Source organism: Prevotella sp. P5-108, from assembly GCF_002251385.1.
Classification (GTDB): domain Bacteria; phylum Bacteroidota; class Bacteroidia; order Bacteroidales; family Bacteroidaceae; genus Prevotella.
Genome location: NZ_NPJJ01000020.1, coordinates 1 through 42,688, shown reverse-complemented (window position 1 = coordinate 42,688; position 42,688 = coordinate 1). Strand labels below are relative to the sequence as shown.

The 42,688-nt window shown below is 53.4% G+C and carries 40 protein-coding genes and 1 tRNA gene; 13 read left to right on the top strand and 28 right to left on the bottom strand.

All coding sequences use genetic code 11. The annotated features are described in order from the left end of the window. Window positions 1-188: 188 nt before the first annotated feature. The 3 genes from CIK95_RS03690 to CIK95_RS13610 all read right to left on the bottom strand — a co-directional run bounded on the left by CIK95_RS03690 (window position 189) and on the right by CIK95_RS13610 (window position 2,328). A complete protein-coding gene (locus tag CIK95_RS03690; RefSeq protein ID WP_254046410.1) occupies window positions 189-1,151 on the bottom strand; it encodes an RHS repeat domain-containing protein in 963 nt (320 codons plus the stop codon). A gap of 37 nt (window positions 1,152-1,188) precedes the next feature. Continuing rightward, window positions 1,189-1,644 (bottom strand): hypothetical protein, encoded by a 456-nt coding sequence (locus CIK95_RS03685; RefSeq protein ID WP_094466300.1) that lies wholly within the window; start codon window positions 1,642-1,644, stop codon window positions 1,189-1,191. A gap of 90 nt (window positions 1,645-1,734) precedes the next feature. Further along, window positions 1,735-2,328, bottom strand: coding sequence for an RHS repeat-associated core domain-containing protein (locus CIK95_RS13610; RefSeq protein WP_371591365.1), 594 nt, complete (start codon window positions 2,326-2,328; stop codon window positions 1,735-1,737). A gap of 400 nt (window positions 2,329-2,728) precedes the next feature. Between CIK95_RS13610 and CIK95_RS03670 the strand changes: the two genes are divergently transcribed. Continuing rightward, window positions 2,729-3,478 (top strand): peptidylprolyl isomerase, encoded by a 750-nt coding sequence (locus CIK95_RS03670; protein ID WP_022309568.1) that lies wholly within the window; start codon window positions 2,729-2,731, stop codon window positions 3,476-3,478. A 323-nt stretch (window positions 3,479-3,801) separates the two neighbouring features. On the opposite strand, the gene CIK95_RS13085 is transcribed toward CIK95_RS03670, so the two are convergent. The 8 genes from CIK95_RS13085 to CIK95_RS03635 form a co-directional block, all read right to left on the bottom strand. Next, window positions 3,802-3,972 carry a hypothetical protein gene (locus tag CIK95_RS13085; protein WP_158215074.1) on the bottom strand — a complete coding sequence of 57 codons (171 nt, stop codon included), beginning with the start codon at window positions 3,970-3,972 and terminating at the stop codon, window positions 3,802-3,804. Between the two features lie 663 nt (window positions 3,973-4,635). After that, window positions 4,636-5,394 (bottom strand): 1-acyl-sn-glycerol-3-phosphate acyltransferase, encoded by a 759-nt coding sequence (locus tag CIK95_RS03665; protein ID WP_022309694.1) that lies wholly within the window; start codon window positions 5,392-5,394, stop codon window positions 4,636-4,638. Window positions 5,395-5,399: 5 nt separating this feature from the next. Then, window positions 5,400-6,569 carry a metallophosphoesterase gene (locus tag CIK95_RS03660; protein ID WP_094466297.1) on the bottom strand — a complete coding sequence of 390 codons (1,170 nt, stop codon included), beginning with the start codon at window positions 6,567-6,569 and terminating at the stop codon, window positions 5,400-5,402. Beyond that, window positions 6,566-7,387 (bottom strand): vitamin B12 dependent-methionine synthase activation domain-containing protein, encoded by an 822-nt coding sequence (locus CIK95_RS03655; protein WP_094466296.1) that lies wholly within the window; start codon window positions 7,385-7,387, stop codon window positions 6,566-6,568. Before CIK95_RS03655 ends, CIK95_RS03660 begins: the two co-directional genes overlap by 4 nt. After that, window positions 7,384-8,715 carry a dihydroorotase gene (locus CIK95_RS03650; RefSeq protein ID WP_094466295.1) on the bottom strand — a complete coding sequence of 444 codons (1,332 nt, stop codon included), beginning with the start codon at window positions 8,713-8,715 and terminating at the stop codon, window positions 7,384-7,386. The genes CIK95_RS03655 and CIK95_RS03650 overlap by 4 nt, the downstream gene beginning before the upstream one ends. Before the next feature lie 14 nt (window positions 8,716-8,729). Continuing rightward, entirely contained in the window at window positions 8,730-9,515 is a 786-nt protein-coding gene (locus tag CIK95_RS03645) for a DUF4369 domain-containing protein (protein WP_094389049.1), read from the bottom strand. A 150-nt stretch (window positions 9,516-9,665) separates the two neighbouring features. Beyond that, a complete protein-coding gene (locus CIK95_RS03640) occupies window positions 9,666-10,085 on the bottom strand; it encodes a hypothetical protein (RefSeq protein WP_371591364.1) in 420 nt (139 codons plus the stop codon). After that, a complete protein-coding gene (locus tag CIK95_RS03635) occupies window positions 10,078-10,413 on the bottom strand; it encodes a septum formation initiator family protein (protein ID WP_094384649.1) in 336 nt (111 codons plus the stop codon). The genes CIK95_RS03640 and CIK95_RS03635 overlap by 8 nt, the downstream gene beginning before the upstream one ends. A gap of 146 nt (window positions 10,414-10,559) precedes the next feature. On the opposite strand from CIK95_RS03635, the gene CIK95_RS03630 reads away from it, so the two are divergent. The 7 genes from CIK95_RS03630 (at window position 10,560) to CIK95_RS03600 (ending at window position 21,312) form a co-directional block, all read left to right on the top strand. Next, window positions 10,560-12,341: a DNA polymerase III subunit gamma/tau gene (locus CIK95_RS03630; protein WP_094466294.1), complete on the top strand. Its 1,782-nt coding sequence runs from the start codon at window positions 10,560-10,562 to the stop codon at window positions 12,339-12,341. Between the two features lie 148 nt (window positions 12,342-12,489). After that, complete coding sequence (locus CIK95_RS13080; RefSeq protein WP_158215073.1) at window positions 12,490-12,789, top strand: hypothetical protein; 300 nt, start codon at window positions 12,490-12,492, stop codon at window positions 12,787-12,789. A gap of 662 nt (window positions 12,790-13,451) precedes the next feature. Continuing rightward, window positions 13,452-16,463, top strand: coding sequence for a SusC/RagA family TonB-linked outer membrane protein (locus CIK95_RS03620; RefSeq protein WP_094466292.1), 3,012 nt, complete (start codon window positions 13,452-13,454; stop codon window positions 16,461-16,463). A 21-nt stretch (window positions 16,464-16,484) separates the two neighbouring features. Then, a complete protein-coding gene (locus CIK95_RS03615; RefSeq protein ID WP_022309684.1) occupies window positions 16,485-18,032 on the top strand; it encodes a SusD/RagB family nutrient-binding outer membrane lipoprotein in 1,548 nt (515 codons plus the stop codon). A 35-nt stretch (window positions 18,033-18,067) separates the two neighbouring features. Further along, window positions 18,068-19,093 carry a glycoside hydrolase family 18 gene (locus tag CIK95_RS03610; protein WP_094466291.1) on the top strand — a complete coding sequence of 342 codons (1,026 nt, stop codon included), beginning with the start codon at window positions 18,068-18,070 and terminating at the stop codon, window positions 19,091-19,093. 25 nt (window positions 19,094-19,118) lie between these two features. Then, entirely contained in the window at window positions 19,119-20,270 is a 1,152-nt protein-coding gene (locus tag CIK95_RS03605; RefSeq protein WP_094466290.1) for a BT_3987 domain-containing protein, read from the top strand. 25 nt (window positions 20,271-20,295) lie between these two features. Then, window positions 20,296-21,312 (top strand): BT_3987 domain-containing protein, encoded by a 1,017-nt coding sequence (locus CIK95_RS03600; RefSeq protein ID WP_094384662.1) that lies wholly within the window; start codon window positions 20,296-20,298, stop codon window positions 21,310-21,312. Here the strand turns inward: CIK95_RS03600 and CIK95_RS12725 are convergent. Beyond that, the gene (locus CIK95_RS12725; protein WP_144007711.1) at window positions 21,297-21,524 is read right to left on the bottom strand and encodes a hypothetical protein; all 228 of its coding nucleotides are present in this window, start codon (window positions 21,522-21,524) and stop codon (window positions 21,297-21,299) included. The two genes, CIK95_RS03600 and CIK95_RS12725, sit on opposite strands and share 16 nt — an antisense overlap. Window positions 21,525-21,695: 171 nt before the next feature. On the opposite strand from CIK95_RS12725, the gene CIK95_RS03595 reads away from it, so the two are divergent. The 3 genes from CIK95_RS03595 (at window position 21,696) to CIK95_RS03580 (ending at window position 26,003) form a co-directional block, all read left to right on the top strand. After that, window positions 21,696-22,133, top strand: coding sequence for an Hsp20/alpha crystallin family protein (locus CIK95_RS03595; protein ID WP_094389057.1), 438 nt, complete (start codon window positions 21,696-21,698; stop codon window positions 22,131-22,133). A 551-nt stretch (window positions 22,134-22,684) separates the two neighbouring features. Further along, complete coding sequence (locus CIK95_RS03585; protein ID WP_094466288.1) at window positions 22,685-25,024, top strand: glycoside hydrolase family 3 protein; 2,340 nt, start codon at window positions 22,685-22,687, stop codon at window positions 25,022-25,024. A gap of 241 nt (window positions 25,025-25,265) precedes the next feature. After that, complete coding sequence (locus tag CIK95_RS03580) at window positions 25,266-26,003, top strand: arginase family protein (protein WP_094466287.1); 738 nt, start codon at window positions 25,266-25,268, stop codon at window positions 26,001-26,003. A 54-nt stretch (window positions 26,004-26,057) separates the two neighbouring features. Here the strand turns inward: CIK95_RS03580 and CIK95_RS13555 are convergent, their stop codons facing one another. The 10 genes from CIK95_RS13555 to glpA all read right to left on the bottom strand — a co-directional run bounded on the left by CIK95_RS13555 (window position 26,058) and on the right by glpA (window position 35,375). Then, a complete protein-coding gene (locus CIK95_RS13555; protein WP_256387337.1) occupies window positions 26,058-26,294 on the bottom strand; it encodes a helix-turn-helix transcriptional regulator in 237 nt (78 codons plus the stop codon). Window positions 26,295-26,360: 66 nt separating this feature from the next. Then, on the bottom strand, window positions 26,361-26,525 hold the full coding sequence (locus tag CIK95_RS13075) for a hypothetical protein (protein ID WP_158215072.1): 165 nt from the start codon (window positions 26,523-26,525) through the stop codon (window positions 26,361-26,363). Window positions 26,526-26,728: 203 nt separating this feature from the next. Continuing rightward, window positions 26,729-26,935 (bottom strand): hypothetical protein, encoded by a 207-nt coding sequence (locus CIK95_RS03570; RefSeq protein WP_094466286.1) that lies wholly within the window; start codon window positions 26,933-26,935, stop codon window positions 26,729-26,731. Between the two features lie 70 nt (window positions 26,936-27,005). Further along, window positions 27,006-28,130, bottom strand: coding sequence for a hypothetical protein (locus tag CIK95_RS03565; RefSeq protein ID WP_094384678.1), 1,125 nt, complete (start codon window positions 28,128-28,130; stop codon window positions 27,006-27,008). Then, window positions 28,127-28,942 carry an HAD-IIA family hydrolase gene (locus tag CIK95_RS03560; RefSeq protein WP_094389063.1) on the bottom strand — a complete coding sequence of 272 codons (816 nt, stop codon included), beginning with the start codon at window positions 28,940-28,942 and terminating at the stop codon, window positions 28,127-28,129. The genes CIK95_RS03565 and CIK95_RS03560 overlap by 4 nt, the downstream gene beginning before the upstream one ends. 3 nt (window positions 28,943-28,945) lie before the next feature. After that, entirely contained in the window at window positions 28,946-30,277 is a 1,332-nt protein-coding gene (locus CIK95_RS03555) for an MFS transporter (protein WP_094466285.1), read from the bottom strand. A gap of 35 nt (window positions 30,278-30,312) precedes the next feature. Continuing rightward, window positions 30,313-31,662, bottom strand: coding sequence for a sn-glycerol-1-phosphate dehydrogenase (locus CIK95_RS03550; protein WP_094466284.1), 1,350 nt, complete (start codon window positions 31,660-31,662; stop codon window positions 30,313-30,315). A 12-nt stretch (window positions 31,663-31,674) separates the two neighbouring features. Continuing rightward, on the bottom strand, window positions 31,675-32,904 hold the full coding sequence (gene glpC / locus CIK95_RS03545; protein ID WP_094466283.1) for an anaerobic glycerol-3-phosphate dehydrogenase subunit GlpC: 1,230 nt from the start codon (window positions 32,902-32,904) through the stop codon (window positions 31,675-31,677). A gap of 6 nt (window positions 32,905-32,910) precedes the next feature. Next, the gene (locus tag CIK95_RS03540; protein ID WP_094466282.1) at window positions 32,911-33,813 is read right to left on the bottom strand and encodes an anaerobic glycerol-3-phosphate dehydrogenase subunit B; all 903 of its coding nucleotides are present in this window, start codon (window positions 33,811-33,813) and stop codon (window positions 32,911-32,913) included. Window positions 33,814-33,836: 23 nt separating this feature from the next. Then, window positions 33,837-35,375, bottom strand: coding sequence for an anaerobic glycerol-3-phosphate dehydrogenase subunit A (gene glpA / locus CIK95_RS03535; RefSeq protein ID WP_371327092.1), 1,539 nt, complete (start codon window positions 35,373-35,375; stop codon window positions 33,837-33,839). An 888-nt stretch (window positions 35,376-36,263) separates the two neighbouring features. On the opposite strand from glpA, the gene CIK95_RS03525 reads away from it, so the two are divergent. After that, window positions 36,264-36,671 carry a hypothetical protein gene (locus CIK95_RS03525; protein ID WP_022309829.1) on the top strand — a complete coding sequence of 136 codons (408 nt, stop codon included), beginning with the start codon at window positions 36,264-36,266 and terminating at the stop codon, window positions 36,669-36,671. Here CIK95_RS03525 and rsmA read toward each other — a convergent pair whose 3' ends face one another. Genes rsmA through rsfS form a run of 4 tightly spaced genes read right to left on the bottom strand, consistent with a single transcriptional unit; the run spans window position 36,672 to window position 40,801 of the window. After that, complete coding sequence (gene rsmA, locus CIK95_RS03520) at window positions 36,672-37,463, bottom strand: 16S rRNA (adenine(1518)-N(6)/adenine(1519)-N(6))-dimethyltransferase RsmA (RefSeq protein WP_022309830.1); 792 nt, start codon at window positions 37,461-37,463, stop codon at window positions 36,672-36,674. A 3-nt stretch (window positions 37,464-37,466) separates the two neighbouring features. Continuing rightward, window positions 37,467-38,330, bottom strand: a complete 864-nt coding sequence (locus tag CIK95_RS03515; RefSeq protein WP_094389069.1) for a phosphatidate cytidylyltransferase — start codon at window positions 38,328-38,330, stop codon at window positions 37,467-37,469. 4 nt (window positions 38,331-38,334) lie between these two features. Next, a complete protein-coding gene (gene ftsH, locus CIK95_RS03510) occupies window positions 38,335-40,404 on the bottom strand; it encodes an ATP-dependent zinc metalloprotease FtsH (protein WP_094389070.1) in 2,070 nt (689 codons plus the stop codon). Window positions 40,405-40,441: 37 nt separating this feature from the next. Then, entirely contained in the window at window positions 40,442-40,801 is a 360-nt protein-coding gene (rsfS, locus tag CIK95_RS03505) for a ribosome silencing factor (protein WP_094384699.1), read from the bottom strand. Between the two features lie 179 nt (window positions 40,802-40,980). Here rsfS and CIK95_RS03500 point away from each other — a divergent pair. After that, window positions 40,981-41,051: transfer RNA gene (locus tag CIK95_RS03500), tRNA-Gln, on the top strand. Window positions 41,052-41,453: 402 nt separating this feature from the next. Here CIK95_RS03500 and CIK95_RS03490 read toward each other — a convergent pair. Both CIK95_RS03490 and CIK95_RS03485 read right to left on the bottom strand, forming a co-directional pair. Beyond that, entirely contained in the window at window positions 41,454-41,960 is a 507-nt protein-coding gene (locus CIK95_RS03490) for a hypothetical protein (protein ID WP_144007709.1), read from the bottom strand. Further along, window positions 41,944-42,345, bottom strand: coding sequence for a hypothetical protein (locus CIK95_RS03485; protein ID WP_144007708.1), 402 nt, complete (start codon window positions 42,343-42,345; stop codon window positions 41,944-41,946). The genes CIK95_RS03490 and CIK95_RS03485 overlap by 17 nt, the downstream gene beginning before the upstream one ends. Window positions 42,346-42,688 lie beyond the last annotated feature (343 nt).

Sequence of the window (42,688 nt, the reverse complement as noted above, 5' to 3'; positions counted from 1 at the left end):
GATGGGGCGGGTAACAACAAAAGTGTCATAGCGGGAATGGCTTTCCGTATACGTTTTGATAATTTCACGTAGAGAGCTATCACAGAAAATCTCTTTTATTTCCAAACCTTCTCCTGGCGTACATGCTTTGGGGGCTGTAGACATACCTAAAGAGAGTGTGAACAAGCAGCCAATTACCATTAGGCATGTCACTTTACCTGCAAAAAAAATCTTCGATGTTGATTTAACCATGATGATAATTTATTTAATTCATGGAATCTAAGGCTGTCGCCGAATCCAAAACTTTTTCCATCGTTGAAGTCATAATAGAAGCCACGAGTAACCTTGTCCTTTCCTATTACAAGAACAGGTAGTCCTCCCATCTTTTTTGAGAATAAACCATCTGCTTCTGATGCACGCTCATCGCTCATTCTCTCTTGGTGAGTATGAATCTGAGCTGAAATGTTAAACTTCTCCTTTCCTTTGCGTATGACTCCATGTCCAACTCGATAACCATAGTCTCCTATTTCAGACTGCATACTTGTGTTCTTATAATCTGGAAGTACCAGTACACGACTATCTACAAGGATAAATGCAGCTACTTCCCTTCCTCCCTTTTCTCCCATTCTTCGATAATGTACGCTGGCTTGATTCCAGATACGGTTATATGCTTTGGTCTCATTGGCATAGAGTATACTGCCGTCACGACGGTAACTTACCAGTGATTTACCCTTCCCTGTAGTTAAATATGCCCCTATGTACACCTGATTCTTCTTCAAGTCTTTTTGTGAATGAACTTGCGGGGAGTACTGAATAGTATTATCTATATCTCTATACCATTCCATGCCATTATCGTCAATGGTGCTTATCGAATTATTCCCACACGACACGTATGGCGACCATGCGTAATATTTCTCCGCCAAGGCATCCATTACGTTCCACCTCCCCGTGACGGGGTCGTAGTGGCGGGCACCGTGGTCGTACCAGTCGAGGCCGTGGGTGCGGTCGAGCTCTTTGCCTATGTATTTGTAGGGTTGGGTGGTGGCATTGCGGCTGTCGTCCATCAGCGCGCCGTAGGGGTAGTAGTGGTTTACCTCCTCCACGTTGCCATGGGCGTCGGCCACTATGCGGTTGTTGCCTACATTGTGCATTTGTGAACACATGTCTTCCATAATAGTAGGTATATCCTGCATTGTATGTCCCCATATTTTATACTAATCCGTAACATGTTTCTATGAAATCTCCATTTTTGGTAATTTCATAACTTTTATTTAAACTGGGCACAGAATATCGCCAACCACCATCATAATATTCATTGTCTGCATCAGCATACTCTTTGTTCCATCCATCAGCAACCAATATATAGTTATTATCAATAGTCAGACATAGAAATAGATCTGTAGTTATTTGGACGTCTGTTACTTTCATGCCTTCCATTCTCATTAAGTTTTTAGGAACTTTACCTATTAATGCCGTACAATCATCTTCGTATGTGCATATGATGCGCTTATTGTAAAATAACCACCAGTATCCACTCATCCAATAGCTATCTTTGTTATCCAATTCTAATAGAATAATAGAACCGGCCCCTCCGCCAGCCCTGCAATAACAGATATTTCTTCCTATCTCTTTGCGCATCATACCTTCTAATTCTTGCCTATTCATAAAACATTTCTATTATCAATTCTTCTATTTCTTTATAGCTATATCCCTGCCCAGAAATTTCTCGATGTACTTTCTCTTGTTGCACTTCTGTTAACTTATATTTCTGCGCAAGGCTTCTGACTTGTTCATTCTGTCGCTCGTGGTCTCTTGGCGCTTTCCCTTTATTTTTCCCATTCTCACCTTACCTCTGACAGTACCTTTCCGAAAGCCAGGATTGTCAACTATGCCAAGAATGTGTGCCGGTCGCCCTATTCTCCCATCAGAATCTATTGTGTAAGCAATAGAATTGATGGTATAGGTGTATGGATGTAAGGAGTTAAAGAAATAGGTTAACGTAGAAAATGGTTTGAAAAAGAAAGCCCTATTGGATTCTACGTTATTGAAGAATTCTATTATTATTAGAGGGTCACTTGTGCTCCAATAATCCTTCCCATCCGGGCCAACCGCATTCACCGGGTCGTCCCCACACGACACGTATGGCGACCATGGGTAGTATTTCTCCGCCAAGGCATCCATTACGTTCCATCGTCCCGTGACGGGGTCGTAGTGGCGGGCACCATGGTCGTACCAGTCCAGTCCGTGAGTGCGGTCGAGCTCCTTGCCTATGTATTTGTAGGGTTGGGGGGCGTGGTCACTCTCTCTGCTTCCGGCAATGGCGAAAGCAGGGAGGCTCAGAGTGGTCATGAGCCCCAACAGCATTATGACAATCAGGCGGCGCATGGACAGGGGTTAAGATGTATACATTGCAAATATAATAATAATGTACACACGTGCCAAGGAAATTGGGGGAAAAGTGATGGCTGGGGGTGAAAATAATGTCAATAGTCTGGCAGTAGCTAACATGCACATCTGTTGCCACATCACTTTTCTACTACTCCATCATGCCCCTTCGGCCCAGGTCCCCATGTTTCCCACTATTTTCTGCTGCCATAGTCTAAAAGATAGAGCAGTTGTGTGGATGGTAGAGCAAAAAGTATTACCTTTGTGTAGAAGATTGGCAACCACGACGCAAAGCGTTGCAACCATCGCGACGCATGGCGCACGGGTTGTCTGAATAAGCATAGTAACACAACAAACATAGACAATGTCAACAGTAAAAATCACAACCACTCTGGGCGACATCGTAGTCAGCCTGTATGACGAGACGCCCCTCCACCGCGACAATTTCCTCAAGCTCGCCGCCGAGGGCTATTACGACGGCCTCTTGTTCCACCGTGTCATCAAGGACTTCATGGTTCAGGGCGGAGACCCCGACTCCAAGGGCGCTCCAGCTGGCAAACGCCTCGGTATGGGCGGCCCAGGCTATACCGTCAAAGCCGAAATCAATGCCCGTCTCTTCCATAAGCGTGGTGCGCTCTGCGCTGCCCGACTTGGTGACGAGGTCAATCCCGGTCGCGAGTCGAGCGGCAGCCAGTTCTACATCGTCTGGGGCTCGGTCTACAAGCCTGCCCAACTCAAGCAGATGGAGAAGCAGATGCAGCAGAACCAGGTGACCATCGCCTTCAACGACCTTGTGGCCGCCCATAAGGACGAGATTATGGATATGCGCCGCAACCGCGACCGCGCCGGACTGCAAGACCTTCAGGAGCGTCTGATTCAGGAAGCCCAGGACAGCTGCAAGGCCAACCCTGTAGGTTTTACCGAGGAGCAGACCGCGACTTACAGCACCCTTGGTGGCACTCCCCATCTCGACGGACAGTACACCGTGTTTGGCGAGGTGACAGAGGGCCTCGATGTGGTCGAGCAGATACAGTCTGCCGCCACCAGCCCCGATGACCGTCCTTGCGAAGACATCGCCATCATCAAGACCGAGGTCTGCCAGTCTGTGCAGTGATGCCGCGGTCCTGACTGACGGTCTGGCTATGTGGGCCAAGACCGTCGGGAGCCAGCCCGTCACCCTCGTATATCTACACGCAAAGCGCCCTGTCAGGATGAAAAGCAGTTTTTTCACCTTGGCAGGGCGCTTTGCGTATGGCGGTCATGCGGCAGCCGGTCTCTCCGACTGTCATGATCCCATCGTGGATGGTACGCAGCCTTGGCAACTCTGTAGGAGTTGCGCTTTCCCAGCCCAGGGTTGAGGGGCGCAGCGCCTCTACCCTGGGTGCAAATCAGTACAAATCAATGCTACTCTGTAAGAGTTGCGATTAGCCGCAGGCGTTACCCGGGCAGGACATAATATAGGATGATATAAACACAAAAAGCCATGGCGGCTGTTGTCGGCTTCGCCTTTTTGGTGACGGTGGCGACGCCAGTCGGAAAACGAGTTTTCCTCCTTATCATCACCACCATCCCCAACGCCATGCGTTGCATGGCGACAACAGCCGGCATGGTAAAAAAAGCGGCCGTTGGCCGTTCAAAAAGTCCGCCGTTGACGGTAAAAAAAACAGTTGCTTGTAGTGGTTCATCAAAGAGAGCAATGAAGAAGAGGTGTTATATATTGACAAGAAATAAGCTAATCACTTTTTGTAGCTTCTTATGCGAGTATATCAAGAGAACATGGAAGCGCATGAGACAAGTAACGCCTACGGCTAAACGCAACACTTACAGCGTTGCTATGTTGGTGGGTATCTTACCCAGGGTAGCGTGCTTTCGCCCGCAACCCTGGGCTGGGAAAGCGCAACTCTTACAGAGTTGCCGGGGGGTGCGTACTATCTTCCGATGAGTATGGTCAAATATATTTGGGCGGTTATTGGCTAACCATGATGGACGGTACGCACCCAATGTTGGAATGGTGTTTGCCCATGGTGTGTGGTGCGCATACAATGATGGGGTAGCCCATCGTGAAAGGTACGCACCCTTGGCAACTCTGTAGGAGTTGCGCTTACATAGCCCAGGGTTGAGGTGCGCAGCGCTTCTACCTTGGGTGCAAATCACTACAAATTAATGCTACTCTGTAAGAGTTGCGATTAGCCGCAGGCGTTACCTGCAGCAGGACATAATATAGGATGATATAAACACAAAAAGCCATGGCGGCTGTTGTCGGCTCAGTCGTTACTGGTCGGGATTCTCTACATATCCCTGGTACTTCTTGTCCAGGTCGGCCATGATGGTCTGGTATGCTTCGTCCATCGTCTTGCGCTCATACTCCAGCCCTTTGCCTTGGGGATAGATGGGGGCATGGATGGTGAGCTTGAGCTGATGCCAGTCGACGAAGCGCCCGTCGCGCATACGGGGCAGCACGTCGAACGAACCGTTGATGGTAAGCGGCACTACGGGCAACTGGAGTTCGTCGGCGAGCATGAAGGCACCGCGGCGGAATACCCCCATGTGTCCGGTAAATGAGCGGGCTCCCTCGGGAAATACCACCAGCGACATGCCCTCGCGCAACGTGTCGCGCGCATGGTCATAGGTCTCGCGTATCTTGCTTGGCCCACGCTTGTCTACAAAGATGTGATGGGCATAGTGGCACGCGGCGCCCACCAGAGGCACATTGCGCAGGCTGCGCTTCATCATCCACTTGAAGTTGCGGTTCAGGAAACCGTAGATGAGGAAGATGTCAAACGCTCCCTGATGATTGCTTACGAATACATAGGACTCGTCCTTGCGCAGATGCTCGCGCCCCTCGACCTTGACGGGGAGAAGGAGGATAAAGGTGGTGAGTCGCGACCACCACTTGCCGGGATAGTAGCCCCAGAAGTGGCCGTTGCCCAGTCGGCAGCCTATCATGGTGGTGAGCGAAGTGACGATGCTGGCTACCAGGAATATGGGTAGTGCGACGATGAGCTGATAGAGTCGATACAGATACTTCATTGGTTTTATGATTTGTTCGTTGTCAGTGTAATGATGGTTATCTCTGGATTTACATGATAGCGCATGGGTACCACGCCGCCCAGTCCGGCATTGACATAGAGCCAGCGCTGTCCCTTGCGGTAGAGCCCCAGGTCGTGGCGCTGTCGCAGCTGAGTGAAGCGCAGCCCGAAGAGCTCTATCTGTCCGCCGTGGGTGTGTCCGCTCAGGGTGACTTGGGCGGTAGAGTGGGGCAGTATGGTGCGGGTCCACGACGACGGGTCGTGCTCGAGCATCAGGGTAAACGCCCCGGCAGGTATTCCGCGCATGGTCTTGCCCACGTCGCCTCGCGAGGGGAAGGGCGGCTCGCCGTCGTTCTCCATGCCGGCGATGAAGATAGAGTCGCTGCCACACCTTATGACGCAGTTGTCGTTGAGCAGCAGATGCCACCCCAGTCCGCGCTCCATCTGGCAGAGCCGCTGTTCGGCGCGGATGCGCTCCTCGTCGGTGCCGCCGAGATAGGTGGCATAGTCGTGGTTGCCCAGTACCGAGTAGACTCCCAGCGGAGCCTTGAGGCGTGCGAGCATGGGCATCACGGGCTCCAGCTCGGCGGGCTTCACGTTCTGTATGTCGCCCGTGAAGCAGATGAGGTCGGGGTGCTGGGCGAGCGTGCTGTCGACGGCACGGCTCAGTATCTGGGCGCGGCGGCCGGTATAGGTGCCCACATGGGCGTCGGAGAGATGTGCCACGCGCAGTCCGTCAAACTCTTTCGGCAGATTGTCTACCGCCAGCGTCACGTGCTTCACCTCTATATCGGCGAAACCTATGGTATAGCCATAGACAAAGGCGTAGACCATATACCCCGCAAGCCCCATCCCCACGAGGCGGCCCCAGTTGCGGCGGCTGTGGGCGAGGCGGCATATTGCCAGACCTATGGCCGAGCAGAGCACATAGACCAGCTTGGGCACTACCCATACCCCGAGCAGGGCGATGTAGAGCCGTGCCCAGTAGATGTCGTCGGGCACAAAGCTGGGCGACACTGCCAGTATGCTGCTGAAGACTATCATCAGCGCCGAAGGTGCCAGCCACAGCAGCCGCTCTGCCCACGAGTAGACGGGGCGGCGCAGACGGTGCAGCCAGAGATATACATCGGGCAGGATGATGATAAGTAGCAGGGGGATGAACACACGGGCTATCATTGGCGTATCATGTTGGATTCTAAAAACTTGCGCATCAGCGTGATGGGGATGCCGCGTCGGTGGGCGTAGTCGGCGAGCTGGTCGTCGCCTATCTTGCCCAGGTCGAAGTAGCGTGCCTCGGGGTGGCTTATCATGAGCCCCGACACGCTGGCGTGAGGCGTCATCATGCCGCTCTCGGTGAGGCGTATGCCTATATCGGTGAAGTGCAGCAGCCGGTCGAGCACAAAGTTGAGGCTGGTATCGGGCATTGAGGGGTAGCCTATGGCGGGCCTTATGCCCTGATAGTCGCAAGCCAGCATGCGGGCGGGGGCTTCGGGCTCGTCGGGCTGGTAGCCCCAGAGCTGTGTGCGCACCTCGTAGTGCAGCCGTTCGGCGGCAGCCTCTGCCAGTCTGTCGGCAAGGGTCTGTCTCAGCATCTGCTGGTAGATGTCGCCATGGCAGTCGGTCTCCATGCCGCTGTCTACGGTGGTGGCGAAGACGCCTATACGGTCGGGCTCGCTATAGCCTGCAGGCCGCACAAAGTCAGAGAGACACAGCGTGTAGTCGCATCCTTTGGCGGGATGTTGCTGGCGCAGCAGGGGGATGCGCTCTCCGCCGTCGAGCACGATGTCGTCGCCGTCGCCCCAGGCAGGGTATAGCCCTATGATGGCGCGGGCCTTGAAGCGGTCATCGGTCTGGCGGAGCGTGTCGAGAGCCTCGGCTTTCATGCGCTGGCGTTCGCTCTCGGGCTTGCCGTTGAGGCTCCAGGCGTGGTAGAAGTAGACCCAGTTGATGTAGGGCTCGAGCTGGCTGAAACTGTAGGTGACGACGGTCTTCATCTGAACGCTATCTCTTCGCCCCGACTGTCGGTGCAGAAGTGTCCACGGTCGTAGATGGTGCGGCCGTTGCACAGGGTGGTACGCACCCGCCAGTCGAAACTGTCGCCCATGAGCGGGCTCCATTTACACTTGCTCTGTATGATGTCTTCGGTGATCGTCCAGCGCTGGTGGGGTTCCACGATGGCGATGTCGGCCTTGTAGCCACGACGCAGAAATCCGCGGTCGCGCACGCCGAAGAGTCGGGCGGGGTTGTGGCACATCAGTTCCACCATGCGCTCCACCGTGAGCACTCCCTGGTCGGTGAGTCCCAGCATGGCGGGCAGCGAAAACTGCACCATGGGCATGCCCGAAGCGGCACGGGCGCAGCCTCCTTGCTTGTCGGCCAGCAGATGGGGAGCGTGGTCGGTGCCGAGGGTGTAGATGCGGCCGTCGGTGAGGCCACGGCGCAGGGCATCGCGGTCGTGGGCGGTCTTCACGGCGGGGTTGCACTTGATGAGTGCGCCCCGCTGCGCATAGTCGCTGTCGCTGAAGAGCAGATGGGCTGCCACGGCTTCGGCGGTGATGTGGTCGTCGGCGCCGAAGAGCTCCAGCTCGCGGGCTGTGGTGATGTGGGCCACATGCAGACGGGTGTGATGGCGGCGTGCCAGGCTTACTGCCTTGTGCGTAGACTGCCAGCAGGCTTCCTCGCTGCGTATGGTGGGGTGGTATTTGATGTCGGGGTCGTCGCCGTAGAGGGCTTTGGCGCGTGCCATGTTGACATTGATGATGGCAGAGTCTTCGCAGTGGGTCATCAGGGGCAGACCGCGCTCGGCGCAGGCGGCGAAGATGGCGTCGAGGGCGCTGTCGCCGTCTACCAGCATGTTGCCGGTCGAGGCACCCATAAACAGCTTGATGCCGGGTATGCGGTGGGCGTCGGCATGGCCGATGAGCGACAGGTTGGAGGCTGTGGCTCCGGGGAAGAAACTGTAGTTGACATGGCTCTCGTGCGCCGCGCGCTCAAACTTGTCGTTGAGGGCTTCGAGGGTGGTGGTCTGGGGCACGGTGTTGGGCATGTCCATCACCGATGTCACGCCACCCCAGGCAGCGGCTCGGGTCTCGCTCTCGATGTCGGCTTTCTGGGTGAGTCCCGGCTCGCGCATGTGGACGTGCTCGTCTATCACGCCGGGCATAACGAGACACCCCGTGGCGTCTATCTCTTCCGAATAGAGGCCACGGGGGGTACTGCTGTCTTCGTAAATTTCGGTTATCCTGTCGTTGTCGATGACCAGACTTCCGAGGAAGCTCCTGCCTTCGTTGACGATGGTACCTCCATAAATGATTGTAGACATATAGAGTTCATTGTTTATTTGCTTGCGCCAGGCTGGGCCATCTGGTTGGGCGTTGGCGCAGCCTCTACGGGCTGGGCGGGCGCCTGTTCCTGTGCAGGCACATCTTTCATGCCAGTCATAATCTGCTGGTTCTCGAGCGCCTTGGCGTAGTAGTCCTTGACGTATGGGTCGTTCTTGAAATTGTCGGTAGCCTTGCTCATGATGTCCTCTATCCAGGGGTCGAGCATGGGGTAGGTGTTGTTGATGGTAGCCATGAAGAACACGCCGGGACCGAGCACGTTGTCAAAATTCTCGGTGACAAAGCTGGTAACCAGCTGGTCTTCTTCTTGCGACAGCTTCTGGGCGGTGGCCTCGAGCTGCTGGTTCACCACGTTCATGTCGTTGCCGTTCATGATGGCCTGGTCGTGCTGGTGGATGAGGTCGGCCTGCTGGCTCTTGAGCTGGTTGAACTTGTTGAAGAACTGGAACAGCTTGTCGTTGAGCGGAGTGCCGCTTACCACCTGCTGGGTGTTGTCTATCTTGACCACGATGTCGCCGGCTTCGAGCACTACGGGCATCACGCTTTCGTCTTCCATGAATATGGTGGCCATGCGCACGGTGTCTACAGTGCCGGTAAACGAGAATTTGCCGTGAACGACGTCACACGAGTCGAGGTTCTTCATCTCATTGTTTACCAATACCTTCAAATATAGTTTGCGACCATCCAAGGTGGAAATATTGGACGTGCCTTGGATGTCGAACGACTTTGCACAAGATGTCAGCGTCAACAGGGCGATAAAGTAAAATACTACTTTCTTCATATATAGCTTTTAGTTCTGTGTTGTTGTGCCAGCGGTGACGACCGAGCTTTCGCTCGCCAGTATCAGCCTCCGGCTTGTTAGCACAAAGGTAATATCTAATATCGAAGTTATGAACTTTTTTAATGCTTATTTATAGATTAGCGCCTACTTTTAAGTATTTTTTGTTTTCTTGAGTTCGCTGTCGAGGCGATGTGTAGTGTAAACCTCAAGGATGGCGGCGATAAGCAGCAGCACTACCCACTTGTTGTATACATATTCTATATAGGTGTAGTACCCCGCGCTCATGTTGCTGTCGAAGAGCGACACCAGAACATGATACACGGTGTCTACCATGAGCATGCCCGAAAGAATGAAGAATATGTCGGCAATGCTCTGTATGCGCTTGAGCCGCTTGATGGTCGGGTCGTTGCCCTCGTAGGTCTGCATCATCTGCATGATGGCAAACATGCACGCGCCGAAGAGGAATATCCAACACATCACCTGCTGCCAGAGCAGGAAGCAGTAACAGCCGGCGCCCACCACCATGAGCAGACCGCCTGAGAGATAGATGGCATTCTGCCACTTATTCATTGTTTTCATCATTGTCATTTGTCGTTTGGTCATCGCTGAGCACAAAGATGTCCTCGTCATCGGTCTTCATGAAATAACGCTCGCGGGCTACCTTCTCGATGGCTTTGGGATTGCGCGTCAGCTCTTGCAGCTTCTTCGTGTCGTGTTCGTTCTGGGCATTATACCGCTCTATCTCGTCCTTGAGGTCGCCTATCTGCAGCTCATACTGGATGCGCTTGCGGAAGCTGTTGTTGCCTACCACACCCACCATGATTGTACCCAGTACGATTACGATGAGATACTTGTAATGACCGAGCAGATTGCCTATATTACCTTTACGAAAAAACATATTTATATGTATTACACGTGCAAAAATACTAAATATCATCGAAACTTTCGACATTTTTAGTTACTTTTGCAATAGAGATGCCAATATTCGTCGACCAGACGATGGGCGTCGCTATCATTGCAACATTAAACTATATCCCTATAAGTATGGAAGAATACATTGTATCCGCCCGCAAGTACCGCCCGATGAGCTTCGACTCGGTGGTGGGACAGTCGGCGCTTACCACTACGCTCAAGAATGCGGTGAAGAGCGGCAAACTCGCTCACGCATACCTCTTCTGCGGTCCGAGAGGTGTGGGAAAGACCACCTGCGCGCGTATCTTCGCCAAGGCCATCAACTGCATGCACCCCACTGCCGAGGGAGAGGCGTGCAACGAGTGTGAGAGCTGTCAGGCGTTCAACGAGCAGCGCTCCTACAACATCTTTGAGCTCGATGCCGCCAGCAACAACTCGGTAGAAAACATCAAGGCGCTCATGGAGCAGACACGCATCGCCCCCCAGCTCGGCCGCTACAAGGTCTTCATCATCGACGAGGTACACATGCTCTCTACGGCTGCCTTCAACGCCTTCCTCAAGACGCTCGAGGAACCGCCAGCCCACGTCATCTTCATCCTCGCCACCACCGAGAAGCACAAGATACTGCCCACCATCATCAGCCGTTGCCAGATTTATGACTTCGACCGCATGACCGTGCCCGGCATCGTAAACCACCTCAAGATGGTGGCAGAGCGCGAAGGCATCAAGGCAGAGCCCGAGGCGCTGCACATGATAGCCGAGAAGGCCGACGGCGGTATGCGCGACGCGCTGTCAATCTTTGACCAGGCGGCGAGCTTCAGCCAGGGCGACATCACCTACAAGAAGGTGCTCGAAGACCTCAATATCCTCGACAGCGAATACTACTTCAAGGTCATCGACCAGGCACTCGAGAACAAGGCCTCAGATATCATGGTGCTGTTCAACCAGGTACTCTCCAAGGGCTTCGACGCAGGCAGATTTGTCAACGGACTTGCCACCCATGTGCGCAACGTGCTCATGGCGCGCGATGCCGAGACCATAGCCCTGCTCGAGGTGAGCGAACAGCACCAACAGCGCTACAAAGAGCAGGCACAGCGTTGCTCTGTACCGTTCCTGTATAAGGCGCTGCGCATCCTCAACCAGTGTGACGTCAACTACAGGCAGAGTTCCAACAAGCGCCTGCTGACTGAAATCACCCTGATAGAGGTGGCACAAATCACCCAGCCCGACGATGCCGCCGGCGTGGGGCCTGGCCCCAAGCGATTGAAATCCCTGTTCAGACTTATCACAGCGTCTCAGCCTAAAGCGGCAGCACAGGTGGCCGTGGCTGAGCCCCCTGTCCGCCGCCCGCAGAAGGAGGTGCAGACAGTAGAGGCTGTGGCTCCTTCTGAAGCGCCCAAGACCCCATCCCGGGCGGCGCAACCTATGGTTAATCCCCTTCTGGGCATGTCGTCGCTCTCGTTCAGCTCGATACTGAAAAGCGAGGAGAAAGTGGCACAGAACGAGGACGACGCCTTCAAGACCGACGCCGACAGCGCACAGCCCGAGGGGAAGCCCTTCGACGACGCACAGCTCGGACTGGAGTGGCGTGGCATGTGCAACCGTATGCCCAAGAAGTATGTCGCGCTGGCGCAGCGTATGAAGAACATCGACCCCGTCATCACCGACTATCCCCTTGTCGAAGCGGTGGCAGACAATACCTTCCTGGCCAACGAAATCATCGAAATCAAGCCGCGTATAGAGAAGACGCTGCAAATTGCGTTGGGTTGCCCCGACCTCAAGCTCAGCGTGCGCGTGGCAGAGGCGAAGGAGGTAAAGCGTATGCCTACCCGCCGCGAGATGCTCGACCATCTGCGTGCCAACCATCACGCTGTAGGCAAACTCATCGACAATCTGCAGCTCCTTCTCACATAACTGTGTCGGCGCATTAGGGCAGGGAAGCGCAGTAGCCCATACCCTCAGCCTACAGCCGACAAGCACAGTCGCCGCAAAGGGACAAAAGCAAACACCAGCAGTTGCTTTTGTCCCTTTCTTCGTGTCTGCAGCGCCCAAGCCCCTCCCTTTGACACCCACCGTTGCCACCTTCTCCGCAAGTCGCCAACCCCTCGTAGCCTGTCATCACTCCCTCGTCGAAAGCCCCAACCCCTTTCGCCACCCGCCATCACTTCCTTCGCCACCCGCCATCACTTCCTTCGCCATCTGCCATCACTTCCTTCGCATCGTCCGGCCATTCGCCCGCCATCCACGAGCAACGAGTGAGGGCGCCCACCATCATCTGCTCTCTGTTGGCGTGGCAAGACATCCCTCTGCTTGGGCAAGACATCCCTCTACCCATGCAAGAAAAGCGAACGGCGCGGCATGATATCAGAAATTCAAGGTTTGCAATGCACAAATCAGCCCATGCAATACTCATTTCGTACCTTGAAACGTAAAAAAACGCGATGGCGCGGCAGAATATGACCGTCGCGGCGACTGTGGCGACATCGCCCGTTCTGTCCGTCGGGTTCATCATGCCTACGCCCGGTGCTTATACCTTATATAATATATACGCGCGCACGCGAGCGATAGTTTCACCCATGACAGAGGGCGTCGCAATGAAATTTTTTTTAACGCTAATTCCTTGGAAAATAAGCAAAATGACAGCCGAGATAGTCGCCAACCTTGATTTTTTGGCACCAGCATATAAAAAATGGCAGAAATAATTGCGCAATTGCTAAAAAAGGTTTAACTTTGCATCGAAATAAAGACGATACATACAACCTAAACAACATAACCTGATGATAACAGACCCTCAAGCATGAGTTTGTGAACAGAACAAAGCATACTATGGTGCAGGTGCGTCGTCCGCGACGCGCCCAAGCCAGAGGGGACACTCTCAGGGCGGTATTAAACCAATTGCGACCCAACAGGGAAACAACTAACATAGATATTGAGTGAAAATTCTCATATTGTTTAATTTTATAACTTACAAAAAACCTATGGACAGAATGCAATCTAATTTGCTAAGATTTTTTCTCATCGGCATTGTGCCTTGGTAGCGTTTCTGCATTTGTAGTAGGAGCGCCCAGTGAGAAAGCTCCCTTCAACAAGGTGGAGCAGGCTAATGAGAAGACAGTCGGAGGACAGGTACTCGATGAAAATGGCGAACCTGTCATTGGTGCAACCGTAACGGTAAAAGGAACAAAAACCGCAGTAGTCACTGACATCGACGGTAAGTTCTCTTTCAAAGTTCCCGCCGGAAGTACCTTGGTAGTAACCTATCTGGGCTATGCCGACAAGGAAGTGGCTGCCACAGGTACAGGTATGACCATCAACATGGCTCAGGACGAGAAGACTCTCGATGAAGTAGTCGTTACCGCTCTGGGTATCAAGCGCTCGGAGAAGGCGCTTAGCTACAATGTACAGCAGTTGGGCAACGAATACCTGACCACTGTAAAGAGCACCAACTTCATGAACTCTCTCGCCGGTAAGGTGGCTGGTGTCAACATCAACGCCTCTTCTGCTGGTATGGGTGGTGCCACACGTGTCGTAATGCGTGGTCCCAAGTCTATCAACCAGAGCAACTCTGCTCTCTACGTAGTAGACGGTGTGCCAATCAACAACCGCAACAACGGTACTGCTGAGGGTATCTATGCCAGCCAGCCTGGTGGTGAAGGTATCGCCGATATCAACCCCGAGGACATCGAGAGCATCAGCGTACTTAGTGGTCCTGCTGCTGCCGCTCTTTACGGTTCGGCTGCCGCTCAGGGTGTGATCATGATCACTACCAAGAAGGGTAAGGAAGGCCGCGTGTCTGTTGTAGTAAGCAACAGTACCCAGTTCTCAGACGTATTCAAGATGCCCGAGTTCCAGAACGAGTATGCCAACCGTCCCGGTGAGGTTCGCTCTTGGGGTGAGAAGGGTGGTTCTGAGTTTACAGGTTTCGATCCTGAAAACTTCTTCAACACCGGTACCAACATTCAGAACAACGTGTCTCTGACAGTAGGTAACGGCAAGAACCAGACTTACGCATCGGTAGGTACTACCAATGCCAACGGTATCATGCCCAACAACAGCTATGACCGTTACAACTTCACATTCCGCAACTCTACCAGCTTCCTGAACGACAAGTTGACTCTCGACTTCAACCTCAACTATGTGAAGCAGAGCGACATGAACCTCATGGCTCAGGGTCAGTACTTCAACCCGCTGGTAGCGCTCTACCTCTTCCCACGTGGCGAGAGCTTTGACGCTATCCGTACCTTTGAAGTCTTTGACCAGTCTCGTGGTATCTATGTTCAGAACTGGAACTTCGGTGACGCTCTGTCTATGCAGAACCCCTACTGGATTGCCAATCGCATGAACCGTACTACCAAGAAGCATCGCTATATGATCAACAGCAGCTTGAAGTACCAGATTTTCGACTGGTTGGACGTAGTGGGCCGTATCAGCTTCGACCGTGCCACCAGCAAGTCTGAGGACAAGCGCTATGCTTCTACCATCAACCTCTTCGCTCACTCTGACTATGGCTTCTACGCCTATTCTAACGCTGTAGACCAGAGCGTTTATGGTGACGTGATGTTCAACGTAAACAAGAGCTTTGACAAGTTCTCTATCGGCGCCAACGTCGGTGGTTCGTTCTCTCGCACACAGTATGACAACAATGGTTTCCAGGGTGGTCTGCGTGCTCCTTCCAATATCTTCAGCCCCAACGCCATTGACTATGCCAATGCGACCAACGACAACCGTCCTATCTACGCTTTCAACAAGCATAACATCAACTCGGTATTCGCCAACGTCGAACTGGGATGGCGCAGCATGGTTTACCTGACTCTGACAGGCCGTAACGACTGGGATTCTGCCCTTGCAGGCACCAAGAACGAGTCGTTCTTCTATCCTTCAGTAGGTACTTCTGCCATCATCTCTCAGATGGTGAGGCTCCCCGAGTTTATCGACTACCTGAAGGTACGTGGCTCTTGGGCATCTGTAGGTTCGGCTATCAGCCCCAACATCACTTCTCAGTGGCGTTACAACTTCAAGCCCAACACTCAGACCTATGAGACTGTAACTTATAAGTTCCCCAAGACATTCTATCCTGAGCGTACCAACTCATGGGAAGCCGGTCTTACCGCACGCTTCTTCAACAACGCTCTGACTCTGGATATGACATTCTATCAGTCTAATACCCGCAAGCAGACCTTCCTCCGTCCTATCACAGTATCTGAGGGTTATGATCACGAGTATGTACAGACCGGTAACGTACGCAACCGCGGTCTTGAGCTTTCTATCGGTTACAACCACCAGTTTGGCAAGCTCTCTTGGAGCAGCTCTCTTACCTACAGTATGAACCGCAACAAGATTGTCGACCTGCTCGCCGATCCAGAGGTGACCATCAGCACAACCGGTCTTAACGGCGTGGGTGTAATCCTGAAGAAGGGTGGTACCATGGGTGACGTGTACAGCTATACCGACTTTGCTCGTGACAGAGAAGGCAATATCGCTCTCGACGCCAGCGGCAACGTAATCCGCAAGACTCTCTCTAATCCCAAGTATCTGGGTAGCGTATTGCCCAAGGGCAACATCGGTTTCTCTAACGAATTCTCTTGGAAGGGTATCAACCTCGGCTTCCTCCTTACCGCCCGTCTCGGTGGTATCGTAATGAGCCAGACCCAGGCCATCATGGACTACTACGGTGTGTCAAAGACTTCTGCCGCAGCCCGCGAGAATGGAGGTATCCCAGTCAATACAGGTCTCGTACCTGCTGAAAAGTACTATGCTGTAGTAGGTGGTGACAACCCCATCTGGTCTGAATATACCTACAGTGCTACTAACGTACGTCTGCAGGAAGCCCACATCAGTTACGATGTTCCCAATAAGTGGCTTGCTGGCCTCGACCTCTCTCTCGGTCTTACAGCCAACAACCTCTGGATGATTTACTGCAAGGCTCCTTTCGATCCCGAGTCAACAGCTTCTACCGGTACCTTCTACCAGGCTCTCGACTACTTCATGCAGCCAAGTCTCCGTTCGTTAGGTTTCAATGTTAAACTGAAGTTCTAATTACATTAAATGACTTTCAAAATGAAAACTATTATAAAGACAATAACCTTCGCTGTTGCATCAGTGGCAGTAATGGGCCTCGCAGCTTCATGTACTGATGGCTTCGAAGACGCCAACCGTCCCGGTGGTGCCCTCAACAATGAAGAAATCAACCGCGATAACTATAGCACCGGTTCTTTCATGGTTCAGATGGAGACTGAGGCTTTCCCCGAGCAGGAGAATACCTATCAGATGAACCAAGACCTTATCGGTAACTACCTCGGCCGCTTCATGACTTATGCCAACAACGGTTTCGCTGGTAGCAACTTCGCCAAGATGAATGCTCCTGTAGGATGGGTACGTTATCCATTCGCCGACAGTATGAAGAAGACCGTTTCGGCTTTCAATGAGATTGCCCGTCTCTCTACCAAGGAGAGTCTGCCTTACGCATGGGCTCTGATCCTGCGCGCACAGTCATTCCTCCGTCTTACCGATATGTACGGTCCTCTGCCAATCGGCGCTGAGGAAGATCCCAATGCCTACTCTTCACAGGAGACCATCTACAAGACTCTCGTGGCTGACCTCGACCACGCCCTCGGTGTAATCAACGGTATGATCGCCGCCAACGGTGGTAGCCTCGTACAGTTCAAGGACGCCGACCAGGTCTATGGTGGCGACTTCACCAAGTGGGTGAAATTTGCCAACTCTCTCAAACTGCGTATGGCTATCCGTATGCGCTTCGTGGCTCCCGACTATGCCAAGAAGGTAGGTGAGGAAGCTGTTGCCGCTGGTGTCATCACCTCTAACGACGACAACTGCGCCATCAACTACAACCCCAACGGTCAGTGGAAGACCTCTGTAGAGTGGGGCGACAGCCGCGCATGTGCCGACATCGAGAGCTATATGAACGGTTATGGTGACCCACGTATCAGCAAGTACTTCAGTGCTACAACTACCGAGGGCGACCGCGCCATCATCGGTTGTCGTGCCGGTGCCAACATTGGTAATAAGTCTGTTGCCGGTGGTCTCTACTCTGCAGCCAACATCGAGAAGGACTCTCGTGGCGTATGGCTCACAGCAGCTGAAATGACATTCTGCCGTGCCGAAGGTGCGCTGGCCAACTGGTCTGGTATGGGTGGCGACGTAGAGTCTCTCTACAAGCAGGCCATCAAGCTCTCTTTCGAGCAGTGGGGTGCCAAGAACGTAGATGCTTACCTCGAAGACGATGCAAGTACTCCTGCCGACTATAAGGATGCTACCGATGGTTACGGTGGTTCACATGGCAAGATGTCTACCATCACTATCAAGTGGGACAACAGCGCTTCTGCAGCTGAGAAACTTGAGCGCCTTATCGTCCAGAAGTGGATTGCCCTCTTCCCCGACGGTCAGGAGGGATGGTGCGAAATTCGTCGTACAGGCTATCCTAAGGTATTCCCTGTAGCCCAGACGACTTCTTACAGCATCGAGGTGCCCAACCGTATTCCTTTCGACTACACTGAGCCTACCAACAACCCTGTAAACTATCAGAAGGCTGTACAGCTCCTCGGTGGTGCCGATGACTATGCTACCAAGATGTGGTGGCAGAAGTAATCACTATAATATCAACTAATAAATTGACAAAAGCAATGAAAAAAATATTCAAAATGCTGCTCGTGTCGGTAGTTGCCTTTATGTTTGCTGCCTGTGACACAGATGTCGAGACAAAGAATCCCGTCAATCTCACCGATCCTGCGCGCACTCCAGAGTACTATGAGGCTCTGAGAGCATACAAGAAGAGCGACCACCCCGTAGCCTTCGGATGGTTTGGTAACTGGGTAGGTGCCGGTGCTTCTCTCGAGAATTCACTCCGCGGTCTCCCCGATAGTGTTGACTTCGTTTCAATATGGGGTAACTGGCGTAACCTCTCACCCGAGCGCAAGGCCGACCTCGAATATGCACAGACAGTACTCGGTACTCGTGCCCTGGTTTGCTTCATCGTGCAAAACGTGGGTGACCAGCTCACTCCCGAGGGCGAGGATGCCACTACATTCTGGGGTGAAGGCGACGAGGCTATTGTGAAGTATGCCAATGCCATCTGTGATACCATCGACAAGTATGGCTACGATGGTTTCGACTATGACTATGAGCCTCACTACGGTCACCGTGGTAACATCTCTGGTGTTCCCGCTGCCGAAAAAGTATTCGTAGAGACTCTCAGCCGCCGTCTTGGTCCGAAGTCAGGTACCAACAAGATGCTCGTCATCGACGGTGAGCCCCAGAGCATCAACGCTGAGCTCGGTCCTCTCTTCAACTACTTCATCGTTCAGGCTTACCAATGTGGTGGCGATTTTGACCTTGACAACCGTCTGGGTGAAACTATAGAGCATTATGATGGTATACTTGAGCCCGAAGCTGTAGCCAAAAAGTATATCGTTACCGAGAACTTCGAGAACTACGCCCTCGCAGGTGGTGTTAATTTCACCGACCGCAACGGCAACTCTATGATGAGTCTTGAGGGTATGGCCCGCTGGCAGCCAATCATCAATGGCAAGAAAGTCCAGAAGGGTGGTATCGGTACCTATCACATGGAGTATGAGTATATGGCAGGCAAGCAGCCTTCTTATCCCGCTCTGCGCAAGGGTATCCAGATTATGAATCCCGCAATCAAGTAGTATTTAATTCATAAAAACTGCAATAATGAAAAAGATATCTAAATTCATATATGGTGGCATCCTTCTCGGCGCCGTAGCCCTCACAGGTTGTGAGAATGCCGAATACGACCAGCTCACCAATCAGGCATATATCCTGCAGACAGCGACTAATGCCAATTCCTCGCAGAAACTTACTGTCGGCAACGAGTTTGTCTCTACAGACATCAACGTACGTCTGTCTGAAAAGGCTACCGAGGCAAGCAGCTTCAAGCTGGTGTACGATGCTCAGGCTCTCGAGCAGTTCAACTCCAAGAACGAGACTTCTTATACAGCTCTGCCTGAGGGAACATTCTCGCTCTCTGCCAATGAGGTGACCATTGAACCCGGTACTTCTGTATCTAACCCCGCTACACTCACCGTCAATCCTTACAACGATGAGCTCAAGAATAGCGGTAAGAAGTATGCACTCGCCTTCCGTCTTGAGAAGGTTAGCGGCAACGCCAATGTCCTCAAGTCTGGTAGCGTTATGGTATTCGTTCTCGACCAGGTGGTTATCCAGCCTGTTGTACAGTTCAACGTAAGACATTATATCGGCCAGGATCTCAACGAGACTTATACTACTACAGAGTGGACTATGGAGATGAATATCAACAAGGATAAGCTCGGTACACGTGTGGGTGAAATGAACAACCAGGCTATCTACAGTACTGGTCCCGATGAGGTTTATGTACGCTTCGGTGATGCTCCTATCGAGGGTAACCGTCTGCAGATCAAGACCCAGGGTACACAGATGAACAGCCAGATGCTCTTCAACGCCAACACATGGTATCACATCGCCTACGTATGCACCGGTGCCAAGTTGTATCTCTATGTCAACGGTCAGCTCGACAACTCTATGGACCTGCCTGGCAAGGAGACCCGCGTTTCTTCTGTATCTATCAGCTCTAACTCTACCTATAACAAGGGTAACTCTTACTACAGCGAGGTTCGTCTGTGGAAGAAGGCACGCTCACAGAAGGAGATTCAGAACAATATGTACTCTTGCGATCCCACCACTCCCGGCTTCATCTTCTACTACAAGTTCAATGAGGGTCAGGGCTTCAAGTTCAAGGATTGGTCTGGCAATGGCAACGATGCCACAACTAAGGACAATTTGGTTCCCACTTGGATTCAGGATGTACGTATTGATGGTAAATAATAAACTGTAAAAACGTAAGAAGATTATGAAATCAATGATAATTAAATCAGCCGTTGCGCTGATAGCCGCATTGCCCCTCTTCACGGCATGTCAGGGTGAGCCCGAGGTGGGCTCGCTCCTTCACCCCGAGGAGCAGACAAGCAATGATCCCAAGGTATATATCAATGAGGTATCTGCACCTGCCAATGCAACACAGGCAACTGTAGTTCAGACTCCTGCAGGATTTGTTGTACCCGAGGATACATACGAGTTCTATGTACGTATTACTACTCCTGTAGAGAATGACGTAGTCGTTACTGTGGCTGAGGATACAGAGGCTGCCGCTGCTGGCGCCGCTGCTTATGGTGCTGACAAGAACAGTGCTCTTGCTCCTGGCTGTATGGCTATTGAGAACAATACTGTTACCATCCCTGCTGGCAAGAATGTATCTGCTGAGCCTGTCAAGTTCAAAGTAACTGACAGCGAAGCCATCAGAAACGTTTCTGGCAAAGCTATTGCAGCCATCAAGATTACTGACGTCAAGTCTGCTTCTAAGGTTGCTGTGGGTAAGGACCACAATGCTTATTATACATTGTTGGACAAGAAGGTAACCAACTTCAAGGGCTTCAGCGACGATCTGTTGACCAAGACCAAGCTTACTGCAGCTGATCTGACCTACACCTTCCAGGAAGAAGACTATACTGAAAAGCTCATGGATACATACACCAGCACATGGGCAGATATGTATGCTGGTCCAGAGCCAATTTACTGTGAGTTCAAAACTCCCCAGCCTCTGATTGGTGTTGCTTACCAGTATGGTTATGACGCACCTTACGGTCCTTATACCCTTGAAATCTTTACCAGTAACGATGGTCAGAACTGGACATCTCAGACTGGTGGAGCTTTGGAAACTGGTTATACAGATGGTGTTGTTTGCATCAACTTCTACTCAGCAATTACATGTAAGTATGTAAAGTTCATTCCTTACACTTGCTACTATGGTTACTTCTTTGGCGAAGAGTACAACCAGACATGTGTAGGAGAACTCTATATGTTCAAATAATTTGTTGTTTCATAATATAGCGTTGGTTTAAAAACAACAATCCGGGGGCCGCGACTATGGGAATAGTTGCGGCCTTCATTTTTTTTGTCCTGAGCATAGCGATGCCTGTCGCTCTCATTGTCTTTACCTCCATCACCGCCATCTTTGCCATGATGCCATAATGCCTTGCTGTTGTCACGATTATGGCAGTAAAAGCCAATTATTTTCAACATTGCTGCCACAATCGCCCCGTCGCACTGACAAATTGTCACTTCTTTGCCGTTGGTATGTAACTTGCAAAACTATCAGTGAAAGCCGGAAGGCCGAAGGCAATCGCAAGGTTGACGAGACCCACACCGGCAAGATAAAAGAAGAATATAAAATACAATTAGGAGGTAATAATTATGTTGTTAGTTCGTAGAAACAATGATTTTGATTGGTTGAACAATTGGTTTGATGACAATTTCTTCAATACACCCGTAATGGCACAGACCACAACCACAGCTCCGGCTGTCAACGTTAAGGAAGACAACAAGCAGTATGTTATGGAAGTCGCTGTTCCAGGCCTGAAGAAGGAGCAAGTCAACATGAGTATCGACAAAGACGGCTATCTTACCCTCTCTATCGAGAACAAGAATGAGCAGAAGGACGAGAACAAGAAGGAACACTATCTGCGCCGCGAGTTCTCTTACACCAGCTATCGTCAGAGTTATGCTCTTCCAGACAACGTAAATGCCGATAAGATTGAGGCCAACGTAGCCGACGGTGTGCTCAAGGTAGTTCTGCCAAAGGTCGAGAAGAAAGAGGAAAAGGAAGACGTTAAGCATATAGAAGTCAAATAAGCATTAGGTGAATAGTAAAGTATGGGGCAGGCTGCTCTCAGTAATGAGAAACAGTCTGCCCTTTTTTTGTGTCTATCCCAAAGCCCCTCCCCAAAGCAGACGCACCTCCCCAGACCTCCTCAAGGGGATGGATCTTATTCCTGCTGTGTTTGAGGCGGTTGGCTCGAGCTTCTTTCCCTTGGGTAAGGTAGGGATGGAGCTTCTCACTAAGGCCATGTATGGTTGGTTCATAGTGGATGGAGTGCATCTCGACAACGCTGTAGGAGTTGCGCTTAGCCGTAGGCGTAACTCGCAGATGGTTTGTGTAAGCAGTAGCAACTCTATCGAAGTTGCGCTTAGCCGAAGGCGTTATCCGCACCAACTAAATGCCAGTGCAACCACAGCAGATAACTCACACCACGACAGCCACCGCCACGGCTTTTTGTGTTTTCATTCATCCAACGATAACCAGCCCCTCAATCCATTTTTTTACGCCCACCTTCACACTTTTTGCCCTAAAAGCGTGGAAGTCTAATGAAATTATATTAATTTTGCAGAAAATCATTATTATCATGAAATTATTAAGAATATTCCTACTATTTGCCGTGGCGTCGTGTAGCCTGACGATGACCGCCCAAAAACCCTTGCCCCAGTTGGGCAAAGCGCCCATCGACCAGATTGTCAAAGCGATGACCCTTGAAGAGAAAGCCCATCTGCTGGTGGGAGTCAAGTCGGCTGAAGGCATGGATATCATCGCCAACGGAGCCGGCACCACCTACGCCATACCCCGCCTGGGCATAACCCACACCATCATGATGGATGGAGCCACGGGTGTGCGCATGGACACGCTGGTAAGAGGCGACGGCAAAGCCTACTATTCTACCGGCTTCCCAGTGGCTACGCTGCTGGCTGCAACATGGAACACCGACCTGGTAAAGCGCGTGGGTGCCACAATGGGCGACGAACTGCTTGCCTACGGTGGCGACATCCTGTTGGCTCCGAGTCTCAATGTACATCGCAACCCGCTCAACGGCCGCAACTTCGAGTACTACTCTGAAGACCCGTTGCTGTCTGGCTATATGGCAGCGGCTGCCACCAAGGGTCTGCAGTCTATGGGCGTGGGCGCCACCATCAAGCACTTTGCCGCCAACTCGCAGCAGACGATGCGCATGTTCAACGACGCCCGTGTGTCGCAGCGCGCCCTCCGCGAAATCTACCTCCGCGGCTTCGAGATAGCCATCCGCGAGGCTAAGCCTTGGGCTGTGATGTCGTCATACAACCGTATCAATGGCCTGCACACCCAGTACAGCCACAAGTTGCTCACCGACCTGCTGCGCAAGGAATGGCGCTTCAACGGCATCGTGATGACCGACTGGGTGGAGGCACGCGACACCCGCGCACAGGTACATGCCGGCAACGACCTGCTCATGGGTGGTACTCCGCAGCAGGTGCAGGATATCCTGGACTGCGTGAAGAAAGGTACGCTGACGATGGCTGAAATCAACAACAATGTGCGGCGTGTGCTGCGATACATCATGCGCACACCCCACTACCGTGGCATCGAAGCCACCTTCGCTCCCGACCTCAAAGCCCACGCCGTGCTGGCACGCGAGGCTGCCACCGAGGGCGTGGTGCTGCTCAAGAACAGCGAGCCTGCCCTCATCACTGGTGATGCTGCCAAGCAGGCGGTGACCAAGGCGCGCCCTCTGCCCCTCGTGGAAGACGACCAGGTGGCGCTCTTCGGACTTGGCGCGTATAAGTTTTATGCCAACGGACGCGGCGCCGCTGATGTCTACAAGCCCTACACCGTGACCCTCGTCGAGGGACTGCACAACAGCAAGGTAAACCTCAACTCTACGCTCGATACCTATTACACCCACTATATGGACAACCAGTATCTGCTGCTCGACGAGCAGAATACGCCCACCTTCCGCAACTGGTTCTTCGGTATGCGTGAGCCCGAGGAGCCTGCCATCAACAGCGCCTTCATCGGCTATCGTGCCAAGGACTGCACTAAGGCCATCATCACCATCGCCCGCAACTCGGGCGAGGCCGAAGACCGCGACTACAAGGAGGGCGACTATCTGCTCACCAAGGCTGAGCTGACGCTGATAGACCAGGTTAGCAAGGCTTTCCACGCGCAGAAGAAGCCTGTGATTGTAGTGCTCAACGTGGGTGGCGTCATCGATGTGGCGTCATGGCGCGACAAGGTCGATGCCATCGTCATGGCTTGGCAGCCCGGCGAAGAGGGCGGCAATGCTGTGGCCGATGTGCTCACGGGCAAGGTATGTCCTTCGGGCAGACTGCCGATGACCTTTGCGCTCGACTACTTCGACTACCCATCTGCCAAGAACTTCCCCCTGCACTACAAGTTCAACTGGGACGAACTGCTGCGCCCCGACTCGGTGGTGCTCGCCAAGAAAGACCTGGGCTACACCAACTATGAGGAAGATATCTATGTGGGCTACCGCTATTTCAATACGCAGAAGAAGGCCGTGGCTTATCCCTTCGGCTACGGTCTGTCATACACCTCTTTCAAATATGACAAGCCACAGGTGCGCCTTGTCAAGGGCCGCTATATCGTCAGCGTGCCGGTGACCAATGTGGGCAGCGTAGATGGCAAAGAGGTGGTACAGCTCTACGTCAACGCTCCCAAGGGCGCGATGGAGAAACCCAGCCGCGAGCTGAAAGCCTTTGCCAAGACCCGACTGCTCAAAGCCGGAGAGACAGAGGTCGTGGAAATGTCAATCCCCCTGGCTGACCTCGCCTCGTTCAACGAGAAGCGCATGGCATGGGTAACCGATGCCGGCAAATACACCCTGGAGATAGGGGCGTCGGTAGAGGATATCCGCACCAGCGCAACCATCACCATCAAGAAGCCCATCATCAAGTCCGCACCCACGAAGATATAAACTCACGGGAAAGGGAGAAATACCGAAGGCGCAGATGCCAATGGTATTATAATGAATATGAATCGTGCTGTCATACAGGTAATGACAGGCATGTTGGATATTACGAAAAAATTGATAAGGAGCACAGGTTTAGACTTGTGCTCCATTTGCTTAATGACATACGAACGATGCGGCCATTACCGACTGCTGTTTATAGGTCATTTGTGCCAATAGCAATACTGTTGCCAAAATTCTTGCGTTTATGAAAAAGAAACTGCCTATTATACTCCTCAATTTCTCTGATGTATACGATTACGAGTCGTTTGCCTCAAGTCAGGAGATTGTCCACGTTGACTGTCGTGAACTTAATGGCGTAGACTGCTATTGTGATGAGGATGGAAGGAAAGAGCTGCGCCAGCTGCTTGCTCCGTATCCTGCAAAGGCGCTTCACTTTATTGATTCGGGCGACTATCATTATCTTACAGAATATTGGGTTTCCAAACTACAAGAGCCGTTCTCTTTGATTGTGCTTGACCACCATCCTGACATGCAGCAGCCACAATGGAAGGGTGTTGTTTCATGTGGCGGTTGGGTTACGGATGTATTGGAGAAGAATTCTTTTGTAAGGAATATCATTATCGTTGGTGCTTCTGACGAATTGATATCCCAGGTGCCGGCGCATCTAAGGAAGAAAGTGATGTTCTACAGCCAAGCAGAAATAGACCATCATCAAGCATGGCCCTCAAAGGCAGGCAAGTTGATACATGAGCCTGTCTACATTTCCATAGACAAGGACGTGCTTAGAAAGCAAGATGCCATTACCGATTGGAGTAATGGAGACATGACTCTCATGCAACTCCAAGCCGTGCTGCGCATCATATATGCCCACGAGAAGGTAATCGGCGTAGACATAACAGGCGAATGTTCTGCCACACTCGACTATCTTTCTGAGGTAAAGGATGCGTCGGTAAACAACAGAGCCAACGAGGAACTGATGTAGATGATATTAACCGAAGGCTGAAACAGAATAACATTCCTTTCCTTTACGTCCGCGCTAAACATCCTCATGTTTTGCATCTTGAGCATGCTGCATGGCTCTATATTCAATAGGACTTACGCCATATTTTCGCTTAAAGGCTGTGTAGAAGTAGCTTTGGTAGTCGTAGCCCAGTTTTATGGCGATGTCGTTGATGGTCATATCAGAATCGAGTAGATAAAGTACAGCTAAGCGCATACGATAGTCGAAAAGATATTGGAATTGAATTTCAAGAAGCAAGGCAACTGATAGCACTGAATTCCATGCGAGGAATCCCGCCCTGATTCTTTATGCTCAAAAGACTTTTAGCGGACAGCGACACTAAGCATTAAGGGGTGCCCGTCGTGGGATGGTACGCACCCCCGGCAACTCTGTAGGAGTTGCGATTTCCCAACCCTGGGTATTGATACAGAAAAGGATAGCAACGCTGTAGGTGTTGCGCTTAGCCGAAGGAGTTATTCTCGACTTGATAGTATTCCTCTTCATAATTCATTCCATTCTCCTGCTGTGTGTAATGTCTACGGCTACATGCTATACGTTACCTTTTCGCGCAGTAGTGTGCCCTTGCGCCGCTGCCGGTTTCACCTCGACTTCCACCGCAGTCCACTCGGCTGGCACGTGACGTATGTTACGTGTGCACGTGTCGTATGATACGAGCTTTCGTGCCGTTTGATACGTGGACTCGTGCCTTATGATACGAGCCGGCAATGACCATGGATAGCCTTGCTATCCGTATGGTTTGCAATGACTTGATGCACCTTGCGGAACTCGTGGTGCGTGATGCAAGGCTGCTTGAGGTTGCTACCCTTACTCTCTTGCCGTCCTCCCTGCCGCTTCTTGCCACCCTCGTCACCGCTACCGGTGGTCACGCCATCGCTGCAAATAAGCACAAGCATAGCCAACAACGGCCCGACGGAGCTGTCCGTCGGGCCGTTGGTTGTGGCCGCTGTCTGCCTTGGCAGCGCGCTATTGTCTTACAAAACCTTTGTCATCGCTCCAGCGATAGAGGCGCAGATTGGTGTAGTTGCCTTTGCCCTTGGTCTTCACCAGACCATTCTCGGAGAGATAGAAGAGGCCGTTGCCGAGGGCTATCATGCCTGTGGCGCCACGCGTACGCTCCCATCCCCATACCTCGCCGCCTGCTGAGGGTTTGCCACTATGCACCAGGGTGAGCAGAGGGGCCTTCTCTCTCGGCTCCACACCCCGCAGCCAACCCTTGTGAGGCTTGACGCGCGTGTCGATGGCATACATCTCATAGCGGGGCCACTGGCTCTTGTAGCCGTGATAGACCGCGGCGAACATGTAGCCCGTCGAGGCGTCGTATTCCAGGTTCTGGATGCCATAATCTGAGTTGCCCGTATAGACAAAGTACTTGGCGCGCGGCTTCGCGGGACCCGACTCGTGGATGTGGGTGGGGTCTATCTTGCGTGCATACCTGCTCCACTGGCGCACATCATAGCAGAGCAACACCTGATAGTCATTGTCTGTGCGCGTGGTGTCACCATAGACACCGTAGCCCAGGTAGAGGTAGTTGCGGCCTGACCTCTTGCCCCACTGCGGAGCAAAGGTGAGGCCGTCGATGCCCGATGCGCCGTAGCGATGCGCCACCTGGCGACCGTTGTTGACGACGGTGGCTTCGCAGTCGGCCACCACTTCGGGGATATACACCGTGGTCATCACCTCGTCGGGGCTCATGTCGATGCGGTCTATCTTGTCGAGGTCGAAGATGGCCACATAGAAGCCCGTGCGGGCGTCGTTCTTCACGCCCAGGTTGCCCGTGATGCCCGTGCCTATCACGTCGTGCTTGTACTCGAGCGACCCGTAGAGTCTGCCGTCATCGGGGTTGATGCCGATGCAGCCCAGATGGCCCGTGAGTCCGTTGACGCTGGCGATGAGACGGCCCTGGAGATCGTATTTCATCAGTTTGGTGGTAAACGACATGTACACACACTGGCGCTGACGGTCATAGGCAGCGCCCTGAACGTGGAAGTCGCCCTGATACCCCGAGAAGATACGCTTGGGGAAGTCCTGTGCCACGCAGCCCAGGCAGAGCACCAGGAGCAGTAGAGTCAATATAGGTCTGCGCATCATCGGTCGTGGATTTGTTGTAACATGTTGCCGAGCACCTCGATGCTGTCTACGATGAGGTCGGGCTGGCGTTCGGCTGCCTGCGCCACCTCCATCGTGGTCTCGCCCGAGAGGACCAGACAACCCATGGCGCCCGCATTGAACGCCATCGCAATGTCGGTATAGATGCGGTCGCCCACCATGAGTATCTCTTCGGGCTTGAGCCCGCGCTGTTGCTGTATTCCGATGAGCATATTGGGGTCGGGCTTGCCCAGCGTGATGTCGGGCTTGCGTCCGGTGGCGCTCTCCAGGCAGCGGCAGATAGAGCCGCAGTCTACCAGCACGGTCTCCTCGTTGGTGGGGCACACCCGGTCGGGGTTTGTGGCGATGTAGGGCAGCCCCCTGCTTATCCACCATGCCGCCCTGCACAGCCTCTTGTAGGTGAGCGTCATGTCAAAGGCAGCCACCACGATATCCGGCACGTCTTCGGGGGTGTCCTCGCAGGATGTGAAGCCGGCTGCCTCAAATTGGGAAATCATGCTGGGCGTGCCCAAGAGGAAGAGGCGCCGCGCCTCGGGGTAGTGGGCCTTGATATAGTCGATGGTCGCCACGGTGGTGTTGTATATCTCCTCCTCGGTAGCATGTATTCCCATGCGTGCGAGCTTCTTCAGATAGTCCTCTATCGACTTCGACGGGTTGTTGGTCAGAAACGAGTAGCTTATACCCATCCTCTTGAGCTTGTCGAGGAAGTCGATGGTGTAGGGAAAGAGCGTGTCGCCGAGATAGATGGTGCCATCCATGTCGAGCGCCACATGCTTGATTTTTTCCAGTTGCATAGTTTACTGTTTAGTGGTTTCTTCTTCGGCATAGCCGTCGGCCTTGGCGTTCCACATGAGCGTGAAGACAGCCACGCAGAGCACGGCGATACCTATCATACCATAGAATACATAGTCCCAGTTACCCCATGCGTCGACGAGCATACCCACGCCGATGCCGCTCACGATGCCGCTGGCATAGCCAAACATTCCGATGAGTCCGTTGGCGGTGGCTGCGGCGCGGTTGGTGGCCTGGTTAGAGGCGGCGATGCCTATCAGCGCCTGCGGGCCGTAGATGAAGAAACCTGCCATGGCGAGCACTACCACCATCACGGGCATCGATGTGCCGGTGGGCAGCGATACGAAGATGGTCATAAACACAGCCACGCCCGCCATGAACCAGAAGCAGGTGCGATGGGCCTTGCCCTTGAACACGTGGTCGGTGAGCCAGCCCGAGACTATCATGCCGATGATGCCGAATATCTCAAAGATGGCTACCGTCCATCCGGCGTTGGCAAGGCTCATGCCGCGAGCCTCCTTGAGGAAGGTGGGACCCCAGTCGAGCACAGCGAAGCGCACGATGTAGACCATGAAGTTGGCGATAGCCAGTATCCATATCCACTTGTTGCGGAATACCATCTTGCGCAGGAACGCCTTGTACTCGGCGCCTCCCTCCTTGCCCTTCTTGTTGATGGTGTGGAGCTCGGGCAGTCCTACCGACGATGGTGTGTCGCGCAGGAAGACATAGATGCCTATCGCGCCCACGAGGGCTATGGTGGCGGGTATCCAGAAGCACCACTTCCACGCGCCATGGCCCATCGTTGCCATGATGTAGCCGCAGAGGATGGCCACGATAGAGGCTCCTATCGAGTGGGAGGTGTTCCAGATAGACATCTTGGTAGCCAGTTCATTGGCGGGAATCCAGTGGGTGAGCAGGCGGTTGCACGGGGGGAATCCCGAGCCTTGGAAGAGGTTGTTCAGCAGCAGGAACAGACCGAAAATGAACACCATGGTGTTGACAAACTGTGGTCCCGAGCTTTCGCCGGTGATGAGGTAGCTCAGGTCGGCGCCAAAACCGAAGGCGTAGTTGGCTGCGGCACAGAGCAGCAGTCCTATCGCCATGTGGTAGCGGGCGTTGAAGCGGTCGGCGAGATAGCCGTTGAGAAATCTCGACGCACCATAGACCACCGTCACCAGGGTCATGATGATACCGAAGCTGGTCTTGGAGATGCCATATTCGGCGGTGAGTCCGGGGATGGCAAACGAGAAGTTCTTTCTCACGAAGTAGAAGATGGCATAGCCTATCATGGTGGCGAAGATGGTGCGCCATTGCCAGTATTTGAATGTCTTGGTCATATCTGTCAGTAGTTAATAGGGTTATAGTCTGGGTCTTAGCGGTCTATGGGCCACAGTCCGCGCTCTGAGAAGAGGCGATCGAGCCACTCTTCATAGCGGTTGAGCCTTACGGCGACATCCATGATGGTGTAGCGGCGGCGTATAAACTGCGACTTGTAGATGATTTCCTTGAGATAGCTGCGGCTGATGTCGATATCTTCGGGCTCGGTCGGCGCGCCCACCATTTGCAGACGGCGTTTGGCCTCTGCCACCGATACCAGCTGCTGCTGCAGCCGCTCGCGCAGTGTGCTCCAGTTGTCGCGGATGTCGGTCAGCTCCTGGCGCAGTTGGTCGCGGCTTACATATTTGGCACGTATCTCTCCCACGCAGAAGTCTTCCAGACCCGAGCCAGCAAAGGTGTTGCGCGTGTGGGCCTCCTGCTCTTCGAGCGAGGGCCATGCCTCGACACAGGCTTCGATGTCCAGATGCTCGATGTCCATCTCGAGCAGATACTCATAGAGCGAGAGCGACACCAGCACACCCATGCTCACCTGGAAACCATGCGATGGCATATTGCCGTTGGCCATGGTGAAATTGGCCATATTGAGCATGTGGCTCACTTGGTGTTCGGCACCCGAGGCGGGCCTCGAGGTCTTGGGGTAGGCCTGCATGGCAAATCCGCCGAGCAACAGGCCCTCTATGAGCTGCTCTATGGCGTGCTTGTCGCCACGCCGTGCACCCTCGGGGTCGGCGAGCGCGCTGTGCAGTCCGTCCTGCACGATGCTCCACGACAGCGGGTCTATCTTCTCGTTGCCTATCACGTCGGCCACTATCCAGTCGGCTCCAGCCGGAACCTTGGCGAAGAGGTCGCCGTAGCCCGAGGCGGTCATGGCTTCGGGTGCGCCGGCTATGATGTCGACATCGGCCACCACAGCCTGGGGAGCGGGGCAGGCGAAGGTCTGCTTCTTGCCGTCCTTGGTTATCGATGCGCCCGACGCCACATATCCGTCCATCGAGGCGGCTGTCGCCACTACCATGTAGGGTCGCTGCTGATGGGCCGAACAGAGCTTGGTGGTGTCGTTGATGGTGCCCGAGCCCACGGCTATTGCCACGGCGTCGGTCTGAGCCAGCACGGCATCCAGGCGGTCTATGTATTTCCATTCGGCGTGCATCTCTGGCTCGTCGAAGATATAAGGTTCGCAGGTGGCGATGCCATCGCGGGCGAGGATTTCGGCTACCTTGGCTCCAGCCACGTGCCATGTGGTCTTGTCGGCGACGATGATGGCCTTGCGGCCGGCAAACTGCTGGGCGAAGATATCACCCACGGTGCTTATCACGCCACATCCCAGTTGCAGGGCCTTGGTGGTAGTAGCATTGTCCAATGCCATTGTTACTCTGTTTTCCATATATGTCTTGTTTTAGTCTAATATTGCGTCGTTGATGATTGAGATGGGGTTCATTACCCGGTAGGGTGTGCTCATCTCTATCTGCCACTTGCAGGTCTCGCAGTCGGTGACCACCACGTCGGGGTCTACCTCGCCAATTTGCTTGAAGAGCGGGGCGCCGATAGACTGCGACACATCGTAATTCTCCTTCTTGAAGCCGTAGGTACCACCGATGCCACAGCAGCGGCTTTCGAGTTTGACCAGCTCGAGGCCGGGTATCATCTTCAGCAGTTCGATGCTGTAGATGGTCCATCCCAACCGCTCCATGTGGCATGCCGAGTGGTAAGCCACGCGCAGCTTGAAGTCGGGCTTGAAACGCAGTTGGGCGGCGCCCGATTTGAGTTGCTGGTAGATAAACTTGGTGGCGAGGTTGATGCTCTCTGCCACGCTGCTGTTGTCGAGTCTGAGCAGACTCTCATACTCGCTGCGCATGGTGAAGGTGCACGACGACGAGGTGGTGACGATGCACTCGGCGTCGCGTAGTGCCCGCTCCATGGCGGCTATGTTGTGGCGGCCGTTGGCGCGCGCCTTCTCGCTCATGCCGTTGGCTATGGCTGGCAGACCGCAGCACTGCTCTCCCTTGATGAGTGATACGCCATAGCCCATGGCGTTGAGCACCCGCACGAGGTGCTTGCCCAGTTCGGGGAAGTTGTAGTTGACATAGCAACCATGGAAGTAAGCCACCTTGCGGTCGAAGCTCTGCTGGCCTTTGGCGGCTTCACGGCGGTACCACGCCTCAAACGTGTGCGAGGCGTAGGCAGGGAAGGTGCGGCCCTGGTGTATGCCCACCATCTTGTGGAGCATCCACTTGGTAAGTCCCATGTTGACCACGCGGTTGGCGAGTCCGAAGGAGTGGGTGGCGAGCGTACCTACGAGGTCGGTATTGGCGAGCATAAACTCTCTGATGCCTATGCCCTGCAGGCTGTACTTGATGCGGGCGCTCTGGATGATGTCGCCCACCTTGACGCCTTGCGGACAGACAATCTCGCAACGCTTGCAGTTGAGGCACATCTTCATGGTCTTCTCGTCAAAGCAGGTCTCGTCTTTCAGACGGTGGCGCTCGCCGTCAGGCCCCGCCCACTTGGGGCCGGGAAACTTGAGCGTGACGCCGCTCACCGGGCAGTACGCGTTGCAGATGGAACATTTCAGACACTTCTCCAGGTCGTTCTCGCTGACCTGGTATAACTGTATATCTTTACTCATAGCTCTTTATTGTTTTATGGTCTCTGCCACGTGCAGGGCAGTGGTCATCGACACGCCTTCCTTGTCGGCGAGGCTGATGGAGTTGTGTCCGCTCAGTATGCTGCCGATGGCAAAGAGATTGTCGATGGTCTTGTCGTCTTTGGTGACCCTGAATGTGGCGTCGGTAGCCACGCCAAACTCCATGAAGGGCTGCTCGTCGAAGGCATCGTCGAGTGCCCACTGGCTGCGGTCGTCGAGTGCGTCGACACGGAGGTCGAACACGGGCTCGAACACGTGCTCATAGTCGGCCATGATGCCACCGCTGTAGAACGAGCCTGCCGCCAGCACGAAGTGGTCGGCTTCGAGCGGCTCGGCGTTCAGGTGCTTCGATGTTACGCTTATGAGCCTCGTGCCATCGGCGCTCCACGCCTTGGCAGCCACTATCTCGTCGCCCAGCAGATAGGTTCCGCCGAGGAGTTCAAACCGCTTTTGCAGTGTGGTCTGGATGCTTCTGCCGTAGATGAAGGGGAAGGTGGCTTCGCCGTCTTTGTCGTGGCCCACGAAGGTGAGCCATGCCGGCATGGCGGTGCCAAACTGGGTGACGCGCGTGTGGTTGGCGTCGCAGCTGCCGTCCATCTCTACGCCGGCTGCCTGGAGCAGTGACTGCGCCCGACGGGCAAGCGAGAGGGTGCGCTCGGCACCCATCTTGGTGTAGGGATGCGTGGCGGCCAACTGGCCCATAGCCTCAGCGGGGTGCGCCACTTCGTTGCCGTCGTTGTCGTAGCCCAGGAGACCGAACGAACCGTCGCTGAAGAACATGCTGCTCTGTCCGCGACTGATGATAGCCACATGCTGCCCACCCTCGGCGAGGCTGATGCCGCAAGTGAGTCCGCTGAGACCTCCACCTATTATAATAGTATCAAATTTCACGTTATTCTGATTGCTTGTCGTTGTTATTTCTCTTTCCTAATACCCAAGATAGACTGGTAGATGTAGCCCATGAGCTGACATTCGCTCAGTGTGGGGCCCCAGGCTACGGCTGCCATACCCTTCCAGCGCTCGTTGAGAAAACGCATCACGTCCTGACGGCTCTGGGCCTTGGTTTTGTGGCAGAGTTCTTCGAGCATGCGCTCGGCACGATAGGCGCAGAGCTGTCCCTGACAGGTGCCCATGCCCAGGCGGGTGCGTCGGCGCAGCTGGGAGAGGCTGGTGACCTGATGGTCGTCTATGAGCTGCTTTACATCGCGGCGCGATACGCCCTCACACTCGCACACCAGCGGCTCTGGAGTCATGGTTCCATGGTGGCGGAACGCCTTGTCGCTGCGCATTTCGGGGTTGGGCAGCGGCGTGATGGCAGTCTCGCACTCACGCTGTATGTTGAGCTTCTCGCACACCTTGTCGGTAGCCATCTCGGCCATGAGTCGGTAGGTCATGAGCTTGCCGCCGGTGATGGTGATGAAGCCCGCCAGTCCGTCTCGCACCTCGTGGTCCAGACACACGATGCCTCGGCTTATGCTGCGACCCGTGGCGTCGTGGTCGCTTGCCACGAGTGGCCTCACTCCGGCATAGGCTCGCAAAATTCGCGTTGACGCCAGCGAGGGCGCCAGTTTGCATCCCTCCTTGAGCAGCACGTCGACCTCTTCGGGGGTTACCCTCATGTTCTCGACTTCCTCCATAGGCACGCGCTCGGAGGTGGTGCCTATCACGGTGATGACGTCGCCCGGCACGAGTATGTCGGCGTTGGCAGGCTTGCGGCAGCGGTTGATGACCATATTGTTGACGCGGTGGCCGAAGACCAGCAGCGAGCCCTTGGCGGGAAACATGTTGACCGTCACCCCAGCCATGCGCGCTATCTCCATGCCCCAGATGCCGGCGGCATTGATGGTGATGGTGGCGTGGGCCTCCATGCGCTCACCGGTTATGGTGTTGCGCAGGTTTACTCCTTCGACCCTTCCGTTGCGTATGATGAGGCTTGAGGCTTCGTGATAGGTAAGCATGTCGGCACCATGACGACGGGCGTCGAGCACATTGCTCATCGTGAGCAGGAAGGGGTCGATGCTGCCGTCGGGCACCACCACAGCGCCTATCAGGTCGGGGTTGACAGAGGGCTCGCGCTTGAGCGCCAGCTTGGGGTCGATAATCTCGGCGCGGATGCCGGCACGCAGACAGCTGTCGACGAAGAGCTGCTGGTAAGCCAGGTCGTCTTCGGGCAGCGTGATGAAGAGTCCGTCGTGCTCTTCCACGCAGTGGGGCGCAATGCGTCGCAGTATCTTGTTCTCCACGATACACTCGGTAGCGCTCTCCTGGTCGGTGACGGCATAGCGGGCACCACTGTGCAGCAGACCGTGGTTGCGGCCGGTGGCGCCGTGGGTGAAGTCGTGGCGCTCGACGAGCAGTACGCGCAGGCCACGCATGCTACAGTCGCGGGCAGTGCCTGCGCCTGTGATGCCTCCACCAATGATAATCACATCGTAATGGTCTTTAAGTTTCATATCTTTCATTGTGGTAAGTTATATGCCCCCGGTCGCAGCCTGGGAGAACGGCGTGAGGGCGGGCGTCGCGGTTAACTTGACGGGATTGACATTAGTCAATCGCAAATGTAATAATTATTTCCTTCCTTTGCGTGAAAAACCCGCCTTTTCTTGTTTTTGTGTCATTATTCTATGTGATTTACCAGCATTTAGGGTTGATAGTCAGCCCCGCAGTCAGCCTATAGCGGGCCATAGGGTAGGGCGCCGGGAGCGGTGATGCCCCTCGCCTCGCAGGTGATGCCCCTCGTCTCGCAGGGAATGATCCTCGCCTCGCAGGTGATGCCCCTCGCCTCGCAGGGAATGACCACCATCTCGCAGGTGATGTCCCTCGCCTCGCAGTGAATGACCACCATCCAGCCAGAGATGCTCGGAAAATGCAGTTTGTGGCGTGAAATGACGGTTGCAGGCTCTGCAATAGTTATGGCAAGGCTTGCAACCGATAAATCAAACCCTGAAACCAATTTGTTGATGCACTCCGCGGTATTGGCGATGGCGGCGGCGAGGGCAGGGGAGCACCGCAGGCAAACAAAAAAGCCTCAGAGATATCACATCTCGGAGGCTTGCAAATATCATAGTCCAATTAGCATCTGCAGACATCTCATCGCTGACACGTAATACAGACTTGGACCGTTGTTAACTATGTTATACACTTTAAACTTTGGTCTGGACGGACCTGACAAACTCGCTCGTCCTGCCGGTTTCCGTCCTCTTAGTCGCCTCAAAGATACTGCTTTTGTTCTGAAACAACAAGAAAATCGCCAGAAATCTTTACAAAATCTGAAATAATCATGGGCAAGTCGCTTTTATTCGCTAATTTTGCCTATATTTGCAACCTAAACAAACATCAAGATGAAAAAGACAGTTTTATCTCTGCTGGCCCTCTGCTGCAGCTGTACCATATGGGCCGAAGACTCGATGCTCACCTTCCGCCTCAACGACGGTGTGAACAGTGAGGTGAGTTACAAGATAGGCACAGACATAAACCGCATCGTCTTCAAGGGCAACACCGTGGTGCTGCAGAAAGGCGAAAAAGTTGTGAAAAGCTATGCCGAGTCGCTGGTGAGCTCCTTCTCCTTTGGCAATACGGCCAACGGCATCACCATGCCCGAGCTGGGCACCGACGATGCCGCCTCTACCGCCGTGTATGCCATCGATGGCAAGCGGTTGGGCTCGCTGCAAACGATAAAGACATTGCCCAAGGGAGTGTATATCATCCGCAAAGGCAATGTCTCGTATAAAATTGTAAAAACTGATTGATTATCCCATGTAGGGGGCTATCTGGTTGGTCAAGTCGACAAACTCGGAGATAGCAAGCTGTTCGGGGCGTCGGGTCATGATAGGCTGGGTGAAGAACTCGTCTGCTGGCTTCTGCGCCCCGAACATCTGTTTGATGCTCACGCGAAGCATCTTGCGGCGCTGGTTGAACACCGTCTTGACCAGACGCTTGAAGAGACGCTCGTCGCAGCCCAGTGCGGTCACGTCGTTGCGCGTCATTCTTATCACCGCACTCTTCACCTTTGGCGGTGGGTTGAACACGTCTTCATCTACAGTGAAGAGATATTCCACATTGTACCATGCCTGTATGAGTACCGACAATATGCCGTAGGTCTTGTTGCCGGGCTGTGCCGCCATGCGCAGCGCCACCTCGCGCTGTATCATGCCGGTGCAGCAGGGAATGAGCTCCTTGTTGTCGAGCATCTTGAAGAATATCTGTGAGGATATGTCGTAGGGGTAGTTGCCCGTGAGCACAAAGGGCTGGCCGTCGAAGATGGTGGTGAGGTCCATGCGCAGGAAGTCGTCGCCGATGATGTTGTCCTGGAGCTTGGGGAAACGGTCGTGGAGGTATACCACCGACTCGCGGTCAATCTCGATGGCCTTGACGGGGCGTGGCTTCTCTACCAGATACTGGGTGAGCACGCCCATGCCGGGTCCTATCTCGAGCACGGGCAGGTCGGGGCAGGCATCTACCGTGTCGGCTATACGCCGAGCTATGCCCAAATCTATCAGGAAGTGCTGGCCTAAGTTCTTCTTGGGTTTTACTTGCTTCATCTTTTAGAGTAAGGTGAGTGAATAGATATAGATGACAGATGCGGGGATGGCCATAAGCGACGAGTCAAAACGGTCGAGCATGCCACCATGGCCCGGCAGGATGCTGCCGCTGTCCTTGATGCCCAGGGTGCGCTTGAAGAGACTCTCGACGAGGTCGCCCCAGGTGCCGAAGAATACCACTACCAGTCCGAGGCCCATCCACTCGATGACAGAGAGGCCGGAGAGACACTCGTGGCTGTTCTCCCACCATCCGAGCAGGGCTGCTACGACGAGCACCAACAGTCCGCCGCCGATGGAGCCTTCCCACGACTTGCCGGGGCTGATGCGGGGGAAGAGCTTGTGGCGTCCCAAGAGTGAGCCGCTGAGGTAGGCGCCGGTGTCGTTGACCCACAGGAAGATGTAGACCGACAGGGGCAGCAGGAAGTAGAAGGAGATGGTGCCGTCGGGCTGCTGGCGGAAGGCCAGCACATTGATGCACGCCAGGGGCAGGGCGATATACATCTGGCCGAGCATGGTGTAGGCCCAGTCGTTGACGGCATTGGCGTTGCGGGTGTAGAGCTCGCTGATAAAGAGATAGACCACCGTGAGCAGATAGGGCACAAAGACGGCATTGGTCTGGATGATGCCGCTGTTGATGCCGGCGATGGCGACAAAGAGATAGACGCCTGCCACGGTAGAGATGAACCGGTTGATGCAGACATTCTCAATGTTGTTGACCAAACCTGTATATTCCCACAGGGCAAGGCCTGTGATGAGGGCGAAGAGCCCTATCATGGCGGTGGGGTCCAGAAGTCCGGCGACCATGATGGCAACAAACAGGGCGCCAGTGATGGCGCGGACGATAAAATTCTTCATTTTTGGACTCATAGTCTTACTCCTCCTCTTTATCTTGATTTTCTTTGTTGTCGTGGTTGGCTTCGGCTTCAGCCTTGGCACGCTCGTGCTCGGCCTGGGCCTGCTTCACCGCCTCGGGCATGTCTTCGAGCTTGGGGGCATTGGCCTCGTTGGCCTCGATGATTTCTTCGGAACGGCTCACCCATGGGCGCTTGCCGAAGATTTTCTCTACATCTTCGGCGAAGATTACCTCCTTCTGGAAGAGCAGCTCTGCCAGCTGGCGGTGACCCTCGGCGTGCTCGTTGAGCAGTTTTTTGGCGCGCTCGTACTGGGTGTTTATCATCTTGAGCACTTCCTCGTCCATCAGCTTGGCTGTGGTCTCAGAGTAGGGGCGCTGGAACTGGTACTCCTGGTTGTTGTAATAACAGATATTGGGCAATGCTTCGCTCATACCGGCATAAGCCACCATGCCATAGGCACTCTTGGTGGCGCGCTCCAGGTCGTTCATGGCGCCAGTGGAGATGGAACCGCGGAAGAGCTCTTCTGCGGCGCGGCCTCCGAGCAGGGCGCACATCTCGTCGAGCATCTCCTCCTTGGTGGTGATGACGCGCTCTTCGGGCAGATACCATGCGGCGCCCAGGGCCTGGCCGCGGGGTACGATGGTGACCTTGAGCAGAGGGTCGGCGTACTGGCAGAACCACGAGATGGTGGCGTGGCCGGCCTCGTGGATGGCTATGGCGCGCTTCTCGTCGGCGGTCATAACCTTGGTCTTCTTCTCCAGACCGCCGATGATGCGGTCTACGGCGTTGAGGAAGTCCTGCTTGCCCACATGGGTGCTGTTGTGCCGGGCGGCGATGAGGGCAGCCTCGTTGCAGACATTGGCGATGTCGGCTCCGGAAAATCCAGGGGTATGGCGGGCAAGGAAGTCTACGTCTACGGTATCGTCCTTCTTCAGCGGGCGCAGGTGGACATTGAAAATGGCCTTTCGCTCAGCCAGGTCGGGCAGGTCTACGTGTATCTGACGGTCGAAACGGCCTGCACGGAGCAGTGCCTTGTCGAGCATGTCTACTCGGTTGGTGGCAGCAAGCACGATGACACCCGAGTTGGTGCCGAAGCCGTCCATCTCGGTGAGCAGGGCGTTGAGGGTGTTCTCTCGCTCGTCGTTGCCGCCGGTGGCGGGGCTCTTGCTGCGGGCTCGTCCTACGGCGTCGATCTCGTCGATGAAGATGATGCAGGGTGCCTTCTCCTTGGCCTGACGGAATACGTCGCGCACGCGGCTGGCTCCCACGCCGACAAACATCTCGACAAAGTCGGAACCGCTCATCGAGAAGAAGGGCACGTCGGCCTCGCCTGCCACGGCTTTGGCCAGCAGCGTCTTACCGGTTCCGGGAGGGCCGATAAGCAGCGCTCCCTTGGGGATTTTACCTCCGAGCTCGGTAAACTTCTCTGGGTTTTTCAGGAACTCCACGATTTCTTCCACCTCTTGCTTGGCGCCTTCCTGACCAGCCACATCCTTGAATGTGACGCCCATCTCGCCGGCTTTCTCGTAGAGTTTGGCTTTGCTCTTGCCGACATTGAATACGCCGCCGCCGGCTCCGCCACTGTTCATGCGGTTCATGAAGAAGAACCATACGAAGATGAGCAGCAGGAAGGGACCGAAGTTGTAGAGCAGGTTGAGCAGGGTGTTCTCATTGGGTCTCTCGTAGTCATAGTCCTTGAGCTTGCCGCTCTTCTGGGCTGTCAAGAGGAAGTCTTCTATCTTGTCTACCGAACCATAGTTGACTTTGACGTATGGGTCTTTGCCCAGTTTCTCTGCCGGCTGGTTGAAGACGGCTTTGAGGGCTTGGGGCTTGACATACATCTTGAGTTCGTGCTCCTGGTTGTTGATGATAATCCTGCTGGCGTAACCCTTGCTTACGTATTCTTTGAACTTGGTGTATGTAGCCTCCTGGCTTACGCCCTGTACGCCCAACAGGTTGCCTCCGCCGCTAAAGGCGATGACGGCGATAAAGATAAGCACCGATATGTAGAGCCAGTTCATGTTGAACTTGGGCATCTTGGGTTGCTGGTCGTTGGGTCGCTTATCTTTGGGATTGAAATTGTTCATGATAGCTATATATTATATATATAATAAGGTGTATATATCAGTCAAGGTCGGGGATGCGGGTAAGATGGGCATCTTCCCAGAGGTGCTCAAGGTCGTAGAACTCGCGTACCTCGGGCAGAAAGATATGTACCAAAGCATCGACAAAGTCGATAGCCACCCACTGGTCGGTCTCAAGACCCACCACGCCTACGGGCTTCTCGCCCATGCGCTCGCGCACCATGTCTCCCACCGACTCGGCTATAGCCTCTACCTGTGCGGGTGAATTGCCCTGACAGATGATGAAGTATTGAGCGATGGCGCCGTCGATGCCGCTGAGGTCGGCTATCACGATGTTTTTACCTTTCTTTTCCTGTATACCTTCAGTAATGGTCTCAACCAATTTGTTTGTTGTTGTCATTCAGTTGTCTTCTAATTTGATTTATACTGCAAAGTTAACCCTAATTCTCCGAATAATGGTATAAAGTACCGCTAAAATGAAATTTTTTATGAAAAAAAGCGCAAAAAGTTTTGGGGTATGAAAAAAAAGCACTACCTTTGCAATCGCAAATGAGCAAGAGGCAATTGCTCGAAACAAATTGGGATATGGTGTAATGGTAACACTGCAGATTCTGGTCCTGCCTTTCCTGGTTCGAGTCCGGGTATCCCAACAGAGAAGTCAAGTCGGAAGACTTGACTTTTTCTTTTATCTCCATTTCCTTATTTTTGGTCAGCGTGAGTGCATCGGTGGCGTGGTCTGGCGAGCCTGAAGTTCAGAAGCGGGATAGGGGGGCACGGGGCGTAGTGGCGGGCACCGTGGGCGTACCAGTCCAGGCCGTGAGTGAGGTCCAGCTCCTTTCCTATGTACTTGTAGGGCTGCAGGCCGGTGTTGCGGCTGTCGCCCATGAGCGCGCCATGGGTAGTAGTGGTTCACCTCCTCCACGTTTCCGTGGGCGTCGGCCACTATGCGGTTGTTGCCTAAGTAGTCCCTGATGTAATAGTGGTATGTGGGGACGGAGTCCCTGAAGGACACATATCCCCCGTCGAAGAGCAGGCGGCTGAGCACGCCGTTGTCATAGACCCTGCTGCCGGCTTTGTAAAGAGAATATTGGTGTCTGATTAAAAATGGAGTCGTTTGTGATATATATAGTATAGTTAAATGGGTTGGAATACAAATACAAATAAGTATAGTGTTGTTTCTTATTTTTGGGAACCAGTTTGTATCTGTATTTGCCTTTCGGGAAAGATGCATCCCCCTTTCCATCTATATAAAGAGAATCTGGTGGAATGTGATGCCACTTAAAAAATATAGGCTCTTCATCCTGGCATGATTCCTTCCAAAACTTTCCAATAAAAATATTGGAAAGTATAAATGTCGGGAAACATCCATTTCCCACATAATATGTTGTTTTTTTTTGTCTGCCATTTGGCATTCTTTCTATTACGACATCCATGCCTTTTGTCCATATAACATTGGTTATTTCGCATTTCCTATTCTCTATAGTCTGCAAATTACTTAGTGCTGGCGTGCAAAGCAACCAACAAATTACTATTGCAAAACATTTACTCTGGGTGTTCATCTTCTTTCCTTTCTTCCTTTCCTAATTCTCGACGTAAAATATTCTCATTTTTAATGCCATTCCCAGTTATACTTCCAAAAAGTACAGGAAATACATGGGCAAAAAAATCATGTCCTAAAATTAATTCTGGTCCATCTTCTATCTTCTTTCCGTTTTTGCCGATTAATGTTTCATTTGAATTTCCTGTTATATAAATATTGAACTCGGATATAACCTCTTTATTATTCACTAAAAAATCTTCTCGTGTAGTCACTCCTCCCTTATGTAACCAGTCCAGGCCGTGGGTGCGGTCGAGCTCTTTGCCTATGTATTTGTAGGGTTGGGTGGCGTGGTCATTCCCCCTGCTTCCGGCAATGGCGAAAGCAGAGAGGCTCAGTGTGGTCATGAGCCCCAACAGCATTATGACAATCTGGCGGCGCATGGACTGGGGTTAAGATGTTTACATTGCAAATATAATAATAATGTACACACGCGCAAAGGAAATCGGCAGGAAAGTGATGGCTGGGGGAGAAAATCGTATGATGCAGCCTGCTCGAGTCCCGATGTGGTCAAGTATATGGCCATCTTCGTGTATGCCCCCTGTTCCGCGCATTTTAACCCCAAACAAAATCCACTCTTCTAAAAGCAAAATCCAAGTAAGTTCTAATGATCGATTTGGGTTAAACATGGATAAATCGCCTGTTTGAACACCATATCTTCCCTCGAACTGTAATTAGAAAGGATCTATC

Excerpts from the sequence above, each read along its gene's own strand:
- CIK95_RS03605 (WP_094466290.1), top strand. The coding sequence starts at position 19,119 with ATGAAAAAGATATCTAAATTCATATATGGTGGCATCCTTCTCGGCGCC.
- CIK95_RS03640 (WP_371591364.1), bottom strand. The coding sequence starts at position 10,085 with ATGAATAAGTGGCAGAATGCCATCTATCTCTCAGGCGGTCTGCTCATG.
- CIK95_RS03485 (WP_144007708.1), bottom strand. The coding sequence starts at position 42,345 with ATGACCACACTGAGCCTCTCTGCTTTCGCCATTGCCGGAAGCAGGGGG.
- CIK95_RS03560 (WP_094389063.1), bottom strand. The coding sequence starts at position 28,942 with ATGCAACTGGAAAAAATCAAGCATGTGGCGCTCGACATGGATGGCACC.
- CIK95_RS03655 (WP_094466296.1), bottom strand. The coding sequence starts at position 7,387 with ATGAAGACCGTCGTCACCTACAGTTTCAGCCAGCTCGAGCCCTACATC.
- CIK95_RS03515 (WP_094389069.1), bottom strand. The coding sequence starts at position 38,330 with ATGAGTCCAAAAATGAAGAATTTTATCGTCCGCGCCATCACTGGCGCC.
- CIK95_RS03610 (WP_094466291.1), top strand. The coding sequence starts at position 18,068 with ATGAAAAAAATATTCAAAATGCTGCTCGTGTCGGTAGTTGCCTTTATG.
- CIK95_RS03525 (WP_022309829.1), top strand. The coding sequence starts at position 36,264 with ATGAAAAAGACAGTTTTATCTCTGCTGGCCCTCTGCTGCAGCTGTACC.
- CIK95_RS03585 (WP_094466288.1), top strand. The coding sequence starts at position 22,685 with ATGAAATTATTAAGAATATTCCTACTATTTGCCGTGGCGTCGTGTAGC.
- CIK95_RS03685 (WP_094466300.1), bottom strand. The coding sequence starts at position 1,644 with ATGAATAGGCAAGAATTAGAAGGTATGATGCGCAAAGAGATAGGAAGA.
- CIK95_RS03660 (WP_094466297.1), bottom strand. The coding sequence starts at position 6,569 with ATGATAGCCCGTGTGTTCATCCCCCTGCTACTTATCATCATCCTGCCC.
- CIK95_RS03645 (WP_094389049.1), bottom strand. The coding sequence starts at position 9,515 with ATGAAGAAAGTAGTATTTTACTTTATCGCCCTGTTGACGCTGACATCT.
- CIK95_RS13085 (WP_158215074.1), bottom strand. The coding sequence starts at position 3,972 with ATGCCGGCTGTTGTCGCCATGCAACGCATGGCGTTGGGGATGGTGGTG.
- ftsH (WP_094389070.1), bottom strand. The coding sequence starts at position 40,404 with ATGAACAATTTCAATCCCAAAGATAAGCGACCCAACGACCAGCAACCC.
- CIK95_RS03615 (WP_022309684.1), top strand. The coding sequence starts at position 16,485 with ATGAAAACTATTATAAAGACAATAACCTTCGCTGTTGCATCAGTGGCA.
- CIK95_RS03555 (WP_094466285.1), bottom strand. The coding sequence starts at position 30,277 with ATGACCAAGACATTCAAATACTGGCAATGGCGCACCATCTTCGCCACC.
- CIK95_RS03690 (WP_254046410.1), bottom strand. The coding sequence starts at position 1,151 with ATGGAAGACATGTGTTCACAAATGCACAATGTAGGCAACAACCGCATA.
- CIK95_RS03630 (WP_094466294.1), top strand. The coding sequence starts at position 10,560 with ATGGAAGAATACATTGTATCCGCCCGCAAGTACCGCCCGATGAGCTTC.
- CIK95_RS12725 (WP_144007711.1), bottom strand. The coding sequence starts at position 21,524 with ATGTTGAAAATAATTGGCTTTTACTGCCATAATCGTGACAACAGCAAG.
- CIK95_RS03565 (WP_094384678.1), bottom strand. The coding sequence starts at position 28,130 with ATGATGCGCAGACCTATATTGACTCTACTGCTCCTGGTGCTCTGCCTG.
- CIK95_RS03665 (WP_022309694.1), bottom strand. The coding sequence starts at position 5,394 with ATGAAGTATCTGTATCGACTCTATCAGCTCATCGTCGCACTACCCATA.
- CIK95_RS13610 (WP_371591365.1), bottom strand. The coding sequence starts at position 2,328 with ATGACCACTCTGAGCCTCCCTGCTTTCGCCATTGCCGGAAGCAGAGAG.
- glpA (WP_371327092.1), bottom strand. The coding sequence starts at position 35,375 with ATGAAACTTAAAGACCATTACGATGTGATTATCATTGGTGGAGGCATC.
- CIK95_RS03595 (WP_094389057.1), top strand. The coding sequence starts at position 21,696 with ATGTTGTTAGTTCGTAGAAACAATGATTTTGATTGGTTGAACAATTGG.
- CIK95_RS03570 (WP_094466286.1), bottom strand. The coding sequence starts at position 26,935 with ATGCTTGTGCTTATTTGCAGCGATGGCGTGACCACCGGTAGCGGTGAC.
- CIK95_RS03490 (WP_144007709.1), bottom strand. The coding sequence starts at position 41,960 with ATGAACACCCAGAGTAAATGTTTTGCAATAGTAATTTGTTGGTTGCTT.
- rsfS (WP_094384699.1), bottom strand. The coding sequence starts at position 40,801 with ATGACAACAACAAACAAATTGGTTGAGACCATTACTGAAGGTATACAG.
- CIK95_RS03550 (WP_094466284.1), bottom strand. The coding sequence starts at position 31,662 with ATGGAAAACAGAGTAACAATGGCATTGGACAATGCTACTACCACCAAG.
- CIK95_RS03650 (WP_094466295.1), bottom strand. The coding sequence starts at position 8,715 with ATGTCTACAATCATTTATGGAGGTACCATCGTCAACGAAGGCAGGAGC.
- CIK95_RS03580 (WP_094466287.1), top strand. The coding sequence starts at position 25,266 with ATGAAAAAGAAACTGCCTATTATACTCCTCAATTTCTCTGATGTATAC.
- rsmA (WP_022309830.1), bottom strand. The coding sequence starts at position 37,463 with ATGAAGCAAGTAAAACCCAAGAAGAACTTAGGCCAGCACTTCCTGATA.
- glpC (WP_094466283.1), bottom strand. The coding sequence starts at position 32,904 with ATGAGTAAAGATATACAGTTATACCAGGTCAGCGAGAACGACCTGGAG.
- CIK95_RS13075 (WP_158215072.1), bottom strand. The coding sequence starts at position 26,525 with ATGAAGAGGAATACTATCAAGTCGAGAATAACTCCTTCGGCTAAGCGC.
- CIK95_RS03670 (WP_022309568.1), top strand. The coding sequence starts at position 2,729 with ATGTCAACAGTAAAAATCACAACCACTCTGGGCGACATCGTAGTCAGC.
- CIK95_RS03600 (WP_094384662.1), top strand. The coding sequence starts at position 20,296 with ATGAAATCAATGATAATTAAATCAGCCGTTGCGCTGATAGCCGCATTG.
- CIK95_RS03635 (WP_094384649.1), bottom strand. The coding sequence starts at position 10,413 with ATGTTTTTTCGTAAAGGTAATATAGGCAATCTGCTCGGTCATTACAAG.